We start from the raw sequence: 42,855 nt of genomic DNA on the forward strand, positions 1-42,855 counted from the left end.
AAAGATAAGCTATCCGATATTGGCATGTTCTGCTTCTTAAGGAAGTTTATAAAATCAGAAACTTGAACACGATAATTGCCCCGCCCAGGTAATTTATGACCAACTAATTCACCGGATGCAATCCAGCGACTAACGGTTCTTTGGTGTACATCGCAGTAGCGGGCTATCTCACTTGGCTTTAACGTTTTTAACATCACACAACAACTTAGTATCAATCTATTTAAATCGTAGCACAGCTTTATTACTATTGCGACAAATGAGACAGAAGGGCTATTAATGCTATACAAGTAGAGCCTGACATTAAAATTGGTACACCCAAAGACAACAACAGGCGCACTTTGCAACTTGAATATTAAGGTAACTTAAACATCTAACTAAATGCCGCTGGCTGAATATTTCATCGGCAACGTATTGGACAGAAACATGACGAGATATTAAGCTCAATAAGGACACCAACAGTATTTATGAATATTAAAAAAGGTTGAAAATGTTTTCGATTGAAACTAAGTGCATCCAGAATAAAAAAATAAAGAGTGCGAACATCAATTAACACAAAAAGTATCTGCGATTATTCGTTTAGTGGTATCTAGCGCTGCCATAATAATAGGAGCTGTTCTTATTTTTTTTGTTGCTTATAGACGATTAAATAAGTACATAATGCAAGAATTACAACTTGCACACATTCCTTTAACAACAGAGTTTCATTTTCGCGACGTAAGCTACTTCGATATTTATAAAAATAGAAAGTAACTTAATTATATTTGGTAAATACTATGAAAAATAATGAACAGCTATTAGAAAGGATTCATCAACTGGAAATGAAAAATAAAGCTCTAGAGCAAGCAGGGGCTTTTAATACGCTAATATTAAATGGCCTAGAAGCAATATTAGCAAGCTCAAATACTGATGAGTTATTTAAAGATTTTTTCTCTATATTACAACGAACAATATCTTTTTCAGCAGCAATATTAGTCAAATATAATCCTAATACTGAATCCTACTCTATGCTAAAAGCATCAAAGGAAAATGCAGAGAAAGTATTACCTGAATTAATCGCTATTTTGTCGATACAGCCCAACATAAAAAATATATTTGAGTTACGTAAACTCACTAAGTGGCAAATAGATGACCTTTTTTGGCAACAACAACACTCACTATTAACTGCGCCAGTAACAACAAATAAAAAACAATATCAATTATTTGTTTTTTCTGAGAAACAAGGTGCTTTTAATCAAAAAGACGTGAGTTTACTTCAGCAATTTATTAGCTTCACTGGTAATACAATTTCACAATTTGAACAAAAAAGTCTACAGCAAAGGCAGCAAAACATAGAGCAAACGTTAATCAACTCAGAAAAAATGGCTTCATTAGGACAAATGGCCGCAGGCGTTGCTCATGAAATAAACAACCCATTAAGCTACGTTATCAGTAACATTCAGAACTTAGCCCATAATATACAGCAGCACACTAATTTGATTAAAGATTTAGTAAAACCGCAATTTCAAAGTACACGCGCTATCAACGAACGGCTAAAACACTATCAATTTGATGAATTAACACAAGATACCAGTGATATTTTAAGTGAAATGAAAGAAGGTGCGAATAGAGTCAAAGAAATAGTTCAGAGCCTAAAACTGTTTGCTCATCCAAATCAAACAAAAATAGATGATATCAACCTCACTAGTTTGTTAGAAAACACTCTACGAGTTGCTTGGAATCAAATAAAATACAATGCAACAATTGAAAGATACTATTGCGCAGATGAAATAAAGCTCATAGGTCGTACAACCCAGCTTTACCAAGTATTTCTAAATATTTTTATCAATGCTGCGCAGTCGCTAAGTAATTCTGTAGGAATGATAGCTGTAACCACAACACAAGACTCTTACAATGCTTATATAACAATTAGTGATAATGGTTGTGGGATCCCAGCTGATAAGCTAAATAGTATTTTTGATCCTTTTTTCACAACTAAACCAATAGGTAAAGGGACTGGATTAGGTCTGGCTATTTCAAGAGCTATTATAGAACAGCATAATGGAAAAATTTCGGTACAAAGCAAACCAGGAGAAGGCACTGTTTTTAGTATTACACTTCCTAAAAACTCAGATTTAAATGATGAAGAATTAACCATAATAGCATTAAAGGAAAAAAATGATGACTAAACTTTATTCTTTAGCGGATTTTTCAACTGTATAATAATCGACATAAATAATGACTCAACCTTTGCCAGATAATAGATAGTTAATCTAATGGTGGGAATTCAATTAATATAGTAGACCCCACATCAATAGCTGACTCAATATATATTTTACAATTATGCTTTTGTACAACTTGTAAAACCATTGACATACCCATTCCGGTTCCAGTACCGACAGGCTTAGTTGTATAAAATGGGTCATAAACTTTGTTTTTTATATCATCACTCATTCCGCAGCCAGTATCAGTTACTTTTAAAACAGTCTTATTGTTTAACTCACTCACTGACACATTGATCTGAGCTGTTCGTTCACTATCGGGAATAAACGATTGAATAGCATTAAGAAGAATATTGACTAATAACTGATTTAATTCGTTCGGTGTAAATAAAACGGACGAGTTATACGTAAAATCAAGTTCTACATTAATATCTTTAAGTAATGGCTTTAGCAATTTTAAGTTTAATTCTATAGCATCTTGCAATTTAACCTCAACCTGATGCTGGCTATCATTACGGGCAAAAAATAACAGGTTTTTTGTTATATCTCTAATTCTAATTAACCCCTCATTAATATCTGAAACTAATTCAGGTAAATCATCTTGAATGACAAGTAGTTGCTCCTTATCTTCGGATAACGAAATACTGGAGCGATTTAATGCATCAATCATATTTCTACTATACAAATAAAGTGTATCAACATTACTCATTACAAATGCCAGTGGATTATTAACTTCATGAGCGACGCCTGCCGCTAACGATCCTAATGTGGCCAACTTTTCTTGTTGTAACATTGACTGCTGTTGTGATTTTATTTGCGTTAATTGCTGCTCAAGTAACTTATTCTTTTCGTATAGCTGCCGCGAGCTATCTTCAAGCAACTGCTCGACCTCCCTTCTTGCTTTTTTTTCGCGTAGATAAGCAACATAATAAGCATCGCTAGATTCACTCATCAGCAACCTCAATATGCAAAATACACTGCTGAGCGCCTTTGTGCATACACACAGCGTGCGTAATATTAATAGCTTGATCGAAGTATTCAGCAGCACCGAATAATAACCCTTCTGCACATAAGCAAAGTTTACGCGGCGAATTGTAATTCATTTCGATATGACCAGGGCGGCTAATACGACATGATATAGTCGGCAGTGATGGGTCTTGATATAACTTATTTACTTCAAGATGAATAACATCATGGATCCCCATAACCAATGACGTAAAATCAGTAAAGCGCTCGACTACATCAAGGTGTCTATCAGCGAGTCCTTTAAATAAAAATTGACCAAATGCCTTCACTACATCTTGCAATGGCATATTGAGTCTCAGCGCAACACCATTAGCCATTGCAAATAACTCACCAGCGTCATAATTTTTTGCCGACACGTAAACGCGCCCCTCAGGTGTATGTGATTGTAATAGCTCATTCCATACCTCCATACCTAGTTGCTCTACAACCATGTCTTCTAACACATTAAAAATTATGCCTTTCATTACCCGCCTCCATCATTTAAAAACATTAGCTTTAGCCAGCTCAGTATTACCTTTGAAAGGAAGTACTTGTGTTTCACTCTAAAGTTTATTTTTGCTTTTTAAACGTAAATTCAAAGCAACTGCCTTTGCCTAATTCACTACTCACATTAACCTGACCGTGATGTTCCTGAACCGTTGCGTATACTTCAGAGAGTCCAAGCCCAGTACCTTGGCCTATATCTTTCGTAGTAAAAAAGGGATCAAAAATACGCACTAAATCTTCAGGGCTAATACCAGATCCTGTATCGGTTATTGTAAGTAGCACATCTTTACTTTCATTATAGGCACAACTAATACTCAATAAACCCATTGGCTGCATTGCATACAACGCATTTACAATAATATTAAACAACAACTGTCTAATTGCACTGGGTTTTGCCCAAAAAGTTATAGCTTCGTCAGGTAGTGAGACGGATGTTTTGGCTTTATATTTTATTTCGTTTTCAAGTACCACCAAGGCAGAATCAATCTCTGCACATAAATTAACCTCAGCCCAATTTTCATCATCTTGTATTGCAAAGTCACGTAATCCACTTACTATTTTTCGAACTCGCTCTGTGCCATCTAAAGACTCGTTAAGCAGTTCTGGGAGATCTTCATTAATGAACGCAATACCGTTTTTTTCATAAACATCTTCAAGTAACGCAATAAACCTAGGCTCAGCTTGCTTTAAAATGATTTTCTTTTGCGTTTCATTGGTCTTCATTAATTTTTGCGAGTAATCTTTTAGCGTTTCTAAATTTGAGCGCACAAAACCAATAGGATTATTAATTTCATGTGCAACCCCCGCAGCAAGCTGACCAATAGAAGCCATTTTTTCGGATTGCAACATTTGCCTTTGTGCAATTTTAAGCTCTTGATGTAGTTTTTTTAGCTGCTGATGCTCAGACTCCAACTCATTTTTCAAATCAGTTTGCTGCATAAAATAACTAGCCTCTGCTGTTACATCTGTTACAACAATACACACATGGCTCACTTCTCCATCACAAGCAGTAATCGGCATAAATTGAACATTTTGATACATTTGAGACTCATCACCGGTAATAGGTCGAGTGCTTCTCATCGGAAATACATGTGGCCGTTGTTGCCAGTAACTGAAGCTAGAGTTTTTGAGTACAAATACACTGTCTATTTTTCGCCTTAAAAAACGCGCTTGCTCAGAGAACACAGTGAGCAGGTTCTCACCTATAAGGTGGTCATTTCTTGCAGTTAAACCGCCAGAAAATGCAGGATTAGCAAAGGTAATCACACAGTTTACATCAATAATGCAAGCTCCTATGGGGATTTGCCTTATTACTCGCTCAAACTCCGCTTTTTCCATTACTCCTCCAAGAGAGCACGGATAGGAATGAGTGCTTGTTCTATAGACCCTTCACTGAGTCCAATTAACACGCGAGCATCAAATTTCATATGCTCAATCTTAAAATCCACTTCAATAATTAACACAGAGGACCATTCAATATTTTGTGTTGCTTTATCTGGATAATAAAAGGCAGGCATATTTAACTGAGTAGATAACTCAAGTTGACTAGTAAAACCCTGCAAACAGGCAGCCGAGATTATATTTGTAACCTCCAATACAAGTTCCTCAGTAGCCGCTTGATCTAATGGTAAGTCAAAATCCATTATATCAGCCAGTGCTGAACATCCATCTTTTTGTATGCCAGTAATCACTTCACCTCGAATTGTTCCGACAAAAGATTGCCTTGCAAACCAGCTACTTTTAAAATTATCGAGAACTTCTTGAAATGCCGCAGGCGACAACGCCTCAATGGCTGGCACCGACAACGCAACCTTTGTTTGGATCAGCCGAGCAAGTGCATCTGCAGCTTGCCCCATAGATATATTCATTATTTCTTGTAAGGCATCTCGCTCCTCTTCGCTAATAGTAATCATAACAACCCAACCTCTTGTAATGTATTACTAAGCTCCTCGGCAGATATTGGCTTTTTCAAAAACCTAAACGCTCCCAAAGAATTAACTAATGCCTGCGCCTCTGGTTGAATATCAGCACTAATTACAATTACGATTGTTTTTTTATGCTCATCATGCAGTTCCTTTAAAACCTCATACCCATTCATTTGCGGCATTTGTAAATCTAGAAATAACACCTCAGCCAGACCATTATTCACAGCCTCTAAAGCCTCGATTCCATTTTTAGCTTCATGTATCTCTACATCCCAATCTTCTGGCAAGACCCTTCGAATAGTTTTGCGTGACAGCGCTGAATCATCTGCAATTGTTATCGGTATCGCCATTACAATCTCTCTTGTATTAACATTAATGTCTTATCTGTCTCATACTAGATGGGTTTTATACTTTCTGCAAAAAAACAACTCACTTTTGTCTGCGCTCGCGAAAGTTTTACGTTACTAAAATTTGAAAAGATATGTTTACTTTCTATAAAATCACTCACAACGCTGAAAACATTTAATAATTAAAAATTGTTTATACTTTAAACATATACTAGATTAAAAATGACAAAGTATTTGAATAGACAATAAATATGCATGAAATACAAGAAATCGCGGAGTTGACAAATAAGCCTGCAAATATCTTATGCTTAGACGACGAACCAGGAGTACTAAAATCACTTACTAGACTGTTAAGGCAATATAATTTCACCTCAACAGTTTGTAGCGAGGGTGAAGAAGCATTAAAGAAAATGGCAGAGACAGAGTTTGATGTCATCATAAGCGACATGCGCATGCCAAAAATGAATGGTGCTCAGTTTTTAGCTAAAGCAAGAGAGACAGCCCCAGACACGCAACGCATACTACTTACTGGTTTTTCTGACTTGGAATCTACTGTGAAAGCAGTAAATGAAGGCGGTATTCATGCATATATCAACAAACCATGGCAGAATGATCAACTAATAAGCATAATAAAGTCAGCAGTAGAGAAATACCGTTTAAAGAAACAAAATATAATTCTTCAAGCCCATGTAGAAAAACAAAACTCGCAATTAAAAGATTTAAATGACTCACTTGAAGAGTTAGTTGAGAAACGAACTAAACAGATTAAACAGGTCTTACAACAGCTAAAAGTTGCCAATACAAATGAAAAAAATGAACACCGCGCAACCTTCGAGCTGCTCTATAATTTCATTAATGCCAATCCATATTTAGATGGCACTAAAGCGCAGAACATTGCCAATACCTGTACGCAAATAGCAAAACAGTTGCAGCTACCGCCAAAAAATATAGAAATGGCGGCAATGGCTGGTTACTTAGCTCAGATAGGGCTGTTAGCAATGGATCCCGCACTTTATGAAAAACCCGTGCATGCGCTTAATGAACAGCAACGCAAAAGTTATTATACGCATCCAAGTACAGCACAATTGATGTTAATGCCTGCGACTCATCTGCATGAAGTGTCTGACGCCATTTATCACCAGTACGAACGCTATAACGGTAATGGCCTACCTAAAGGATTAAAAGGTAATGATATTCCTCTTAGTGCAATGATACTCGCGCTTGCACGTGACTATTGGGATGCATTTGAACAAAGTAATTTAAAAGATGAAGAAAAGCACCAACATGCACTCGAAACAGTAAAAATGTACAGCGGTAACTTTTACCATCCTAAATTAGTGCAAGCTTTGGAGGCTTGCCGAGTTAAATGCATTAAGCAGCAAGCAAAAGTAGGCTCGATGAAAATAATAACGGCCAAAGAGCTAGCCATCAATATGGTACTTAGCCATGCACTGCATAGTCACACGGGTATTATGTTGCTACCAAAGGGGCATATATTTAGTGCTAAATCCATTGAAAAGTTACAGCAACTAGAAGCTAAAAAACCGACTCCATTTAGGATCATGATCAAATCATTGTAAATCAGTGATCCTATTTACCCTTTCATTCGTTACAATAAGCTATTAATATTAATAGCATATATTCCATAACCGTCTATTTTGCTTTAGGAGCATTGCGTGTCGCGATTTTCAGCCGTTACCGATAACCCTCATGATCAGCGTTTTAATCAAAAAACAGGGATTTTACTGACCAACTTAGGCAGCCCCGATGCCCCAACAGCAAGTGCATTGCGTATTTACTTACGTGAGTTTTTGTCAGACCCTCGTATCGTAGAAATACCGCGTATTGTGTGGATGATCATCCTGCATGGCATCATTTTGCGTATTCGCCCAAAACGCTCAGCTAAACTATATAAAAGTATCTGGACTGAAAATGGCTCGCCACTGACCCATACTACACGCCAGCAAAGCCTTAAATTAAATGCCTTATTAAAACAGCATGGCTATACCAATACCGAAGTGGTTATGGCGATGCGCTACGGTAATCCATCAATCGAAGCGGGCCTTGAAGAGCTCAGAGATAAAGGCTTAACCCGCATTATTGTGTTGCCACTTTACCCACAATATTCAAGCCCAACGACAGGCTCAACATTTGATGCCGTGGCGAATGTATTAAAAAAATGGCGCTGGGTGCCAGAGCTTCACTTTATAAATGGGTATCACAAAAACCCAACCTACCTAGAGTCACTCGCTAACAGCATTAGCGAAGATTTAGAAAAACACGGTATGCCACAAAAAATGGTGTTTTCGTACCACGGTATGCCTAAACAGTTTTTAGATAATGGCGATCCCTATCACTGCCTGTGCCAACAAACCACCCGTTTAGTGGTAGAAAAGCTAGGCCTAGACAAAGACAAAGTGATCACCACTTTCCAAAGCCGTTTTGGTAAAGCTGAGTGGTTAAAACCTTACACAGATGCAACCCTTGAGAGCTTACCAAGCGAAGGGATTAAAGACGTGGCTATTATCAGCCCTGCATTTAGCGCTGATTGCCTTGAGACACTTGAAGAATTAGAAGGTGAAAACCGAGAGATTTTTGAACAAGCTGGCGGTGAAAAATACCGTTATATAGCTGCGCTTAATGATAGAGACGATCATATTAACGCGTTATTTGAGGTGCTTAAACCAAACTTATAAATTAAACTTTAACACTGCCGCGCAGCGCTTTGGTATTACCATGTTTGGTTTTCTTATCCATGCGTCTGCGCTGTGAATTACGTGTTGGCTTAGTAGCACGACGAGCACGTTCAACCTTAGTGGCTGATAAAATAAGCTGTTTTAGTCGCTTTAACGCATCTTCCCTGTTTAGCTCTTGAGTTCGATGACTTTGTGCTTTGAGAACAATCACACCTTCTTTAGTGATTCGACTATCATTGAACGCCAACAACCGCTCTTTATAAAACTCTGGTAACTTTGAGCGATTAATATCAAAGCGAAGGTGGATTGCACTGGCCACTTTATTAACATTTTGACCACCAGCTCCTTGTGAACGAATAGCTGACAGCTCGACTTCCCATTCATCGATTGTTACGGTATTTGAAATAATTAACATGAGGTTCAGCTACATCAGGCAAAAATGTAGTATATCATCTGATGTTAACAGACTAAAACCCTCTTTAATTTATAGCGGTTATCTAATTAATAGTCTTTAATGCAACTAACAATTGAATAAAGGTGCTCAACATGAAAAAAATAATTTTATCTCTTAGTTTGTTAGCAATGAGTTTTTCAAGCCTTGCGGCAGATATCACAGAAAAAGATTTACAAGGTTATATGAAAGCATTACCCGCGGTTGTTGATTGGTCACAAAGTCAAGATTCATTAAAAAGCATGGATTTGGGTAGTATGTTAGGTGGCTCTGAAGGGGGCTCGACTGCAATGGCATTAGGCGCCCTTGGTACAATCAAAGATAATGATTTATACAAAGAGTTTGCAGCCCTTACCAATAAATATGGTTTCACCCCTGAACAACTAATTACTGTGGGTTCTGAAGTCTCAATGGCTTACCTTGAAAACATCAAAGGTAATTTATCGCCAGAAAACAAAGATAAAGTAAATCAGTTAATGGGCGGTTTGCAAAGTATGGGCGGCTCGAAAAATAACAGCGCTAGTTCAATGATGGGCACACTTGGTAACTCAGCTAATGCTGCTAATACAGGTGCGCCGGTTGTTAGCGAAAGTAATTTAAAACTAATTAAAGAATATATGCCGCAACTACAAAAACTGTTTGCCAAAGTGCAATAGGTTTTTATAAAAAAGCGACCTTTGGGTCGCTTTTTTATTGGTTGTAACTCCCCCAGCTGAAACTTATACTGGCTGCAATCATTAGCGACTTTAATTATTGATTTTATGCCATTAAGTACTTTGCCGCCCGCCACAACTGATAACGACCAAAAACAACTGTGTGTATTACTTGCACTGATAATAAGTGGCTCATCGCATGGCTATGAGAACTCTGTTCAACAGCTCACTAAACGTCTTTATAGTCACATTAAAAATGGCTATTCATTTTCTCAAGCTGAAGTCGCTAAATACACTAAACAACTCGAATCTAAAGATTTAATTTGGAAGCTCCCCTACGGACCAAACTTTCGTATATCAGTTAGCGCAGTTGCTTATGTAGCTATTAATGCGATAAAACATCAGCCAGTTTTATTGCATGCTTTCTTAACCGAAGCTACAAAAAGCTATTATTACCACGATAAAGCAGTGCACTTTCTGCACCTGCTATTTAATGATCTTGACCGCGCAAAAAGCGGAAAAAAACCGCTCCCTGGTGATTTATCACTTGAGCTTGATAGCGGCTTTGTTAATTTGCTCGCGCAATCACCATACAGCGAGCAACTGTGGCAATGCCTACCTGAGCAATGGCAACAGCTTTGCTTAGATAACTTTATCCGCGGTCAATTTTTCAATCTCACCAGTGAGCGTGCATGGCCGACTCTGATTGCCAAAGCGCTCCCAACAACAGAGCTGAGAAAACGTATTTATCTGAATGAGAATTTAGCCATATTATTACAAGAAGATAATTTTGCTGAATTGCTAGATGATAAAAGAGACCGTGTTTTAGCCACTTTTTATGAAGCAAATACCAATGCCATCAAGGGTGAGTTTATTGATATTGCTTTGATACAGTATAAAAGCGCTTTAACAGCGTTTAGAAAAAACTTTGGCAAAGGCATCTATCCGACCGAGATCACCGGATTACTTTACACTATATGCCTATTTATCAGTGCAACCGCAGCAGATATTAAACAACTAAATACCTGTCGAAAATGGTATCAAAAAAATCTTGGGGAATTAAGCCACCCAAGCCAAGCGATTGATTATTTGCTGGAAGAGGATTTAGCTAACTATCAAAACCATCGTTTAAGCAACAGCTTAAGTCATCTACTTGGTAACCCGAATGCATTAGCGCCATTATTTTGCTTATTACTGGCAATTATTAAAAACGCCACAGACGAACAGGTAAATCATCTAAGGGGTGATACTGAACTGTTAGAACAGCTCAATAGCGCAATTAATGCGCATCAACACTGGTTAGCTGAGCAATGCCAGCACTTAGTTAATTGGCTTAGCGATGACACACCATTACCCAATACTGGTTTATTACAGCACTTTACCCGCGTCCCACAATGGCAGCGTTGGCTTAATGATATTAGCCAAATTGATACGCCCACTGCGCAGCAACGAATTATATGGCAACTGGATTTAACCCATTTAGATTTACCGCTCATACAAGCCAAAGTACAGCAACTCAATGCCAAAGGCGAATGGACCAAAGGTCGTAAAGTAAACGCCCAAGAACTTGCTTATAACCAGTATCAAGATGCATTAACCAGCGCCGATCATAACTTAGTACAAGTGCTCAACAACCATGCCGGTTTTGGTTATCACGAGATACACGCAACGGCCGCGGTATTACAAGCATTAATAGGGTTTAAAGGGCTTGAAGATCACAATGGACAGCCACTTACGCTGATCAAAGGCGAGTTTGTCATTGAAATTGCACAAGACAGCAATGATTGCTATCGCCTGGTAATGCAACCGAGTATCAGCGATCCGGACTGTGACTTTTTACTTATCCACAGTCACGCAAATTGTTACCAAGTATTCGCCATTGATGACAAACAGCTCAAATTACTGCAATTATTTGAGCAACAACCCAATAATTTAACCGAAGAAAAACTGCCACAACTAAATGCCGCATTACAAGTACTGGCTAACGAGCATCATATTAGCAGCCAGCGTACCGAGTTTGCTCATATCAACAACGTACGCCAAGGCTTGTGTGAATTTGCCGCAGTGATCGCTCTTACCCAATTAGGTATCAACATTAACTTTTATGCCATGCCAAATGGCGTAGATGGCCCTTGGGTTGAGCCCGGCATTGGTGCTTTGACACTCGCACATACTGATGATGATCAAACCGACAGCATTGTTATTAAACGTGATTTAAAAGCAGAGCAAAAAGCGTTTAGAAATTTACTGAAAAATATGGCCGGATTATTTGCTGATCGGCAATCACCGCAACATAATCAAATTCAACAGCAGTTTTATTTACCTGAAGATATTAGCCAAGCAATTGAGTTACTTGAAGCTGCGCAAAAAGCACAGTCTCTGGTATTAAGTTGGGACGAAACGAGCCAAGGCATGAAAGTTGCGAAAAGCCAGCACCTTTCTCTTAACTTAAATGATGATAACGATTGGTTAAGCGTCAGTGGTAAAATCTCACTCCCTAGCGGCCAAATATACGAATTACAAACCCTGCTTAAAGCCCCGCGCCGTGGCAGCATTTTAGAGTTTTCGGAAGGCAATTCATTATTATTGGATCAGCGTTTAACTAACTTATTAAATCGCTTAGAAGGGATGCAAAATATTGATAAGCACAACCCAAGTGATGAACTACGGATTGCCAACGCGCGTGCATTGCCTTTACACCAAAGCATTGCCGACTTAGCTGATGTCACATTTGGTGACAGCTGGAAAACGCGTTTAGCTAAATTTGAGCAAACTATCGACCCTACCTTACCTGCACATTTAGTCCATATTTTACGAGACTATCAAGTAGTCGGGGTTAAATGGCTAATGCAACTGGCCAACTGGGGACTCAATGCTTGTTTAGCCGATGACATGGGGCTAGGTAAAACCTTACAAACCTTAACCGTGTTACAAATGCGCAGTAGTTTAGGTGCCAGTGTAGTGGTTGCGCCAAAATCTGTGTGTCATAACTGGCAAGTTGAAACCGAGCGATTCGCGCCGGCTTTGCATGTAAAAATCATTGAAAACGCCACTGCATGCGCTGATATTCTGGCAACGGCTGGTAAACACGATTTAGTGATCGTCAGTTATGGTTTACTGCCACTAATTGGTGAACAACTGGCGCAATTTTCTTTTGCTAATATTGTCTTTGACGAAGCACAAGCAATTAAAAACCCCTTGAGTTTAAGAGCTAAAGCCGCATTTGCACTCAATGGTCAATTTAAAATTGCCCTGTCTGGCACGCCAATCGCAAACCATTTAGGTGAACTGTGGAGCTTGTTTAACTTTTTAATGCCAGGCTTTTTACATACCCTGCCAGTATTTAAAAAGCGCTTTGGTAACGCCGATAAAAACCAACAACAAGCCGATACCCTGAAAACCCTCATTGCTCCATTTATCCTGCGTCGGACCAAACAAACGGTATTGACCGAGTTACCTGAAAAAACCGAAATAAACTTAACCTTTGCATTAAGTGAAAAAGAGCAAGCACTGTACGAAGCAACTCGTTTAAACGCACTTGAACAAGCAAATCAGGAAGACAGCCAATACATTACTATCTTGGCGTCATTAACTAAATTACGCCGCGCTTGTATTGCCCCGCAGTTGTTACTGGAAAATAGTAAGTTGCCATCGAGTAAACTCGACACTGCAGAAGCGATTATTGAAGAATTACTAGAAAACAACCACCAAGCGCTGATCTTCAGCCAATTTGTCGATGTGTTAAAACTGGTTGAAAAGCGCTTACAAAAACGCGGCATCGATTATTGTTATCTTGACGGCAGCATGAGTACTAACAAACGCAAACAACAAGTTGATAAATTTCAAGCAGGTCATGCACCACTGTTTTTGATCAGCTTAAAAGCAGGCGGCACGGGGCTTAATTTAACGGCAGCTGATTATGTACTGCATCTCGATCCGTGGTGGAATCCCGCGGTTGAACAACAAGCATCAGATCGCGCGCATCGCCTAGGGCAAACACGCCCCGTTACTGTGTACCGACTGATAGCACAAAATACCATTGAAGAAAAAATCCTGCAATTGCACGAACATAAACAAGCACTCGCAGATAAAGTACTCGCCGGCAGTGGTGATGCTGGGCAAATGTCTAAAGATCAACTACTGGCGCTGTTAAGTAACAGCGAAATGTAGCTCAGACCTGTTTATCTTTCGAGATTATTACAGAGGCCCATGTGGTTTTTAGGCAGGTCTATGTAGCGCGGTTATTCTTGGTGTGCCAAAGTAACCGCAAAGGCACTGGCATCTTCTAATGTCGAAAGCATCGCTGGAGTAGGCAAACAGATATCCTGAACAAAATGCAGTACGTGGGGCTGTGGCTCACCAAAAAGAATATCCAGCGCTAAGCGGTCTTTACCGTATAAACCACGGTGGATCATATTTGCCGAGAAAATTAATAAATCCCCTGCTTGCATTTCTATCACATGGCCGGTGGCTAAATCATCGCTGGTGTTGTTGTGATCAATAGCCAACCGAGTTGCCAGCTCATCAGGGGTATCCCAACGTCGATGGGTACCTGGTACTAACTCAATACCTGGCTCATCCTCAAGCGCAACCCGACAATGTATCACTTCAGGACCCGATAGCGCAGCTTGCTGCTCCGCCAAGCTTAAATGGTATTGCATATCACGATGCCAATAATTTTCTTGCTCAGGATTAACCGGATTAAAAAACAACTGGGTATTCATAAAGGCCGCTGATTCAAGTATCGAATCAACTTGAGCCATTAACTTATGGCTGGCAATAAACTTAAATAATACTAAGCGCTGGGCCTCATCTAAATAGGTATTTGCAGTTAAATAGGCACTATTAACCGCCTTGGTTTGATAAAACTGTTGATTATCTGCGATCCATTGCTGATGAAAACAATTGATCACTTCGCGCTCATGCACAAGTTCACGTTCAGTGTAAAAACCTTTTACATGAAAAAAACCATGCTGCTCAAATTGGGTATTGATCATCAAACTAATCATCCTCACATTGCAAAATTGCTTGAATAGTTTGCGCCAACTGTGGCACCACATCACGCTCAAACCAAGGGTTTTTAGTTAGCCAAATATTATTACGCGGACTCGGGTGCGGCAATGGCAAAACATCTGGCCAATACTCACGCCATGATTTTACTAACTCAGTGAGGGGTAAATGTTTTGTGTGTGGTAAATGGTACGCTTGGGCATATTTACCCAGCACTATGGTTAACTTAATATTGGGCAGTGCCGCTAAAAGCTGGGAACGCCATGCAGGTGCGCATTCTTTACGCGGCGCTAAATCGCCTGACTTACCTTTACCTGGATAACAAAAGCCCATCGGCAAAATAGCAACCTTAGTTACATCATAAAAATCGCATGGCTTAAGCCCTAACCACTCGCGCAGCCGCTTACCACTGGCATCATCAAATGGAATGCCACTTTGGTGTACTTTAAGCCCCGGCGCTTGCCCTGCAATTAAAATACGCGCACTGGGATTAAATTGCAGCACCGGACGTGCCCCAAGCGCCAGCTCAGATTCACAGATCACGCATTGACTAACTTGCTTTAACAAGGTGCTAGCCATCATCACTGCTTTGCCCTATTCGCCACAGCACACCACTTGGATCATAAATAACAAAATCAATCATTTGCCACGCTTGCAAGCTTGGCTCAGTAATTTTTATATTATATTTTTGCGCCAACCCCACATCTGTTAATTTATCATGCCATGCTGTCACATCTGCAACTAATAAGTGCATCATAAAATTTTTAGCGTGTTCTGGATTATAAAAATTTTGCAGTAAAAAACTACAGTCTCCGTGGTAAAAGTACGCCATATCTGGGGTTTCCCACGCGATTTGAAAGCCCATATGCTGATAAAACGCACAACTAAGCGCAAAATCTTTTGCTGGTACAAATGCTTTAATTTCTTCGCAACTCAAATCTGTCATTCAATTCATTTCCTTGAGTTAGTAAAATTATGATCTATTTTTGCGTTCAATTATGTTCTGACCACACTGCAAATTCATTGCCACTGGGCTCGGTAAAATGGAATCGGCAGCCCCCTGGAAAATCAAAAATTGGTTTTATAATACTCCCGCCATATTGCTCTACTTTAGCCTGTGTTTGCGCAATATTCTCGCTATAAAATACTAACAAAGCTGCGCCATGTTGCGTTAATGAGCTAAGTGGAGCTTGATAAAAACCGCCATCAAGCCCAGCTGTATCAGCACTAAATGACGTATATTCAGGGCCATAATCAATAAACTGCCAATCAAAAACCGCACTAAAAAATGCCTTAGTGGCGATTAAATCTGCTGCGGCAAATTCAACATAATTAAGTTTTTTGTGTGCTGACATAGTACTCCCTAAAAAATTAATGTAACGGCTTATAGCCTTCCAATCACTAAGCATACAAGCAGTTGAAAAATTTGCGAACTTTTCAATTAAAACAGCAAATGATAAAAGCAGATCATCATTTTACTAAGTAAATATACTGAGTATTATTGCGCTGTCGTCGCGACAAACAACAAAGAAAATACGAATCACTATCTTTTCTGTATCTAGAATATATAATACCCCCTTTATTCGCCCCCATTTGGGACTTTGAGGGATCATCATGCACGCTCAATCTATCAAAAACAGCCAAACACTCTCTATAAGATCTAAATTAAGCCAAGCTTATCAAGCCCATGCTTACCGTTTTGCTGTTATCTCACGCTTTTTTGCCGCCATTGTTGGTGGTTATACCTTTACTGCCGTGTTTACCGCGTTACTGAGTATTATTTTACCGCTGAAAAAATCAGATGCTGTACTGCTTAGTATCAGCCTGACTATTTTAGTGTACAGCTGCGTGTTTATTTGGGTGTTTGCAGTTAAGTCATTACCTAAAATATGGATCACTATTTTACTAACTACTTCAGGGTGTGCTCTGATCTTATCATTACTAAAGGGTTGGCTATGAAAGAGAGTTTTTTCCGCTCCATGACCTGGATGCATACTTGGGTTGGATTATTAGTATGCTGGCTACTCTATTTAATATTTTTTGCCGGCACGGTGAGTTTTTTTCGGGACGAAATAACGCTATGGAATCAACCAGCACTGCACAATGTACAAGCGCCTGAACAGCGTGTAGCGCAACAGCGTAGCCAAATTATCAGTGGTATTAATTACCTACAAAATGCAGGCCCGGAGTCTACGCGTTGGGGAATTTACTTGCCCACAGAGCGAAAACCGCAGCTTAACTATGCTTATGAAAAGCCTCGTCCTGAAGGGAAGCGTTTTGGTGGTTGGCAAGAGCACAATATCAACCCACAAACAGGCGACGAAATAGCACAAACAAGAGACACCAGAGGTGGTAACTTTTTTTATCGACTGCATTTTGACCTACATTACATTGATGTACGCACAGCCCGTTGGATTGTCTGCTTTGCGAGCTTATTTATGTTGGTAGCGCTGATATCTGGGGTGGTGATCCACAAACGTATTTTTAAAGATATGTTTAGCTTTCGTGCCAATAAAGGCAGCCGCAGTTGGTTAGATGGTCATAATGTATCGTCAGTATTGGCGTTACCTTTTCATATTATGATCACCTATACAGGCCTAATCACGCTAATATTTATGTTATTCCCCTATCCAGCAATGACCGCATACGAAGATGGTATTCGTGGTTTATTTAACGATGTGTCACCCACTAATGTGCGCACCAAAACTAGCCCAGATAGCGCCCCATTAATAGCCATCGATACTATTTTAGATCAAGTTTATACTAACTGGCCTGATGCTGACTTAACACAAATATCAATTCGTGATCCAAATAAAGCCTCAGCCACAATTACAGTCCGTGCAGATACCGCTAGCCTAGTTCGCGACCAAACACCCACCTTATTATTTAACGGTGTAGATGGCAGCTTAATAGCTAAAACTGCTGCCCAATTAACCAATACTGAAGTGTTCTATGACTCGCTAACAGCCCTACACACAGGCCGTTTAGCTAACCCATTATTACGCTGGTTATACTTTTTATGCGGCGTAGCTGGCTGTGTAATGATAGCAACTGGCTGTATTATGTGGGCTAAGCGTATTCGCGAACGCATGAAAAAAGACCAACCTGCTACAATTGGCTTAAAGTTGGTAGAAGGGTTAAACCTTGCCACATTAATGGGCTTACCACTTGCAACCTGCGCATTTTTTATTGCCAACCGGTTACTGCCTATGACAACCCCTGAGCGCGCTGATAAAGAAATACTTGCATTCTTTGTGACTTGGCTAGCCGTTGCTTTGTTTGCGCTATTTAAACGCGCAAGGCCGCAGTGGATTTTACTCGCGTGGATAAACGGTATCGCCTGTCTCAGCGTGCCTGTTATTAATGCTCTTACCACCAATGGCAATCTAATAAGCTACTTGCTAAACGGCCAATGGGCGTTGTTTAGTTTTGATTTAATGTGCTTAATATTTGCAGCCTTATTTGTAATTCAGGCCAAAAAAATACCAACTCACACTCCGGCTAAAACACCGCAACAACGGGCGCGCCGTTCAGCAAAAACTAAGTTACAGGAGCAACCATAATGCATGAATTACTGCAATTGAGCCTATGTTTACTGGCATTTAATTGTTTTGCTTTGGCTAAATTTAATCATTACCGTGATGTATTTAAAACCCGCCCTAGCGACAAACTCAGTAAACAGTTTTTGATCGCTGCTTGGATCAGTATTTTACTAAGCTTAGTACTGAGTGTTGTACAACATAACGGCTACGGCGCTTTACTATTTTGTGGTTACATGGCGCTAAGTGTCTTAATATTAATGATTTTTTATAGCTTCAAAGCATCTTGGGTAAAAATAATGACTGCTTTAAATATCACCGTTGTAATGCTCAGTGGGCTGTTTTTAACTGTTTTTTAAGCTTAGTTAGTAAAAATATGATCTGAGCAAAAAAAAGGCAAACTAACTTAGTTTGCCTATATCCAAATGATTTGGTTATAAATAGTAGGGGGATACTCATGTCACAAATAGCTTGATTGAAGCTATTGCCAATCAATCTATGTGGAATATGATATCCCTCTAATGTGTCATATTTATTACCTAGTAATTACTTTTTAATATAAAACATATCAAACCTATTACTGTGTAGCAGTAGACCAATCTAATTGCATGTCCCACACATAACGGTTTTGTTCTTCAAGTGGTGCTTGTGAGTCGTCAACTGTTTGCAGTACATTTTTAGCTTTTAATAGTGTTGCATCGCGGCCAAATAAGTAGCTCTGCTCTTTCATGATCGTAAAGTAGGCTTTATTAAGCTTAGTTGCGCGTTCTTTAGAGGGCGTAATTAACTCATATAAATTTTTTGCCTGCTTCACTCTTTGCTTATTCACAGTGCCATCTTGATTAAACCAACGCATGAGCATTTCTTGATTTTGACGAAATTCATCCCCGCCACCAACACGTTCAAAATAAGTTAAAAACTCCCCTTGCTGCTCACCTTTATTTGGTACATCGGTCATGGCTTTTAAATCAATATAACCCCAGCCATCACGCCCTTGTACTTTTCGCGGAAATGAAAAGCTTTGATCATAAGTTGATCCCACCGTTTTATGACAGCCATTACAAAATGCCAGCTCTTGTTTATGTTGAGGCCTCAGATCACCTTGAGCATCTTCGATATAACCGTTTATAGTCCAACCAAACATATTGTTTATGCCTTTATCGCCTAGATAACGAGTTTGTGGCAGATTTTCAAAGTGCTTTTCTTTCGCTTCTTTATAATACGAGGAGGCCAGCAATTGCTTAGATTTAAAGCGATGCTTTTTCATGTAGCGGACTTCTTTCATGCGTGGTGCATTGTAGACTTGACCATCCTCATCGACACCAATGTAACGTACCGTATGTAAAAACTCAGTATCTTGTGGGTATAACTGATAACTTAACTCTATGCCTTTTGCATCCCCTACATAATTGGGCTGCTTAGTTATATTACTTACCAATGCCGATAACCTGCCATCGTTATTTAGATCCTGACCAATACGCCGCTCTGAAATATCTGGTGTACTTATCTGCGCTAAATCTTTTATCGCCATTTCAACCAGACTTAAGTTAGCGATATAAACATCCTGATTGTAGATGCCGTCACGCTCACGAAATTCTTTTCCAAGGCGGATCATTACATCACCGGTTGAACCGTTGGTTGGCCAAAAAGTACTTGGAAAAGGTTTATAGTTAAAGGCAACCCAATGGGTGCCATCTTTAGCAAAACCTTTTTCATCAAATGCCTGAGCTGGATAAGCTAAATTTTTAACTTCAGCTATTTCTCCTTGCCAATCAGGATTAGCTTTGAGTTTTTTAATAAAGCTGCCGTAATTATCTTGGTTGACCCAACTATTGATTTGATCGTCTGAAATACCCGCAATTAAATGGGTTCTATCAATGAAAAGATTCTTCCAGTGGTTTTTAAGTCCAAGATCTGAAAACTCGTACACACCTTGTAAATGCCCATCATTCATTGTATTTGGGCGATTTTTATCTTGCTTGTCTGTTTGATGGCAGGCATAACAAGGATTATTTTTGCCCTGGGTTTTGGTATAACACTGCGGTGGAATAACCGATTCCGGATTATATTCTTCATCATATTGCATATACGCAAGCGCGGGAATATCATCGCCCTCTTTATAAGGCGCTGAATATAGTGAGGTAGATGATGAGGTTTGTTGAACATACGTAACGTCGCTCATTGGCATCTCATTATCAAAACACCCAGTGAGTAAAACAACGTTCAGTAATATAAAGGGGGTTAAATACTTCATTTTTATGACTCTATTTTTTTCTAAAAAATGGGTAAACACAGGGTTTACCCACCTAAAAACGCTTTATCTAACGCTTAAATTACTTAGACTGTGGATCGTACATCCACAACGTATTGTTTTCTTGGAAGCCATCTTCACCAATAATGATACGACCATCACGCATAACAATCACATTGTCTGGTTGTGAAAGTTGTTCAACATCACAACGCTCAGCGCCAGTCAGGCTTGAACGATATGTACCGCCCATAATCACCGGTTCAATGCGAGTTAAGCTGTAACTTGTATCAATGTGCGCACGGTATACACCACCGCAGTCTTTTACTCGTCTTGATAGTTGAATATCGCCTTCGTCATCAACCATGGTGTTATCGAGATCTGAAATACCGATATACATGTACGCTTTTGTAACAACTTCATTTGCAATAACATCTTGCCCAGTGATCGCTTCGAGTACACGATCATGATTGATGCTAATACCTTCAAGCTTACGCCATTCGGCGGTAGCACCTTTCATTTTAGCCGCTTGGCGAGACTCTAAAAATGCGGCACGGTTATCCATCGGTTTGCCTGCTGTAACAGGGCTACCACCTTCGGCCTCGCTAGGGTATGTCGCTTTACCATCTGCCCATGCTTGTACATCAGCCAGTGACATATAACTTGTTTTACCAGCAACATAATCGCTGGTATTAATACCATCGTATTGTGCAATCCAGGTTTCAATATCAACATTGCTGCCACTGGCAAGCTCAACCCACTGCACATCAAAACCAGTGACAGTTGGCTCGTTTAAGCCGGCATCTTGGGTTAGTTTTGCACCATATAAAGTACCTGCGGATAAATCTTCTGGTTGGTCGGCAATAAATTTAAATAATACCCCACCGGTATCATCTTGTGATGAATATACGGTACGACGATCTGGCATAACTACCGAGTTTTCATGCTCATAACGACCAATGGTGTAATGCTTTACCACTTCTGGCGCATCGGTCATTGGTTTTTGAATTTCCGCGATATAACCATAACGGTAAGGATTTGGGAAATCAGGAGCAACAAGTGCTTCGATACCATCTGTACCTGTATCACTCGGATCATTCCATGATGCATCTGTGGTTGAGTTAACCGTTGAATTAACGATCCACTCTTCTGAAGTTAGCGGGGTGCCCCACGGAGAAACTGACCCAAAACAGTTAGCAGCCGTCCCCTTCACTGCGTCAAAGTTGATCATCATAGCATCGGTCACAGACCAAGCACCTTCTGCACTTTTTGACATTTTTAATCGGCTTACGCCACCAGGGTAAGATTCCCAGTTAGTAAAGAGGTAGCCTTCGTTTTCGCCTGCAGCAATAAAACCATTAAAATCTGGATTATTATTTTCGATGATTTTTTGATTATTATTAATACCGTAGTGCACACCTAAACCACCAGCCAGACCACTGTCACCTAACTCAGCATAAGTATCACCGGTTTGACCAAGAATTTGATATTCACCAAGCGCTGCAATCACAGTTTGGCGTTCAAACTCACTTTCTGGTACTGGCGAATTGATAATATTACGCGGTAAATTATTAAAGTTTACCCCACGTAATACGCCAACAGTGCCTCGATCAATAACTTTACCATTAACTGAATCTTTTGCCGTATTCGTGTCTGACGGATGCTGAACGTTGAAAAACAAGTCACCGCCATCACTTAAAAAAATGCCTGTGACTTCAGCCCCCGCTGGCACAGTCGCTAACCGTGTTAAGCCACTGCCACCATTTTTTCCATCAACACCATTAGCACCATCAACACCATTTGTGCCATCGCTGCCATTCGTGCCGTTAGCTCCATCCGAACCATTCACACCGTTGCTGCCATCTACACCAGCTTCACCGACAGGACCTTGTGAACCGGTCTCGCCCTGTTTTCCGTCGTCTCCGTTACACGCTGTTAATGCTAAAGTGACGGCTCCAGCAATTAAAGATAATGCTACACGCTTCATTACTTACTCCTTGAAATTGGCCTGTTAAAAGTTTCAACCGAGCCTGATTATTGTTAGAAAAATTTCAAGAATAAGTGTGACCAGAAGTTGTTTCAGTTCTCTTACATATAAATGATGTTTTAGGGACGTAACTTTGACTAATGAATTACATCTTCTTAGTTATATTTACTAAAAAGGCGTATGAATTGTTGAAAGCTAAAAAATGGCACCCTTTAGTGCCATCGATTCACTGTAAAGGGGATTTACAGTCATGGTGTACTGTTCTGTTTAACCATAATCAGGTTGTCAGTATCAAAGCCTTTTTGCTGCGCAAGCACTTTAAAGTCAGCTAAGCGTTGCTCACTCACAGTGGGGGTACGCGATAATAGCCACAAATAATCGTTATTGTAGCCAGATACGTACGCATATTGGTAATTTTGTTGGTCTAACTTAAATACAATATAAGAGCTGTAAAAAGGACCAAAAAACGATACTTTTAAATGACCAACATCATTGCTATCAACAAATTTCGCAGTACCTTGAGCCTCACTCCATTTGTTTTCCTCGCTATTAAAACCACGGTTTAGCACAGTTACAGAGCCATCATCGTTAATTGTATAATCCGCTGTTATATTATCTAAACCCCGCTCAAAAGAGTGATCTAATCGGGCTATTTCATACCACTTACCTTGGTACTGTTCGATGGAAAAAGGACTCACTGGTGCAACCTTATCGGGCATGCCAGTACAGCCAAGCAGTAAACTACTGACGAACAGAGTAAGAGTGATAAATAATTGATTTTTCATCGTTGATTCCTTGATAGTTAATTAGGCCACCAACGCAGTAAAGCATAAAAAGTTCACTTAATACTAGTTGTTCTAAAAGCCTTAGGTTAGGATCATTTTTTTACTAACTATTAGAAGTTAACAATGAAGATATGGGTTGATGCTGACGCCTGTCCAGTGGTGATCAAAGAAATTTTGTTTCGTGCCGCAGAGCGTACGAAAACTGAAACAATTTTAGTCGCTAATCATGCAATGCGTATTCCGCCTTCAAAATACATTAGCCGGTTGCAGGTCTCATCAGGGTTTGATGTGGCTGATGACGAAATCGTCAAACGTATTGCAGCCAATGATCTAGTGATCACCGGTGATATTCCGCTAGCATCAGAAGTAATCGATAATGGCGGCCAAGCGCTAAATCCTCGCGGCGAACTGTATACTAGTGAAAATATTCGCTCGTTACTAAATGTGCGCGATTTTATGGATACTATGCGTTCAAGTGGCGTTGAAATGAACGGCGGACCGCCACCGCTTAGCCAAAGTGATCGTCAAAACTTTGCTAATAATCTAGACCGCATTCTAGCTAAAAATAAATGAGTAAGGCTGCAGGTAATATAGGCTTTGGTGACCCAGCTTTTACAGTCGCTGTGTATATAGCGAATGTACCACCGATGCCACAGTACACCAACCTAAGTACAGTGACGTCATGTGTGGATGGACAAATTGCCAGCATCAACCTAGCCTGTGGTAATGGCTGGCGTAAAGTATTTAATGTATATGCTAAAGTGTTATTTGCACTGCCTAGCGAGTATTACCAATTCGCCAAACTCGCCCCGACTTGGCAACACTATCGTGATGAACAACTGCTGCAGCTTAATAGTCAAACTGCCTTACTTTTTAGCCCTCCGGTTTTAAATAACAATAATACCTTGCATATTATTGCCGGACGCACCTATGCTAAAGCGCTACTTCAACAAGGACACTTACAGTGCCAATTACAGTGGTTAGATGAAGAATTTGCTATCGATAAAGTAAACAAGTTGATTGTGTGTCCATACTTTGATTACCGCCAACTTAGCAATATAAAAATAGCGCGACTTAGTCAGCTAGTTGCCCAGTGTTTTGTGGCAGAGTAAGACTTTGTTAACTAACCTTAAGATAATTTGAATATTATGGACAATTTAACTTTATGAGAATCCTCGTCGTTGACGATATGCCTTTGATGCGCCATGTATTAATAAATATGTTAAGAAAACTAAATTATCACGATATTGTTGAAGCGACTGATGGAATACAAGCATTAAGTTTATTACAAAACCAAGGCTATGATTTAGTTATCACCGACTTGCATATGCCAAAAATGGATGGCAAAACTTTACTCAATCGTATTCGTGATGACCAAGAGTTAGCCGAAATCCCGGTGTTAATGATCACCTGCGAAGACAGCTCCACAGCAATCAAAGAAATTATCGCCGCGAAAGTGTCAGGCTTTATTGTAAAACCTTTTAATTTAAATGTGTTAGATAGCCAGTTAAAGAAAGTTATGAAGTTAGAAAGTTAGAAAGTTAGTCAATCTCAACGCTATATTACTTTAAACATTGTTTAAGTGCGTCATCATCTTGCTGAAATCTAGATAATAACCAAGCTTGAAAAGCGATTACCTTTGGCCAATTAAAATGCTCCTTAGGGCCCACTAAATAATATTTATAGTGGCAGTTATATTCAAAATTTGGGTAAACTTCTAACTGCCCGAATTTGATATGGGACTCAATTAAACGTCGCCTCACTAACGCAATACCTTGACCCGCCAACGTCGCTTGGATCACCAAGGCTGCGTTATCGATTTCTAAAAATACCGGCATTGCTGTAGTACTAATGTTTAATTCAGCCGCTAATGTTTGCCAACCACGCTCTGCATCAGGGCAAACATCCATAATTAACTGCTGTTGTAATAATTGCGCCCTTAAAGGTAATTGTGGGGTAAGTAACCCTGGTTTATAAGCCAGTAACAAACTGTCATCAGCGACCAACTCACTGTGTAACTCGGGATATTGCCCTAACCCAAAACGAATGCCTAAATCAACCTGACCAGAGGCAAAATTTGCATGTTGATCGCTAGGATCAATACGTAAATGAATGCCAGGATGGTGACGTTGAAAATCATTAATATGTTGCAATAACCAACCACTGGCAAACGAAGGTAAAACCGATAAATTTAAACTATGTGGATTTGTATCTTGGCTTAACGAATTAATCCCAGATTGAAAATGACTAAACCCTTGCAAGATAGCCGGGAGCAATTGTTCGCCTTGGCGTGTTAGTTCTACAAATCGAGTTTGCCGCTTAAATAACCGACATCCTAAATGAACTTCTAACAACCTGATCTGTTGGCTCACCGCGGCTTGGCTAACAAATAATTGTTCCGCAGCCAACTTAAAGCTACCCAATTCAGCCGCATGCTTGAAATACCAGAGACTTTTTAATGGGGGTAGAGTCATAGCCATTCACAGTTAAGAAAAACTAAAGCATAAGCAATTTTTAATCGTTTGTCAGCTTTTCTACATCAGGTAATACTTATATTACCAACCAAGCAAAATGAAGAGTTAACACAATGAAATATTTAATTATATTAGTTATTACATTAATTAGCTTTAGCAACCAAGCTCAAGCTAACACTACAATAAAACTTGATACCGATGAAGGCTACCCATACAAAAACTTAATCAACAAAGCGCAAAGAGTCGAATTACGTTATGTTGAAAATGATCATCAAGTGACCTGTAAAGTCAGTGTGCAAACCCTGCATAATCAATATATGGGGAAAGAGCAAACCGTTTCAGCTAAGCAATTTAAAAAGCAACCAATGGCGGCATGCTTAACTCGTATAAAAGCCAAGCAGATACTAAATATGTTATAAGCTATGGGAGCTTTATGCCGCTATTCCCAGCAACATAAAGCGCCTATTTTTCAGATTTCAGCTAAGTTATTTATTTCCACGGCTTTCGCTAATGCACTCTCATAAAATGTAAAAACTTGTTTTGTATAAGCTTGTTGATAATGCTCATCAAGTGCTTGTTGCGATACAAACCGCTCAACCAAAAATAAGCATGTTTGATTATCACCCGTGTATAACTCAAAGCGAATACAGCCCGCTTCAGCTAAAGTGGGTGCCACAATCGCTTGTAATTTACGTTTACACTCAGCGAACAACGCTGTCTTTGGGGTAATTTTAGCTACTATATTAATCATAAAATCTCACTACTTTCAAAGAAATGCATTCAATGCATTGAACCGGCAATCATAAAACGTTAGGGTTAAAGCTAAATTTAAATAAGTTGCCCATACTCCGAACAAAAACAACATAAAAAGCCATATCAACTTGATAAATGTAAAATGAATTTTCATAGTTGCGTCTATGCCCTACTACTATATTTTGATAGCAGCCGTTAAAATAGTGACCAAAATGCAAACTAAGATTGAGAAAATAACATGCTAGACGACCTGTATTTATTTACCGAAGTTGCGCGGCGCAAAAGCATGAGCCAAACAGCAACAGAGCTTAATTTAAATTTATCGACCTTATCGCGACGCATCCAAGCATTTGAACAAAAGTTAGGCACGCCACTATTACAGCGCAGTGCAAGAGGAATTATACTCACCAGCGCGGGGCAGCATATTTATGAATCGCTCGCGAACACTGTTTTAACACTTTCGAGTCAGGTTGAGCAGGTAATAAGTAAACAAAATATCAACGAAGAATTTTATCTTCTGTGCCCACAAAACCTGATTGCCGGGCCACTAATGAGCGCAATTAGTGCGTTTCAAACATCGCACGCTCAGCTCAATTTGCATATTTATCCAAATAACTTAAACAGTCAGCTTAGCCAACAGCGCTTTAATTTAGCGATACGAATTGGCGAACAACAAGATTCAAGCTTTTATCAAAAGCGGCTCGGCTCAATTGCCACAGCGGTAATTACTAAAAAACAAACGGCACCGCAAAATCGCCTAATTTTGCCCTACACCGATAAACAACTTTCAGCAGCGCTGCTCAGCGAATTAAAGAGCTGTTTTGAGCATATCACCTATTGCTACGACATAACCATTGCACGCCAGCTAGTGCAATCGGGTGTGGGAGCTGGCTTATTGCCGATGAGCGAAATTGCCAGCTTAAACGCCAAGCAACAGTTTGCTTATGTAGCGCAAAACATACCGCTACCCGCTCGCCCTATTTACGCCATGTGGGCGCATACTCGCACGCCATCAGCCACCGCCAATAAGCTGATCACCAATATTCAGCAAGCAATCGCAGAGCAGCCCTGCTTACAAGGTGAAATTGTACCGCTCGGTAATTAATTTGCGCAGCCAAACTCTGCTATTAAATCGCCACTGTCAGGTTGTTTGCTTTGCTTCACACCACAACCAGGTTTCACTCATCAGACAACTCATATAAGCCGCACACAAGTTTATTAACTAATTCGCTTTTGCGTGATCGCTACTGTAGTATCATAAATGAAGAATTTATAACCAATACAGATTTTTTACCATGTTCATAAATGCTAAATTACACAATGCGAACAGCTAAACGATTACGTAATATATGCAACGCCAGTCTGTTACTACTGTTGTGTGTAAGTAACGCCACTAAAGCAGTACCGACAGCGCAAAGTATTGACTCAACGACAATTCAACTTAGCGCAGGTGAATGGCCACCTTTTCTCAGTGAATCGCTGCCCTACCAAGGTGTAGTAGCGCATTTAATTCGCGATATATTTGCTGAAGCAGGCATTACCGTTAACTTTACATTTTTACCTTGGCCACGTGCATATCACGATACCGAAAATAACAAATATGCCGCTACTGCGGTATGGATGTTCAGTGACGAAAGAGCAACGGCTTACTTATATAGCGAACCGGTACTCAGTGAACGATTTGTGTTTTTTTATCAAAAGCAGCGCCATTTTGATTGGCAAAATATTGCAGATTTAAAAGGCCTATTGCTCGGTGGTGGGCTTGGCTATAGTTATGGCCCAGAGTTTGATAAAGCCCTTGCCGAAGGCTCTTTTGAAATGTCGCGGGTAGGTAATACCGAGCAAAACTTCCGCCGTTTAGCACTAGGGCGTATCGACGCCTTTGCTGAAGAGCAAAGTGTTGGCTACTTTACCCTCAAACACCAACTACCCGATCTTGTTAATGTTATTAGCCACCACCCCAAACCCCTGTTAATTAATAAAAGCTTCTTACTATTTCCAAAAAATAGCAGCGAAAGTGAAAAACTGCTCAACACCTTTAATCAGTACTTATTACAGTTTAAGCAAAACGGCCGTTACCAAGCTTACTTTAAAGGTTTAGAGCAAGGTGATTATCAGCCCCAAGCCAAGCTACAGCAACGAGTTAACCCGTAGATCATGCTTTACGTGACAATAAGCCTAACCAAACCCGGCGTTTACTTAGAGCAACCTTTTGCACTTTAATCAGATGCTGGCGTTGAAATTATTATTCGCCTCATTAGATGAGTTAGAAAGAGTTAAGTTGGCGGGCTAACAGAGAGAAGCTGTAAAATGCACTACCGCTGAGATTTAAATAATCGACCTTCGTAGCAGCGATTTTATATCGCGACTTGTTTTGCACTTAATCTTTAAACCAGCGGTAAGCGCCAAAAACTCCCATAAAGGCAAGACAACCAACAGCCACTAATTGCCAAACTTTGTAGTTATAGCCTTCTTTTTCCAGAGCAACTGTATTCAAACGGGTATCAGCTTTTGACACTGGGGTTAGCGTCATCGAATGTGTAATTGTGGGTATTGCAGTAGTGTTTTGTTGAGATAAAACAACCGTTGGCTGTTTAACATTCGCGCTTGCTTTGTTTGGTGCTTGCCACTGGGCTTCAAATTTTGCACGCTGCTCAGCTCGATTTTCACTGCACCAAACAAAGTCAGTTTGTTGCATTTCTTTAGCACGGCAGCGCTCAGGGTATTGGTAAAAGCTACTCCACGCGAGTCGTTTGCTATCACTGTCGTATGTTTTACTATAGACCGTTGAATCATGAACTTTTTTATTTAATAAATCATTAGCAGATGAGCGAGTATAAGTTCGTGAACCTGAACTGTAGCTCCTCCCATTAGTTGGGCTTATGCAGTGACGACCCAATATTTCAAACAACTCAGTTGAGCGCCTGCGTAAACGCTCACCTTCAGCTGCCTTATACCCTGCCCTCATTCTATCCTGAACTTTTTCTCGCTCGGCTTTAATAGCATCACACCGTGATTGCGAATACTGCTCTGCGGCCAATGTGCTATTGCTTGAAATCACGCAGATAGCCAATAAAATCCTTTTAATCATAATAAATCACTGTCGTTAAATTAGGGATAGCGTAGCAGTTTTCATCCTAGCAGCAAGCTTTTCAGTTTAAAATATCAGCCTCTCGCTTTATTCGCCTCATTAGATGAGTTTTCAAGTTGCAACGGCCTCGTAACAGTGATTTTATATCGCGTCTAAACTCATAGAGTATAGCTCTCAACCTCCGCAATTATTCTTGTTGCTTGAGCCTTGTTCAGACTAAGGCATTTGGCTTGCGACAGTAAATTATCGATACCAGCATATCGGCCATCATCACCTCGGCCTGTTTGTGTATTTAACTTAAAAAAATTACAAATAATGGGGTTGTAAACCGTCAATAAACACTTAAGCTTCAGAAGTCATCGTTAATCACCTGAGTTTTATTGCTTTTACGCTGTCTTGCATTATAACCCCCCCACATCTGCGGCTAGCTCGTTAATTTCATCCAGCAACGAGCCTTGCAATTGAAGAATAACGAGAGCTTCAAACAATATATCGCTTTTTACTACCTCACCTTGTTCAAGCTTTTGTACCGTGTAGTGAGATACACCAACCATCTTAGCGAACGTGCTTTGGGTATAAAGTAAAGTACGATGCCGGCGCGATTTGATATAGCATTCCTCTAAAGCGCAGCGCCTCTTAATCTCTGTGGTGAATACATCACTTACAATCAATTTGCACAAAGAGAAGACAATGAGGGTAAATAAGAATACAACGCAACGGGCTTTGAGCTGCGGGCTGCGTGCAGCGTGCTGGTGTAAACCCTAGCTCCTAGTCACTTCCCTGTAAGAACCCGCTTTAGTTGTGATTGTTTTAAAACCACTTTTACCACCGAGCTCACCGAGGCTGCGCTACACAGAGAAGATAAAAAGTGCTACGAGCTACGAGCAAATCCTAGCACCTAGCTCCTTTTACTACCTCACTTCACTACACCGAAGAAACTTAAATAAACGCTTTCATACTTGGTAACAGCTCAACCTGCTCACTCAGTTCGCCAGCGGCTTTATTGATAATGTTAATACATAAGCCGATGTGTTCTAGTTCACTATTAGACAAATTATTTGCAATAGCAGTCGCTTTAGCCATTGTTATTGCAGCTAATACTGACTGAATTGTTTGACTCATCAGTAGCTGCATACGCGCAAGAGAAATATCAAACTCATCAGTAAAATCAGCTAACATATAAGCCGTTATTTCATTACTAAAATTACCCGCGCCTTGTGAATTATAGTCACCTAGCGACATTGCATAATGCCTTGAAATAGCTAGCTTTGAACCACCTTTTGCACAATCAATCCCCGCCTGTTCAATAATCGCTTTTATGTTTACCAAATCGTAAAACGGTGTGAGCTCTAAACCATTTTTACCAACAAAAAAACTAATGTTTTTGCCGTGAGCATCATAATTACGCACTAGAATATTAAATGTCATCCAGCGAATAAGTTGCGCCTGATACGCTTGCAGATTCACTGTTTCAATATTAAAGAGCTTAGGAAAAGAAACCCCATCTCGAATATAAATACCGTCGCCTTCATCACCGTGCTGACGCTCATATTTATAAGAAGGGGGTAAATTAGTCGCTTGGCACCCATCAATAACATGACGACGTAACACTCGGTTTTGCTCTTTGACAACACGCCTATCAAAACGATCGATAACAAAGGCTCGCATTTCACCATAGCTACGCAATTCAACGTCAGGCACATCTAGCCCTGCGCCTCTTGCCAGCAGCATAGTAAATAACTCATTTACGGCAATAAAAGGCGCAGCCCCCGTTTCAAACTTAAATATTTTATTAGAACATAATTCGCCTTCACCAAACCCCAGCCTGCCGTCGATTTCGAGTAAATTAAGCTTATCTTGAACCCCAGCGACAGAGAGCCTCGTTCGCCCGTCCCATAATGTAATAGGCTCGCCCGCTTGCTTAAAACGGTTCAGCTTTTGACTTAACTCACCTTTAGTTACTTCACGAAAGGAGGTTTGCTTTACTGCACAATTACTTGCTCTAAACGATAAAGCACCTGATGTCTCCTCGCCAATCACTTTAATTAAGCCGAAGGTGTTATTTTTTGAAATAGTCGTACTGCTAATTATTTCCTCAAGGCCTTTCCCCTCAGGCAATAAGTTTTGCAAATAATTACGTACTGCACGAGAGTCAAAATCGCCATTGAGTGGCAAATGTGGTGAAACTGCAAAACCCTCGTTGATCCATTTAGCCTCATAAGTAAATGAAATCTCATTTTCAGAGCCTATTGCCAGCGTTATCTCAGCCACCTTTTGCGATTGACCGATAAACACATCTAAACGATTGGTGTTAGTACCACTGTTCATCGCTCACCTCATCATTGCTATGAGCTATATCATCACTGACAAGGCTGAACGACAACCCTAAATACTCCATAACTTTTAGTACATTATGCAGTTGCACAGTTACATCACCTTTTTCTATTTTTATTAGCGTAGGCTTAGAAATAGCAAGCGCTTGTGATACATCCACTAATGTCAGCTTCATACCAGTTCGCTTTGCAGTAATGGCTTTAGCCAGCTGCATGGGTGAAAATGGCTTAGAAAGCTCAGGCATTTCAGTACGCTTAACAACTCTTCCGAGTGTTTTTTTGACGGAGGAATCGCTCATTTATGGTCAACTATAGTTTACTTATACAACCAATTCTAGAATACCTTAAGAAAAAGTCAACGATACTTTACTTTTAGACTAAATAATTAATCAACAAGACCATAAGTAAAATGTATTTAACTTATGATGACTTGTAATTAAATTAAAACCCATAAGTAAATTTTAATTGACTAGTTTATAGAGTAAAACTGGCAAGTTGAAAAAACGGGCTACGGATTAATCCTAGCTCCTAGTCACTTCCCTAAAACCTAGCGCCTTTGCCTTAATCTATGATTGTTTTAAAATCAATTTTACCACCGAGCTCACCGAGGCGCTTCGCTGCACGGAGAAGATAAAAAGTGCTTCGAGCTACGAGCAAATCCTAGCACCTAGCTCCTTTTACTGTCGTAGGAACGCGCTTTAGCTGTGATTGTTTTAAAACCAATTTTACCACCGAGCTCACCGAGGCTGCGCTACACAGAGAAGATAAAAAGTGCTTCGAGCTACGAGCTACGAGCAAATCCTAGCACCTAGCTCCTTTTACTACCGTAGGCGTTAAGCTTGCTGACGCGGTCTTTATATTCTTTCTCTAAAGCGCAGCGCCTCTTAATCTCTGTGGTGAATACATCACTTACAATCAATTTGCACAAAGAGAAGACAATGAGGGTAAATAAGAATACAACGCAACGGGCTGCGTGCAGCGTGCTGGTGCAAACCCTAGTCCCTAGTCACGTCCCTAGCACCTAGCTCCTTTTAGCACTGTAGGCGTTAAACTTGCTAACGCGAAAAGCGGAGCTTTTGAATTAAATTGTAGGCGTGAGTTTATCTCGCGTTCTGGTTTTTAATTGCAAATTTGATGGTTAATGTCGCGTTGGCGACGATATTTAAAGCTTTATATTATTTAGTACTTGGTCGCAATATAACTTAAATACATCAAATGCATGCTCCCAATTAAGGCTATGATTACCATAAACCATTGGCACGACATATTTATTAAAACGCGCTTCATAAATTGAATTCGCTTGTAATACACCTAAAGCAAACCTAAGTTCAGTAATCGGATTTTCCATAAATTCTGCATGCTGATTACCATAACGAGTAATATCTTCCGCGATGACTTTTTGCACTAAAGGTACTACATCTTGAACATTCGCCAATCCAGCGTGTTGAATATAATATGTATCATAAATATGGCGAATTAGCGCAGGATCATCGTCTCTTTTATTATCACGTGCAAAGCTCGCTGTTCGCCTAAGCATAGACACTAACTTTTCAGCTTGTGTACTCTTAATACTAGAAAAATCCATCAGCGGCACTTCTGGTGCCTGTTGAGTTACCTCGTTCACTAAAGAAGATATATTGCGGCTTTGTACATTATCAAAAAGTAACGTTTCAATAAGCTCTAATTTAATAAATGGTCGTAAGCATGGGGCTTTTGAATGGGCTTGAGGATAGCGAATATCAATTTGTTGATATCGATATTCATCAAAAACAGTTGGAGTATTTTCTACAGAAAAATAATCATATGAATTAATTGCATCAATTAACTGTAAATGGAGCGCTTTTCTTGCCTTTCTTCTTTTAGTTTTAGAGGTGTTAGCAGCTAAATCTTTAGGAATGATTTTTATATCAACATCTTCAGACATCCTATGAGTTTTAATGCCTGACTTTGTTAATGCCGTACCACCTGAAAAAACTAAAAAATGCGTATCAAAAGATAACTCTGAAAGTAGCTTTAGCAATACAACTACGTAATAATCTTTTTAAACAATGGCAGGGTTACCCATACCAAGAGCATCTGCTACATCTAAAAATAAATCGCTATCAACTTGCATTGATAGCGCTATTATCTACAACAATCTTGCGCTTAAATCGACTATTGGTCATTATTTTAAATGAAGCGGGAACTTGTAAACTTTCACCATTAAGACTGCGTTGTGAAAATTCATCAAATTGATACTCAACGCCCAGTTTTTCAATAGCCTCTAAAATGACTCCATCTGCTCCCGCAGGTGATGCTGGCATTAACTTGCCAGTAATGCGATTTTCTCGCGCTTTGGTATAAAGCCCATACCCAATACGCAACAACTGGCCACTATCAACTAGCTTTTTTAAAACACGGCCAACTTGGTCGTAACCTGCAATATCAGCAAAATCAGCGCGCTCAAAAACATAACGCCTAGAGCGATTTATTCTTGTCGTTACTTTACTTGCTATTGTCATATTAATTACTCTCGTTGCTTAGACAAAATATAGCAAACAGACGACATTTAAACAATGCAAACATACGACACTTAGTTGATGTAATCACATCATCTTAATGGTATCTATCACCAGTAGGAACACGCTTTAACTGTGATTGTTTTAAATTATTAGCTTCGGGCTACGAGCTACGAGCTACGAGCAAATCCTAGCATCTAGCTCCTTTTACTGTCGTAGGAACTGGCTTTAGCCGTGATTATCTTAAAACCACTTTTACCACCGAGCTCACCGAGGCGCGGCGCTACACAGAGAAGATAAAAAGTGCTTCGAGCGACGGGCTTCGAGCTACGAGCTACGAGCTACGAGCAAATCCTAGCACCTAGCTCTTTTACTACCGTAGGCGTTAAGCTTGCTAACGCGAAAACGCAGCTTTTAGGGGGATACCTCTTCAGGGCTAACCTAACCAAGTTTCAAAAATCCGTAAAAAAGCAGGCTAAACTTGATACCTGCTTTTTAACAACTTACATTTAAACTAAGAATCCCCTCAAGCTTTGAGTTTAAAGTCTTTTACAACATCATAAAAATCTTTAATCACATGATAGAGTGAATCATCTCCCGCGTCTAAATCTAAAGTTTCGATATTTTCCAGCAAAATTTCGTGCTTAAAACGCCAATTAGATTGTCTTTTCATTTTATATGCATCAGCAACCTTTTCAGCAAAATGATGAAACTCTTCTGGCGAATAGCGGCTAGCATTAATCGATACTGTATAGATATCTTGATTTTCTTCATTTATCTCACGTTCGATTTCAAGGTAATAAGGCCAATAATCCCCCTCCTTAGGAGTATGCTTAGTTAGCATTAATATCATCTTGCTATCATCAATATCAGCACCCAGTTTAGGGAATAGTTTCCTTACAGCTTCATTAAAGAGATTAAACTCATTTAAGCCATGCAACTCATTAAATACCTTATGATTATGCTGTATTAACTCAGCAAGCTTTAGCTGCCAATCGTCATAAGCATGCGCGTTTGGTAATACATACCCAAAATATTCTAGAGGAGTTAGCTCAATGAGGGAGTATGATTTTTTATTATAGGTAAGTTTCTGATTTTCTAGGAGGCGAAGTGTTTCGAAATGGTTAGCTGATACCGTATTTAATAACTTATTATAGTTTTTAAAGTAGAGAGTTCTTTTCTCATCCCACTCACCAAAAATGAAGTCATGAATATCTCTTAATTGATGCTCTTGTTTTTGGGTTAATAAATTACGTCCAAATAAATCAAGTAATGCATCTGACAGCCAAGTATCATCTACTTTCACAAATCGATTATCATACTCGTCACCATGGTTTTTAAAGTGACTATCCGATAACACATATACTTTATTCCAATCAGCATAATTAGTTTCTATCCAACTAGCGTATTTTTTTAATTGTTGGTTTTGTAATTTACTACCGTCTTTTCTCTCAATAACAATAACTAACTTTTGACTTGGATCTAAAACAAGCAAGTCAATCCGTCCAGCGCCATCATTAATAGGGAATTCGCGAATAACTTTAGCTTGAGAGGTTGAATGAGAAAGTAGCTCAAATGTACTTAAAAAATTTCCTAACTGCTCATCATCAGCAACATTAAAGACATAGTGGAGTAGTGCTTTTAAAAAGTATTCGCCTTGTTGATGGCCTCCATTGGGATCTAAAAGCCATGCCAAAATATCAGACTTTTTATTTTCATCAAGCTTTATCAACTCAAGTACTGAAGTTTCTTCACTTCGACTAGACCGAGCTTTAAAATCCTTATCCAATAATAGTTTAAATGTTTTTTCCAATAAATTTACACTCACTTCTCACCTCTTATTTTACTTATAAATTATCAAGCGACGTTATTTTTTAAAGTGCAATATAACAGCGACAGTCCAGAAGAATTTATAGTAACGAGTAAGCGAAGTCTTCCCTGTAACTGCTTCTTATATATGACTTAATAAAAACCATCCTTAAGTACCACATACTTAATCATTATGGGAGGCCAGTCAAGGTAAATTCATATTTTTATATATAAACCAGAACCTTAGCGTTAACACTAGTTATTAACAGCACTGAAAGTACTACACGCTTTTATTTGCAACACATTAATTACAAACTAAATAACACGATCAACATTATCTTTAGCTAAACCCCTTTAACGTGATGCTAAATACTGTTTTGAAAAGCTCAAATAGTCATTGAAATTAAGTTCGGCGAAAAAATCATTATCTCCTGCTTACTGATCAATTTATTGCAATAAAAATGGTGACTTTTTAGCTAAGTTTCAATTGTTGCCCCATAAAGTATGGGAGTGAACATTTAAATTACGGATGAGAGTTTACCTCGCGGTCTGGTTTTTAATTGCAAATTTGAGTTATGTCGCGTTGGCGACTGCAACCAAAGAGCATTTTCTACCAAATGAAAGCGCCGACCGCCCCTTGGAACCCCACGGCGCCCCGAGGATCAAACAGCTTCCTCAATTTAAATTAATGATATGAACGTAAATGCTGTGTATTCGCCGTCCATGGCGAAGTCACAGCTTAACGCGCATCCATGCGCTGTTATTACTCATCATTAATTCAATTTCAGGTGTGATCACGGGGAAATTGTCTTAGCAGCAGTATTTAATTTTGCCGTAGGCGTTAAGCTTGCTGACGCGAAAAGCGAAGTTTTTGAATTGTAGCGGGAGTGTATCTCGCGCTTTGGGTTTTAATTGCAAATTTTTAGTTATGTCGCGTTGGCGACGGCAACCAAAGAGCATTCTCTACAAAATGAAACCGCCGACTTCTCTTTGGAATCTCTCGGCGCCCCGAGGGATCACACTGCTTCCTCAATTTAAATTAATGATATGAACGTAACCAGCGTAGATAGGCACAACTTTCACATCCATGTACGCTCCCCAGTTCGGGTATCCATACCCTCTCGTTCAAAACTGCGTTTTTCACCCATGGCCAAGCAACGCTTTTGAACAGCATCCATGCTGTAAATTACTCATCATTAATTCAATTTCGGGTGTGATCACGGGGGGATTGTCTTGGCAGCGGTCTTTAAATTTTAATGTAGGCGTTAAGCTTGCTGATGCGAAAAGCGCAGCTTTTAAAAATAAAGATATACTTGCTCGACACTTTTGCACTTATTGGTGTTCAATTTTTCACTATTACCTGCTTGCGAGCAGTAAAAAGTAACTTGAGAGCCCACTTCATACTGATCACTCCCGCCTGATAACTTACTTACACTAAAATGAAAATCGCCATAGTCTGAGGTGATAAAACCAAACCCTCGATTTTTATCAAACATACGGATCTCACCAGACATATCGCCTTTTGCATTAGAGTTATGATCTTTAGCTAGTTTGATAAAGCAGCGATCGTGGCTTTCTTCTGCAATTTCAAAAAGATTTGGCTTCTCTTTGATAAGCGCCTTTAAGCTAGTAACACGATAATTTCTAAAATCAAAAGATGAATCGAGCATTTTAAGAGCACTACCTAAGTCACCTAAATAAACAGGTTCATTCTTTTGTACACAACGTTTATAAGCCGCGATCAATAGTGTATTTAAGTCTTTAAATACATCAGAGTCACCTCTGTCAGTTAAGTTTTTTGTAATTACAAAATTATGGCACGCCTTAATAAACCGCTCTGGCGTGCTTTCATTACCTATAGCCATTACGTGTAATCCTTTCTCTCTTATCCGCTGTGCTAAGCTGTAAAAACCACCATCACTTGATACAATACAGACCCCAGTAATGCGTTGGTTATTATTTATAAGCTCAATTGCATCCATCACCAGTGCATGATCAGCAGCATCTTTACCATAATGAAATTGTTGTTTGGGACTGGAGGCTGTTTTATGTAAAATATTCTGCCAATTACCATGTTGCACAGATGTCCAATCTGCATAGACCCATTTAATTGCCACAGTGCCATATTTCTCAACTTCGTCGAGCACCGCTGAATATGTGTTATAAGACGCATTTTCACCATCAACTAAAACAGCAAATGTTAAACTCATTTTTTAATCCTTAAATAAATGCAAAGAGCTGCTCGTAAACAGCTCTTTCTATTAATTAATTAATTACTTACACGCACCAGGCACACGGCATGCGCAAGACGAGGGAACATGACACGCATGATCGTCCCCACAACGAGCAATTTTCACTGCCTCATTTGAATAAAGCTCAGCAGTAGGAAAAGCACCAAAGTGCTCCTCATAAACTGCTACCGTTTCGTCAAATGAGCTTTGTAATTTGGATTGGTCTTTATCACCATAAATTCCAAAATAAGGATAATGGTGTAAGTAAAAACCAAATAGAAACTCACAGTCATTCATATAACTTTGCGTATCTAAAATATGCTCATGCCAAAATTTATCTACTAATTTGCTTGGAACGAGTGATAGCTTGGGGTACCATTTTTTAAGGGATAAAAACTTACGATATTCAAGCTCTGCGAAGTCACACAGTTCATCATTCCATGTTGCTTCAGCAGATTGCGTCAATTTCCATTTCAGTTTTTCAAAATTCAACGCTGTTACATGAGCATGTAACTGTTCGTGCATATTTTTACTTAACTGAGAAATAGGTGACTGTTCAATTTCAACTAATTGCTCCATTATTTTTTATCTCCATTTTTATTTAATTGCTTACCACGATTCCCATGTACTTTAGCGTATTGCTGATTCACACCATCTGTACCTTTATTCGCATTTTTTTGGTTTGCTTCATTATCAGCAGGGCTTATTTTTTTAGCCATTACGGCCTCCTAAATTTAATTATTTTGTGAACAACATTATTCACCTTCGTTTTAAATAGGATTCAAGATTTTTGCGAGCAAGAAATGCTTTAGGCTCAAAGCCGCCATTTGTAAATACGAAAATCAAACGGTAATTACCTAACTTAAAACGTATAAGTTTAGGGTCAATAGTGAGTTTTCGGCCGCCAATATCTCTATAGTTACGACTTTGTAAAAGATGGCTATATATATCTTTAGCCTCTGCTACGTAACGAGCAGATTGACATTTTGGGAGGGTTTTAAGTAAACGATTCATTGATTTCATTATTAAACTCTAGTTGGTTAACTGAGTTCAATAGTGAACTTGTGCGGAGCACTACAAACACTTAATTTAAAATATTTTGTAAATACTCCCATGCATCTTTATTTTCATCTATTTGGGAATCGATGCTAGCACTTAATTCTTTAACTAATGGAAGCTGAAGTAGCCGTTTATCTGTTACATTTTGAAGGATATTCTTAGCCTCCATGCACTCTTTAGACTTAAGTTTTTTATCCGCCTTAATATAAGTTTTTATAAAGCTATGCCAATTAACATCCCTATCATAAAGAACACCAAGGGGAGATAAATCGGTATTACCAGCTTTGAGGTATTGAAAAGGAGAAGGGAGCTGTTCAGTGAATAAGTTAAAGTTATCATCAATCAATTTATTTTTAATGTTATCGAATGAAGATTGAGAAACACCAAAAAATAGCATTTCTGCGCTGAGCTCTTTTTTAGCGAATAGATCTAGCAGTTCAAATTCACGCTTATTATTCGATGATTTAGGAGTATAGTATTCTTGAAATACCTTTTTAGTGCCCGCAGTACCAATTAACGCATACAGGCACAAAGCATTATATATAGCGGGCTTTCTGCCTCTAATCACTTTGTGCTCAGCCCGGTTATTAGACTCTCTTTTTTCGACTGTTATAACTGCTTTGCGAAACGCTAATGCCTGCGATTTAGAGGTATGGCTATCAACACTATGAACATGCCCCTTGGTAAAAATATTATTTAACGTATCATGCAGCTCTTTGGGAAAGCTATCTGCTTCATTTTGCTTTATAAAAAACCTGGCAATTTGATTAATTGATTCAACTTCTGTATCAAGCAACACTGACATGCTAGTACACTCTATCGCACAATATGTCTCTTAGTTCAGAGCGTTTATAATATTCATCTTTTGCGCTTGCAACGAGTTCATCTACAGCCGCCATGCCTTTTTTACAACTATAATAACGCTTTGTACTTCGGTAGCGGCTATTTACTAAAACAAGTTCTCTATCGTAGCGGTTATAAACAGCATTAATAGCGCCGAAACAAACGCCCATTTTAATTGCTTCAACTTTAGATAAACTAAATATACCTAATAAACTATTTTTATCTTCAACAACCTCTGAGCATGCAGCTGCAATATTGTAGATTTTTTTGGCTTTGACTAAAGCCTCACCAGCACATTCTCCAAGCTCTATAAATTGTTTTTTATTAAACAGTACAAAGCTATTCAGCTCTATTTCTGAGTATTCTTCACAGCTATATGGCAAATGACTTCTAGCAAAACTAGATTCTGAAAATAAAATAAGTATGAAAACTAAAATAGTAGAAAACTTCATTACTTAAGCCCCTTTCTACAGAACCTAAAAGCATACCAAATAATACCGGCAGATATAAAAAAATCAAAGATTAAAAATATTTCATAACTAGCATCATCTTCAAACAATTGTGCAGCACTAAATAAATCAAGCCCGTATTGTGCACCAATATAAGCCATACTCGAAGTTATAAAAAGTAAATAATAAATATTTAAGATAACCACTTTAAGTAACGAATTAGATGCCATAGCAAACCAATAGCGCTTAATAGAATATGCCTTTAAATTAACCCTTAACGAATTTAAATTGAATAAAATTAAGCCAACGAATAAAGTTCTAGAAAATCGTTCAAATGGTGTTATCGTGTTGTAACTACCTACGCCATTAATAAGCTCTTTATCAAAAGGTAGATAATAAATATAAATAAAAAGAAATGAACAGACTAAAAAAATCACTATATGTAATAAGTGTTTAAAAACACCAATAGATTGCCCTCTAAAGGTATACAAATCTTTTGGATTTGCCAACTTCCAGCTTCGACGTTTTTTATTTAAAAATAACGATTCATCTTTAGTGAGTGAAACAAATAGGTGTTTATTTGCATCGGTATGTGCAGAGTTACTTGTCTGATCGTTAGTTGAAGAAGGAGTTGCAGTATATTCTGTATTTGTAGTGGCTGATTGCATCTACTTTCCTTGTAAATATTTTTTATCAATTATGCCAATATATACCGAAAACACAATAAGTTATAAAAAATAAAAACTCAGCTAAAATACTTACACTTTTCAATATATAGGCTGTCGCTAAACTTGATCTACCATATTAAATATATTTATTATGTCGCGTTGGCAACGGCAACCAAGGGGCAATTGATCTTCAAATAAACTCTGTTGCAAATAATTTATCCTTGAAGCTAGGTTACGCATCAATTGAGTCTTTTCGGGCACAAATGACGGGGGAGTTTTCTTAACAGCATCGTTTAGGTTGACCGTAGGGGTTAAGCTTGCTGACGCGAAAAGCGCAGCTTTTAAATTTTAGGCGGGAGTTTACCTCGCGCTTTGGTTTTTAATTGCAAGTTTTGTAAATTCCTCATTCGAGGTATTTGCCAGATTGCTGGCGGCAACCAAGGGGCGCATAGCGCCGTACGCCCCTTGGAACCCCACGGCGCCCAGAGGGTCACACTATTTCCTCAATTTAAACTAATGATATGAACGTAAACGCGATGAAACACGTCCTTATGTAAGCATCGTTTAACGTGCATCCATGCGCTGCTATTACTCATCATTAATTTAATTTCAGGTGTGATCACGGGGGAATTGTCTTAGCGACGGCGTTTAAGTTTATCGTAGGCGTTAAGCTTGCTGACGCGAAAAGCGCAGCTTTTAAATTGTAGGCGGGAGTTAACCTCGCGCTTTGGTTTTTAATTGCAAATTTTTAGTTATGTCGCGTTGGCGACGGCAACCAAGGGGCGCATAGCGCCGTACGCCCCTTGGAATCCCACGGCGCCCCGAGGATCACACTATTTCCTCAATTTAAATTAATGATATGAACGTAAATGCTGTGTATTCGCCGTCCATGGCGAAGTCACAGCTTAACGCGCATCCATGCGCTGTTATTACTCATCATTAATTTAATTTCGGGTGTGATCACGGGGAAATTGTCTTAGCAGCAGTATTTAATTTTGCCGTAGGCGTTAAGCTTGCTGACGCGAAAAGCGAAGTTTTTGAATTGTAGCGGGAGTGTATCTCGCGCTTTGGTATTTAATTTCAAATTTGAGTTATGTCGCGTTGGCGACGGCAACCAAGGGGCGCATAACGCCGTACGCCCCTTGGAACCCCACGGCGCCCCGAGGATCATACTATTTCCTCAATTTAAATTAATGATATGAACGTAAATGCTGTGTATTCGCCGTCCATGGCGAAGTCACAGCTTAACGCGCATCCATGCGCTGTTATTACTCATCATTAATTTAATTTCGGGTG

44 protein-coding genes (1 of these 44 cut by a window edge) are annotated in these 42,855 nt (G+C 39.3%); 14 read left to right on the plus strand and 30 right to left on the minus strand.

What is annotated here, in order from left to right:
* Positions 1-194 carry the start of a response regulator gene (locus H5163_RS13000; RefSeq protein WP_182735308.1) on the minus strand. Its footprint begins 364 nt before the window's first position, so the window shows 194 of its 558 coding nt (coding positions 1-194); the start codon lies at positions 192-194; the stop codon falls past the left edge of the window.
* 579 nt (positions 195-773) lie between these two features.
* Here H5163_RS13000 and H5163_RS13005 point away from each other — a divergent pair.
* Positions 774-2,165, plus strand: a complete 1,392-nt coding sequence (locus tag H5163_RS13005) for an ATP-binding protein (RefSeq protein ID WP_182735309.1) — start codon at positions 774-776, stop codon at positions 2,163-2,165.
* 79 nt (positions 2,166-2,244) lie between these two features.
* Here H5163_RS13005 and H5163_RS13010 read toward each other — a convergent pair whose 3' ends face one another.
* The 5 genes from H5163_RS13010 to H5163_RS13030 all read right to left on the minus strand — a co-directional run bounded on the left by H5163_RS13010 (position 2,245) and on the right by H5163_RS13030 (position 5,985).
* Complete coding sequence (locus H5163_RS13010; protein ID WP_182735310.1) at positions 2,245-3,150, minus strand: sensor histidine kinase; 906 nt, start codon at positions 3,148-3,150, stop codon at positions 2,245-2,247.
* Positions 3,143-3,688 (minus strand): heme NO-binding domain-containing protein, encoded by a 546-nt coding sequence (locus tag H5163_RS13015; protein WP_145239835.1) that lies wholly within the window; start codon positions 3,686-3,688, stop codon positions 3,143-3,145. The genes H5163_RS13010 and H5163_RS13015 overlap by 8 nt, the downstream gene beginning before the upstream one ends.
* An 85-nt stretch (positions 3,689-3,773) precedes the next feature.
* Positions 3,774-5,048 carry a sensor histidine kinase gene (locus tag H5163_RS13020; protein WP_145239837.1) on the minus strand — a complete coding sequence of 425 codons (1,275 nt, stop codon included), beginning with the start codon at positions 5,046-5,048 and terminating at the stop codon, positions 3,774-3,776.
* Positions 5,048-5,623, minus strand: a complete 576-nt coding sequence (locus H5163_RS13025; RefSeq protein WP_145239839.1) for a chemotaxis protein CheC — start codon at positions 5,621-5,623, stop codon at positions 5,048-5,050. Before H5163_RS13025 ends, H5163_RS13020 begins: the two co-directional genes overlap by 1 nt.
* Positions 5,620-5,985, minus strand: coding sequence for a response regulator (locus tag H5163_RS13030; RefSeq protein ID WP_145239841.1), 366 nt, complete (start codon positions 5,983-5,985; stop codon positions 5,620-5,622). Before H5163_RS13030 ends, H5163_RS13025 begins: the two co-directional genes overlap by 4 nt.
* Before the next feature lie 248 nt (positions 5,986-6,233).
* Between H5163_RS13030 and H5163_RS13035 the strand changes: the two genes are divergently transcribed.
* Together H5163_RS13035 and hemH are read left to right on the plus strand one after the other, a co-directional pair.
* Positions 6,234-7,562: an HD domain-containing phosphohydrolase gene (locus H5163_RS13035; RefSeq protein ID WP_145239843.1), complete on the plus strand. Its 1,329-nt coding sequence runs from the start codon at positions 6,234-6,236 to the stop codon at positions 7,560-7,562.
* A 96-nt stretch (positions 7,563-7,658) separates the two neighbouring features.
* Complete coding sequence (gene hemH, locus H5163_RS13040; RefSeq protein ID WP_182735311.1) at positions 7,659-8,678, plus strand: ferrochelatase; 1,020 nt, start codon at positions 7,659-7,661, stop codon at positions 8,676-8,678.
* 1 nt (position 8,679) lies between these two features.
* On the opposite strand, the gene arfB is transcribed toward hemH, so the two are convergent.
* Positions 8,680-9,093 (minus strand): alternative ribosome rescue aminoacyl-tRNA hydrolase ArfB, encoded by a 414-nt coding sequence (gene arfB / locus H5163_RS13045; protein WP_145239847.1) that lies wholly within the window; start codon positions 9,091-9,093, stop codon positions 8,680-8,682.
* A 131-nt stretch (positions 9,094-9,224) separates the two neighbouring features.
* Here arfB and H5163_RS13050 point away from each other — a divergent pair, with 131 nt between their 5' ends.
* A complete protein-coding gene (locus H5163_RS13050) occupies positions 9,225-9,785 on the plus strand; it encodes a short-chain dehydrogenase (protein WP_182735312.1) in 561 nt (186 codons plus the stop codon).
* 105 nt (positions 9,786-9,890) lie between these two features.
* The gene (locus H5163_RS13055; protein WP_182735313.1) at positions 9,891-13,952 is read left to right on the plus strand and encodes a DEAD/DEAH box helicase; all 4,062 of its coding nucleotides are present in this window, start codon (positions 9,891-9,893) and stop codon (positions 13,950-13,952) included.
* 71 nt (positions 13,953-14,023) lie between these two features.
* On the opposite strand, the gene H5163_RS13060 is transcribed toward H5163_RS13055, so the two are convergent.
* Genes H5163_RS13060 through H5163_RS13075 form a run of 4 tightly spaced genes read right to left on the minus strand, consistent with a single transcriptional unit; the run spans position 14,024 to position 16,147 of the window.
* The gene (locus tag H5163_RS13060; RefSeq protein WP_145239853.1) at positions 14,024-14,779 is read right to left on the minus strand and encodes a phytanoyl-CoA dioxygenase family protein; all 756 of its coding nucleotides are present in this window, start codon (positions 14,777-14,779) and stop codon (positions 14,024-14,026) included.
* A 4-nt stretch (positions 14,780-14,783) separates the two neighbouring features.
* Positions 14,784-15,374, minus strand: a complete 591-nt coding sequence (locus tag H5163_RS13065; protein ID WP_182735314.1) for a uracil-DNA glycosylase family protein — start codon at positions 15,372-15,374, stop codon at positions 14,784-14,786.
* Complete coding sequence (locus H5163_RS13070; protein WP_182735315.1) at positions 15,364-15,738, minus strand: VOC family protein; 375 nt, start codon at positions 15,736-15,738, stop codon at positions 15,364-15,366. The genes H5163_RS13065 and H5163_RS13070 overlap by 11 nt, the downstream gene beginning before the upstream one ends.
* A gap of 46 nt (positions 15,739-15,784) precedes the next feature.
* Complete coding sequence (locus tag H5163_RS13075) at positions 15,785-16,147, minus strand: VOC family protein (protein WP_145239859.1); 363 nt, start codon at positions 16,145-16,147, stop codon at positions 15,785-15,787.
* Positions 16,148-16,406: 259 nt separating this feature from the next.
* On the opposite strand from H5163_RS13075, the gene H5163_RS13080 reads away from it, so the two are divergent.
* The 3 genes from H5163_RS13080 to H5163_RS13090 are packed head-to-tail and all read left to right on the plus strand — an operon-like array spanning position 16,407 to position 18,690.
* Positions 16,407-16,751, plus strand: coding sequence for a hypothetical protein (locus H5163_RS13080; protein ID WP_145239861.1), 345 nt, complete (start codon positions 16,407-16,409; stop codon positions 16,749-16,751).
* Positions 16,748-18,355 (plus strand): PepSY domain-containing protein, encoded by a 1,608-nt coding sequence (locus H5163_RS13085; protein WP_145239863.1) that lies wholly within the window; start codon positions 16,748-16,750, stop codon positions 18,353-18,355. The genes H5163_RS13080 and H5163_RS13085 overlap by 4 nt, the downstream gene beginning before the upstream one ends.
* Positions 18,355-18,690 carry a DUF3325 domain-containing protein gene (locus H5163_RS13090; RefSeq protein ID WP_145239865.1) on the plus strand — a complete coding sequence of 112 codons (336 nt, stop codon included), beginning with the start codon at positions 18,355-18,357 and terminating at the stop codon, positions 18,688-18,690. Before H5163_RS13085 ends, H5163_RS13090 begins: the two co-directional genes overlap by 1 nt.
* 218 nt (positions 18,691-18,908) lie before the next feature.
* On the opposite strand, the gene H5163_RS13095 is transcribed toward H5163_RS13090, so the two are convergent.
* The 3 genes from H5163_RS13095 to H5163_RS13105 form a co-directional block, all read right to left on the minus strand.
* Complete coding sequence (locus H5163_RS13095; protein WP_182735316.1) at positions 18,909-20,585, minus strand: hypothetical protein; 1,677 nt, start codon at positions 20,583-20,585, stop codon at positions 18,909-18,911.
* Between the two features lie 79 nt (positions 20,586-20,664).
* Positions 20,665-22,566: an alkaline phosphatase PhoX gene (locus tag H5163_RS13100; protein WP_145239870.1), complete on the minus strand. Its 1,902-nt coding sequence runs from the start codon at positions 22,564-22,566 to the stop codon at positions 20,665-20,667.
* A 248-nt stretch (positions 22,567-22,814) separates the two neighbouring features.
* Positions 22,815-23,351 (minus strand): lipocalin family protein, encoded by a 537-nt coding sequence (locus H5163_RS13105; protein ID WP_149981969.1) that lies wholly within the window; start codon positions 23,349-23,351, stop codon positions 22,815-22,817.
* A 123-nt stretch (positions 23,352-23,474) separates the two neighbouring features.
* On the opposite strand from H5163_RS13105, the gene H5163_RS13110 reads away from it, so the two are divergent.
* From H5163_RS13110 to H5163_RS13120, 3 genes are read left to right on the plus strand one after another with little or no spacing between them, the layout of a single operon-like run.
* A complete protein-coding gene (locus H5163_RS13110; RefSeq protein WP_182735317.1) occupies positions 23,475-23,924 on the plus strand; it encodes a YaiI/YqxD family protein in 450 nt (149 codons plus the stop codon).
* Positions 23,921-24,463, plus strand: a complete 543-nt coding sequence (locus tag H5163_RS13115) for a DUF6942 family protein (RefSeq protein WP_182735318.1) — start codon at positions 23,921-23,923, stop codon at positions 24,461-24,463. Before H5163_RS13110 ends, H5163_RS13115 begins: the two co-directional genes overlap by 4 nt.
* Before the next feature lie 53 nt (positions 24,464-24,516).
* The gene (locus H5163_RS13120; protein WP_182735319.1) at positions 24,517-24,888 is read left to right on the plus strand and encodes a response regulator; all 372 of its coding nucleotides are present in this window, start codon (positions 24,517-24,519) and stop codon (positions 24,886-24,888) included.
* Between the two features lie 25 nt (positions 24,889-24,913).
* On the opposite strand, the gene H5163_RS13125 is transcribed toward H5163_RS13120, so the two are convergent.
* A complete protein-coding gene (locus H5163_RS13125) occupies positions 24,914-25,825 on the minus strand; it encodes a LysR substrate-binding domain-containing protein (RefSeq protein WP_182735320.1) in 912 nt (303 codons plus the stop codon).
* Between the two features lie 113 nt (positions 25,826-25,938).
* Here H5163_RS13125 and H5163_RS13130 point away from each other — a divergent pair, with 113 nt between their 5' ends.
* Positions 25,939-26,244, plus strand: a complete 306-nt coding sequence (locus H5163_RS13130) for a hypothetical protein (RefSeq protein ID WP_145239882.1) — start codon at positions 25,939-25,941, stop codon at positions 26,242-26,244.
* Positions 26,245-26,294: 50 nt separating this feature from the next.
* Here the strand turns inward: H5163_RS13130 and H5163_RS13135 are convergent, their stop codons facing one another.
* The gene (locus H5163_RS13135; protein WP_145239884.1) at positions 26,295-26,576 is read right to left on the minus strand and encodes a putative quinol monooxygenase; all 282 of its coding nucleotides are present in this window, start codon (positions 26,574-26,576) and stop codon (positions 26,295-26,297) included.
* A gap of 240 nt (positions 26,577-26,816) precedes the next feature.
* Between H5163_RS13135 and H5163_RS13140 the strand changes: the two genes are divergently transcribed.
* Positions 26,817-27,683, plus strand: coding sequence for a LysR family transcriptional regulator (locus tag H5163_RS13140; protein ID WP_182735321.1), 867 nt, complete (start codon positions 26,817-26,819; stop codon positions 27,681-27,683).
* 200 nt (positions 27,684-27,883) lie between these two features.
* Positions 27,884-28,732 (plus strand): ABC transporter substrate-binding protein, encoded by an 849-nt coding sequence (locus tag H5163_RS13145; protein WP_259399815.1) that lies wholly within the window; start codon positions 27,884-27,886, stop codon positions 28,730-28,732.
* 226 nt (positions 28,733-28,958) lie between these two features.
* Here H5163_RS13145 and H5163_RS13150 read toward each other — a convergent pair whose 3' ends face one another.
* The 14 genes from H5163_RS13150 to H5163_RS13215 all read right to left on the minus strand — a co-directional run bounded on the left by H5163_RS13150 (position 28,959) and on the right by H5163_RS13215 (position 41,559).
* The gene (locus tag H5163_RS13150) at positions 28,959-29,669 is read right to left on the minus strand and encodes a hypothetical protein (RefSeq protein WP_182735322.1); all 711 of its coding nucleotides are present in this window, start codon (positions 29,667-29,669) and stop codon (positions 28,959-28,961) included.
* 401 nt (positions 29,670-30,070) lie between these two features.
* Entirely contained in the window at positions 30,071-30,223 is a 153-nt protein-coding gene (locus H5163_RS21355) for a hypothetical protein (RefSeq protein ID WP_259399816.1), read from the minus strand.
* Positions 30,224-30,608: 385 nt separating this feature from the next.
* On the minus strand, positions 30,609-31,997 hold the full coding sequence (locus H5163_RS13160) for a HipA domain-containing protein (RefSeq protein ID WP_182735323.1): 1,389 nt from the start codon (positions 31,995-31,997) through the stop codon (positions 30,609-30,611).
* A complete protein-coding gene (locus H5163_RS13165; RefSeq protein WP_145242858.1) occupies positions 31,981-32,301 on the minus strand; it encodes a helix-turn-helix domain-containing protein in 321 nt (106 codons plus the stop codon). Before H5163_RS13165 ends, H5163_RS13160 begins: the two co-directional genes overlap by 17 nt.
* An 863-nt stretch (positions 32,302-33,164) precedes the next feature.
* The gene (locus tag H5163_RS13170; protein ID WP_182735324.1) at positions 33,165-34,022 is read right to left on the minus strand and encodes a nucleotidyl transferase AbiEii/AbiGii toxin family protein; all 858 of its coding nucleotides are present in this window, start codon (positions 34,020-34,022) and stop codon (positions 33,165-33,167) included.
* 82 nt (positions 34,023-34,104) lie between these two features.
* Positions 34,105-34,503 (minus strand): DUF6088 family protein, encoded by a 399-nt coding sequence (locus H5163_RS13175; RefSeq protein WP_182735325.1) that lies wholly within the window; start codon positions 34,501-34,503, stop codon positions 34,105-34,107.
* Positions 34,504-35,026: 523 nt separating this feature from the next.
* The gene (locus H5163_RS13180; protein WP_182735326.1) at positions 35,027-36,328 is read right to left on the minus strand and encodes a PD-(D/E)XK nuclease family protein; all 1,302 of its coding nucleotides are present in this window, start codon (positions 36,326-36,328) and stop codon (positions 35,027-35,029) included.
* A gap of 1,276 nt (positions 36,329-37,604) precedes the next feature.
* The gene (locus tag H5163_RS13185) at positions 37,605-38,519 is read right to left on the minus strand and encodes an NYN domain-containing protein (RefSeq protein WP_182735327.1); all 915 of its coding nucleotides are present in this window, start codon (positions 38,517-38,519) and stop codon (positions 37,605-37,607) included.
* Positions 38,520-38,582: 63 nt separating this feature from the next.
* Positions 38,583-39,119, minus strand: coding sequence for a hypothetical protein (locus H5163_RS13190; protein WP_259398294.1), 537 nt, complete (start codon positions 39,117-39,119; stop codon positions 38,583-38,585).
* The gene (locus H5163_RS13195) at positions 39,119-39,259 is read right to left on the minus strand and encodes a hypothetical protein (protein WP_182735328.1); all 141 of its coding nucleotides are present in this window, start codon (positions 39,257-39,259) and stop codon (positions 39,119-39,121) included. The genes H5163_RS13190 and H5163_RS13195 overlap by 1 nt, the downstream gene beginning before the upstream one ends.
* Before the next feature lie 40 nt (positions 39,260-39,299).
* Positions 39,300-39,554, minus strand: coding sequence for a hypothetical protein (locus tag H5163_RS13200; protein WP_182735329.1), 255 nt, complete (start codon positions 39,552-39,554; stop codon positions 39,300-39,302).
* Between the two features lie 70 nt (positions 39,555-39,624).
* Positions 39,625-40,404, minus strand: coding sequence for a hypothetical protein (locus H5163_RS13205; RefSeq protein WP_182735330.1), 780 nt, complete (start codon positions 40,402-40,404; stop codon positions 39,625-39,627).
* A 1-nt stretch (position 40,405) separates the two neighbouring features.
* Complete coding sequence (locus H5163_RS13210) at positions 40,406-40,894, minus strand: hypothetical protein (RefSeq protein ID WP_182735331.1); 489 nt, start codon at positions 40,892-40,894, stop codon at positions 40,406-40,408.
* Entirely contained in the window at positions 40,894-41,559 is a 666-nt protein-coding gene (locus tag H5163_RS13215; protein ID WP_182735332.1) for a hypothetical protein, read from the minus strand. Before H5163_RS13215 ends, H5163_RS13210 begins: the two co-directional genes overlap by 1 nt.
* Between the last annotated feature and the right edge of the window lie 1,296 nt (positions 41,560-42,855).

This window comes from Pseudoalteromonas sp. SG44-8 (assembly GCF_014164125.1).
In the GTDB taxonomy this organism is placed as follows: domain Bacteria; phylum Pseudomonadota; class Gammaproteobacteria; order Enterobacterales; family Alteromonadaceae; genus Pseudoalteromonas; species Pseudoalteromonas rhizosphaerae.

What these genes read in the sequence shown, in the direction of transcription:
- H5163_RS13160 (WP_182735323.1), bottom strand. Translation starts at nt 31,997, where the DNA reads ATGAACAGTGGTACTAACACCAATCGTTTAGATGTGTTTATCGGTCAA.
- H5163_RS13145 (WP_259399815.1), top strand. Translation starts at nt 27,884, where the DNA reads ATGCTAAATTACACAATGCGAACAGCTAAACGATTACGTAATATATGC.
- H5163_RS13085 (WP_145239863.1), top strand. Translation starts at nt 16,748, where the DNA reads ATGAAAGAGAGTTTTTTCCGCTCCATGACCTGGATGCATACTTGGGTT.
- H5163_RS13110 (WP_182735317.1), top strand. Translation starts at nt 23,475, where the DNA reads ATGAAGATATGGGTTGATGCTGACGCCTGTCCAGTGGTGATCAAAGAA.
- H5163_RS13070 (WP_182735315.1), bottom strand. Translation starts at nt 15,738, where the DNA reads ATGACAGATTTGAGTTGCGAAGAAATTAAAGCATTTGTACCAGCAAAA.
- H5163_RS13175 (WP_182735325.1), bottom strand. Translation starts at nt 34,503, where the DNA reads ATGACAATAGCAAGTAAAGTAACGACAAGAATAAATCGCTCTAGGCGT.
- H5163_RS13015 (WP_145239835.1), bottom strand. Translation starts at nt 3,688, where the DNA reads ATGAAAGGCATAATTTTTAATGTGTTAGAAGACATGGTTGTAGAGCAA.
- H5163_RS13140 (WP_182735321.1), top strand. Translation starts at nt 26,817, where the DNA reads ATGCTAGACGACCTGTATTTATTTACCGAAGTTGCGCGGCGCAAAAGC.
- H5163_RS13080 (WP_145239861.1), top strand. Translation starts at nt 16,407, where the DNA reads ATGCACGCTCAATCTATCAAAAACAGCCAAACACTCTCTATAAGATCT.
- H5163_RS13065 (WP_182735314.1), bottom strand. Translation starts at nt 15,374, where the DNA reads ATGATGGCTAGCACCTTGTTAAAGCAAGTTAGTCAATGCGTGATCTGT.
- H5163_RS13095 (WP_182735316.1), bottom strand. Translation starts at nt 20,585, where the DNA reads ATGAAGTATTTAACCCCCTTTATATTACTGAACGTTGTTTTACTCACT.
- H5163_RS13055 (WP_182735313.1), top strand. Translation starts at nt 9,891, where the DNA reads ATGCCATTAAGTACTTTGCCGCCCGCCACAACTGATAACGACCAAAAA.
- H5163_RS13190 (WP_259398294.1), bottom strand. Translation starts at nt 39,119, where the DNA reads ATGGAGCAATTAGTTGAAATTGAACAGTCACCTATTTCTCAGTTAAGT.
- H5163_RS13115 (WP_182735318.1), top strand. Translation starts at nt 23,921, where the DNA reads ATGAGTAAGGCTGCAGGTAATATAGGCTTTGGTGACCCAGCTTTTACA.
- H5163_RS13005 (WP_182735309.1), top strand. Translation starts at nt 774, where the DNA reads ATGAAAAATAATGAACAGCTATTAGAAAGGATTCATCAACTGGAAATG.
- H5163_RS13125 (WP_182735320.1), bottom strand. Translation starts at nt 25,825, where the DNA reads ATGACTCTACCCCCATTAAAAAGTCTCTGGTATTTCAAGCATGCGGCT.
- H5163_RS13025 (WP_145239839.1), bottom strand. Translation starts at nt 5,623, where the DNA reads ATGATTACTATTAGCGAAGAGGAGCGAGATGCCTTACAAGAAATAATG.
- H5163_RS13100 (WP_145239870.1), bottom strand. Translation starts at nt 22,566, where the DNA reads ATGAAGCGTGTAGCATTATCTTTAATTGCTGGAGCCGTCACTTTAGCA.
- H5163_RS13205 (WP_182735330.1), bottom strand. Translation starts at nt 40,404, where the DNA reads ATGTCAGTGTTGCTTGATACAGAAGTTGAATCAATTAATCAAATTGCC.
- H5163_RS13215 (WP_182735332.1), bottom strand. Translation starts at nt 41,559, where the DNA reads ATGCAATCAGCCACTACAAATACAGAATATACTGCAACTCCTTCTTCA.
- H5163_RS13130 (WP_145239882.1), top strand. Translation starts at nt 25,939, where the DNA reads ATGAAATATTTAATTATATTAGTTATTACATTAATTAGCTTTAGCAAC.
- H5163_RS13185 (WP_182735327.1), bottom strand. Translation starts at nt 38,519, where the DNA reads ATGAGTTTAACATTTGCTGTTTTAGTTGATGGTGAAAATGCGTCTTAT.
- H5163_RS13010 (WP_182735310.1), bottom strand. Translation starts at nt 3,150, where the DNA reads ATGAGTGAATCTAGCGATGCTTATTATGTTGCTTATCTACGCGAAAAA.
- H5163_RS13090 (WP_145239865.1), top strand. Translation starts at nt 18,355, where the DNA reads ATGCATGAATTACTGCAATTGAGCCTATGTTTACTGGCATTTAATTGT.
- H5163_RS13120 (WP_182735319.1), top strand. Translation starts at nt 24,517, where the DNA reads ATGAGAATCCTCGTCGTTGACGATATGCCTTTGATGCGCCATGTATTA.
- H5163_RS13050 (WP_182735312.1), top strand. Translation starts at nt 9,225, where the DNA reads ATGAAAAAAATAATTTTATCTCTTAGTTTGTTAGCAATGAGTTTTTCA.
- H5163_RS13060 (WP_145239853.1), bottom strand. Translation starts at nt 14,779, where the DNA reads ATGATCAATACCCAATTTGAGCAGCATGGTTTTTTTCATGTAAAAGGT.
- H5163_RS13150 (WP_182735322.1), bottom strand. Translation starts at nt 29,669, where the DNA reads ATGATTAAAAGGATTTTATTGGCTATCTGCGTGATTTCAAGCAATAGC.
- H5163_RS13165 (WP_145242858.1), bottom strand. Translation starts at nt 32,301, where the DNA reads ATGAGCGATTCCTCCGTCAAAAAAACACTCGGAAGAGTTGTTAAGCGT.
- H5163_RS13035 (WP_145239843.1), top strand. Translation starts at nt 6,234, where the DNA reads ATGCATGAAATACAAGAAATCGCGGAGTTGACAAATAAGCCTGCAAAT.
- H5163_RS13075 (WP_145239859.1), bottom strand. Translation starts at nt 16,147, where the DNA reads ATGTCAGCACACAAAAAACTTAATTATGTTGAATTTGCCGCAGCAGAT.
- arfB (WP_145239847.1), bottom strand. Translation starts at nt 9,093, where the DNA reads ATGTTAATTATTTCAAATACCGTAACAATCGATGAATGGGAAGTCGAG.
- H5163_RS13210 (WP_182735331.1), bottom strand. Translation starts at nt 40,894, where the DNA reads ATGAAGTTTTCTACTATTTTAGTTTTCATACTTATTTTATTTTCAGAA.
- H5163_RS13105 (WP_149981969.1), bottom strand. Translation starts at nt 23,351, where the DNA reads ATGAAAAATCAATTATTTATCACTCTTACTCTGTTCGTCAGTAGTTTA.
- H5163_RS13030 (WP_145239841.1), bottom strand. Translation starts at nt 5,985, where the DNA reads ATGGCGATACCGATAACAATTGCAGATGATTCAGCGCTGTCACGCAAA.
- H5163_RS13135 (WP_145239884.1), bottom strand. Translation starts at nt 26,576, where the DNA reads ATGATTAATATAGTAGCTAAAATTACCCCAAAGACAGCGTTGTTCGCT.
- H5163_RS13020 (WP_145239837.1), bottom strand. Translation starts at nt 5,048, where the DNA reads ATGGAAAAAGCGGAGTTTGAGCGAGTAATAAGGCAAATCCCCATAGGA.
- H5163_RS13195 (WP_182735328.1), bottom strand. Translation starts at nt 39,259, where the DNA reads ATGGCTAAAAAAATAAGCCCTGCTGATAATGAAGCAAACCAAAAAAAT.
- H5163_RS13200 (WP_182735329.1), bottom strand. Translation starts at nt 39,554, where the DNA reads ATGAATCGTTTACTTAAAACCCTCCCAAAATGTCAATCTGCTCGTTAC.
- H5163_RS21355 (WP_259399816.1), bottom strand. Translation starts at nt 30,223, where the DNA reads ATGGTTGGTGTATCTCACTACACGGTACAAAAGCTTGAACAAGGTGAG.